This window comes from Pseudomonas sp. WC2401, assembly GCF_041200115.1.
Lineage (GTDB): Bacteria > Pseudomonadota > Gammaproteobacteria > Pseudomonadales > Pseudomonadaceae > Aquipseudomonas > Aquipseudomonas fragi.
The window spans coordinates 1,975,097-2,032,767 of record NZ_CP165623.1 but is presented as its reverse complement, the minus strand read 5'-3'; the positions used below and the strand labels follow the sequence as shown (position 1 = coordinate 2,032,767).

Sequence of the window (57,671 nt, the reverse complement as noted above, 5' to 3'; positions counted from 1 at the left end):
CAGGGTTGTGGCATCGAGCAACTGACTGGGATAACCGATCAACTGCGGGGCAGTCTGCAACGGGTGCTTCAAGTCGAGCAGGAAGGTCTCGACATGCAGCTGGCCAAGCAACTGGCGCATGCTGGTGTTTTCCACAATGGTGCCGTGATCGATGATGCCGATATTGCGGCACAGCTGCTCGGCCTCTTCCAGATAATGGGTGGTGAGAATGATGGTGGTGCCCTGCTCGTTCAGCCCGGTGAGGAAGGTCCACATCGAGCGGCGCAGCTCAATGTCGACACCGGCAGTCGGCTCGTCGAGAATCAGCAGGCGCGGCTCGTGCACCAGGGCACGGGCAATCATCAGGCGACGCTTCATGCCCCCTGACAACGAACGCGAAGGCGTATCGCGCTTGTCCCAAAGCCCCAGCTGCGTCAGGTACTTTTCGGCACGTTCCTTGGCAATTTTCGCCGGGATGCCGTAGTACCCCGCCTGGGTGACGACGATATCGAAGGTCTTTTCAAACTGGTTAAAGTTGAATTCCTGCGGTACCACGCCAATCGAGCGCTTGAGGGCTGCCGGGTTGGTATCAAGGTCATGGCCAAAGATATTCACCGTGCCGCTGGTCTTGTTGACCAGGGTCGAGAGAATACCGATGGTGGTGGATTTGCCGGCGCCGTTAGGGCCCAGCAAGGCAAAAAAGTCACCTTCGGCTACATCCAGATCGATACCACTCAGGGCCTGGAAACCGTTGCCGTAGGTTTTGGTTAGCTGCCGTATGGACAGAGCGGAACTCATATCGGATTACGCACCAAGATGGGGGAAAGAAGAGGTGTAAATAGGGGCGAACTGCCTCTAGGGCAAGTCCGACAAGGACCTATGGTGCTTGGCCTCGCCGCACAAGTACAGTCGCCCGTATTAATAGTGGCTATTAAGTCAACGCGGTCATTACTGCATTTCGGTAAGCCGGACGCTGCTTCAGGCGCTCATACCAGGCACTCAAATGCGGCAGGGGCGGGCGTTCGATGGGCATTTCAAACCAGGCGTAAATAAAGGATCCCAGGGGGATATCACCCATGCCGATTTCATCACCGGACAAGTAGGGTTTTTCCGCCAGCGCCCGATCGGCAATGGCCAGCAATTCGCCGCTGGCCTTGATCGCAGCATTGATTGCCACCCAGTCCTGCTGCTCGGCAGATGTACGCAAGACACCCCAGAAGACGGTGCGAAACACCCCGGCAAAGGAGGTACTGGTCCAGTCCATCCACTTGTCTGCCTGCGCCCGTACACGGGCATCGGTCGGGTACCAGGACGTATCCGAACCGTATCTGGCAGTGAGGTAACGCACGATAGTGTTTGATTCCCACAGCACGAAGCCGTCGTCCTCTTCAATCACAGGCACCTGGCCATTAGGGTTCAACGCCCGATACTCCGGGCTGTTGACCACCCCAAAGGCGCCTCCCGCTTCTACGCGGCTATACGGCAACGCCAGCTCTTCAACACACCACAACGCCTTGCGCACGTTTGACGAATTCTTGCGACCCCACACTTTCAGCATGATCTGGCTCCTGATTGATAGACGCCGGGGCAGTCTACGCCGGGTTGTCGAACTCCGTCTGCAACACAAGGTCACTATCCTTGTAACCCTTGGCGAAAGTTGCGACTAAGCTCACAAGGGTGCCTGCCCCTAGGTTTCATGGAGGATTGAATATGCTGTTGCTGTGGATACTGGTTCTGATTGTTGGCCTCGCCTATATGGCTCACCGGCGCATCGCCCCGCTGACGATCATTGCCGTGACGGCGGTTTATCTGCTGGCGATGGGGGTCATCGGCCATGTCCCCGGCTGGCTGCTGGCAATCCTCTGGCTACTGCTGGCCGCGCCCACCGCCCTGCTGCTGTTGCCTGAGCTGCGGCGCAAACTGTTCACTGCGCCACTGTTCAGCTGGTTTCAAAAGACCCTGCCACCGATGTCGCACACCGAACGCGATGCAATCGATGCCGGCACGGTCTGGTGGGATGGCCAGCTGTTCAGCGGCCGCCCCGACTGGAATCAGCTGCTGGCTTACCCCAAGGTCCACCTGACCGAAGAAGAGCAGGCCTTTATCGATGGCCCCACCGAAGAACTGTGCGCGATGGTCAGCGACTGGGAAATCGGCCAGGCGATGGATTTGCCGCCACAAGCCTGGGCGCATATCAAGGAACATGGTTTCTTCGCCCTGATCATCCCCAAGGCCTACGGCGGCAAGGGTTTCTCGGCCTACGCCCACTCCCAGGTCGCGATGAAACTGGCCACCCGCAGCGGCGACCTTGCCTCTACCGTGATGGTGCCCAACTCCCTCGGCCCGGCAGAATTGCTGCTGCACTACGGCACCGACGAACAACGCGACCACTATCTGCCCCGTTTGGCCCGTGGCGATGACATCCCCTGCTTTGCCTTGACCGGGCCGCTGGCCGGCTCCGATGCCGGCGCAATGCCCGATACCGGGATTATCTGCAAGGGCCAGTGGCAAGGCGAAGAAGTACTTGGCCTGCGCCTGAACTGGGAAAAGCGCTACATCACCCTCGGCCCTGTCGCCACCCTGCTGGGGCTGGCGTTCAAGGCCCATGACCCGGACCACCTGCTGGGTGACAACGAAGACCTGGGCATCAGCCTGGCGTTGATCCCCACCGACACCCCCGGCGTCGAGATCGGCCGTCGCCACCTGCCACTGGGCGCAGCCTTTATGAACGGCCCGAACTCGGGCAAAGACGTGTTTATCCCGCTCGACTACCTGATCGGCGGCCAGGAGATGCTCGGCAAGGGCTGGATGATGCTGATGAACTGCCTGTCTGTCGGGCGTTCGATTTCCTTGCCTGCAGTAGGCACCGGCGCCGCCAAGTTCACCAGCCTGGTGACCGGCCAGTATGCTCAGGTGCGCGAACAGTTCAATGTGCCACTGGCGGCCTTCGAAGGCATTCAGGAGGCACTGGCACGTATCGGCGGCAATGCCTGGCTGATGGACAGCGCGCGCATGCTCACCGCCAACGCGGTGGATCTGGGGGAAAAACCCTCGGTGCTGTCGGCGATTCTCAAGTACCACCTTACCGAACGCGGCCGCGAGTGCATCAGCCACGCAATGGACGTGCATGGCGGCAAGGGCATTATCATGGGGCCCAACAACTACCTGGGCCGCAACTGGCAAGGTGCGCCGATCTTCATCACCGTGGAGGGCGCGAATATCCTCTCGCGCAACCTGATGATCTTCGGCCAGGGCGCCATTCGCTGCCATCCTTTTGTCCTCAAGGAAATGGCCCTCGCCAGCCGTGAAGACAAGGATCAGGCGCTGATCGAGTTTGACGACCTGCTGCTCAAGCACATCGGTTTTGCGATCAGCAACATGGCCAGCACGTTCGTCCTGAACCTGGGTCTTGGGCGTTTCGAGCATGCACCTGGCAACGCCTTGAGCCAGGGTTACTTCCGCGCCCTGAACCGTCAGGCCGCAGCCTTTGCCCTGCTGGCCGATCTGAGCATGATGCTGCTGGGTGGCGAACTCAAACGCCGTGAGCGTCTGTCGGCGCGCCTGGGTGACGTACTGAGCCATATGTACCTGGCCAGCGCCGCGCTCAAGCGCTATCACGACCTGGACTCACCTGCGCACCTTGACCCGCTGTTCAAATGGGCCATGGAAGAAAGTCTCGGCCAGGCCGAGCGTGCTCTGGATGAACTGCTGAAAAACTTCCCCAACCGTACCCTGGGCTGCCTGCTACGGGTCGTGGTGTTCCCGTTCGGCCGTCGTCATACCGGGCCATCGGACCGGCTGGATGCCGAAGTGGCCGCCGTACTGGGCCGCGCCAAGGGTGATCCGACCCTCGAAGCAGTACTTGCCGGTTGCTATCGTCCGCAATCGGCAGACGATGCCGTAGGCGCCCTGCAACAGGCCTGCGACCTGCTGGCCGAGGCGCGACCACTGCACAAAAAGCTCCACGAAGCGCTGAAAAGCGGCCAGGTCAAACCGGCTGCGGGCGAACCGGCCATCGAGGCCGCATTGCAGGCTGGCGTCCTGCAACCGGCCGAAGCTCAAACCCTGCGCGATGCCGAAGCGGCACGGCGCAAAGTGATCGACGTGGATGACTTCAGCAAGGAAGAACTCAGCCACACAGACGGAAAGATTCGATAGCAGGACAGCGAGCGCGATGAGCTTTATACTCTCGCGCCCGTTTTGCCCAAGAGGACACCCGCAATGGCCACCAATGACCTGAACCACAACCTAGTGTTGCTCGACATTCTGCGCAGCATTCTGGTTGCTGTCGGTGACGCTGAGCAGATCCCCGAGGAAAGCCACGCGCTGTTCCTGGAGCGTTTTGACGACATGCGCAGCTCGCTGCCGGTTGACCCGATCAACAGCCAGTACCTGGGCCAGGACATCATGTGCCAGGTGATCGAACGCTACCCACAGATCGCCCACCTGGTGCCGCGTGACCTGCTGTGGTACTTCGGCGGTGCATGCTTCAACTTCCTTTCGGATGAAGAACTGGACATGTACCAGGCTCTGGAAGAGCGCCGCCATGAAGCCGAACTGAACGATGAGCCGTTCGACTGGAATCAGGAAAAACAACTGATGGCGCTGCCGACCACCCAAGACAGCCCGCAGCACTGATACCGCTCCGACCCAAAAGCCCGCCCGGTTTTGCCTGGCGGGCTTTTTTATGCAAACACAAAGCTCTGTAGCAGCTGCCGAAGGCTGCGTTCGGCGACGTAGTCGTCGCAAATTTTTAGAGCCTTGTTTGTCGGGCGCACCGCAGTGTCTGACTTTACGACGGCTGCGCCGCCGAACGCAGCCTTCGGCAGCTGCTACGGATTACGCAACATCCCCAGCGTCGGTTCCTGCGCCAGCCGCTCCACCAGAAAGTCGATAAACACCCGCAATTTGGGCTGCAGGTAGCGCGTCGGGGTCTGAAGCAACCATACGCCGCCGTGGTAGGACGCAATAAAATCCCACTCGGGCAGCACCTGAATCACCCTCCCTTCTTCCAGCGCCTGCCGGGCAGTGAAATACGGCAAGCTGCCAATACCGATATCCTGCAACACCGCGTCCAGTCGCACCCCGGTGTGGTTGGCCGCATAACGCCCGCGCACGCCCACGGTCACCGATTTGCTCCCCTGCCTGAATTTCCAGCGCGCATCGGCCGGAGTTTCCCCCAGCACAATGCAACTGTGCGCGCGCAGGTCCTCGGGCTGCTGCGGCACCCCCTGCTCAGCCAGATACTGCGGCGTGGCACAGAGCAAATGCTCGATCGGGAACAGTTCACGCCCCACCAGCCCCGGCGGCGGTTCGTCGGTGATACGAATGCTCAGGTCAACGTTGTCATCGATCAGGTCGACATAGCGGTCTTCCAAAATCAATTGCACATCGACCTTGGGATACCGACGCAAGAATTCAGGCATATGCGGATGAATCACATAGCGCCCCACCGCCTTGGGCACGCTGACGCGAATCAAGCCTTCAGCTTCCCGGGTGAATCGCCCGCTCAGGTCCATCACTGCCTGGGCCGCGCCCGCCATCTCGCGGCAACGCCTGAAGACTTCTTCACCTGCATCGCTCAGGCGCAGTTTGCGCGTGGTGCGTTGCAACAGGCGAATCGCCAGGGCCTTTTCCAGCCGGGCAATGCTGCGGCTCACAGCCGAGGGTGAGCTACCCAGCTGGCGCGCAGCTGCGGAAAAGCTGCCGGCCTCGACCACCTTCACAAACACCACCATCTCAGTCAGCAACGTCACAGGCAGATTTATGCTCACAGCGCACAGGTCCATTGATAGTTGAGAGGATTATCACACCACAAGCGCACCCTTATACTGAAAAAAGAAACCCGTTCAGGAACACAGCCATGACCCAACGCCTTTTTTTTACCGACGATGCGCTGAACTGCGACGTTGACGTTACCCACTGTGTACCCCATGAAGACGGGTTCGCCGTCACCCTGGCCGCCACCCCCTTTCACCCCCAGGGCGGCGGGCAACCCAGCGACACTGGCTGGATCGGCGACAGCCAGGTCACTCGGGTCATGCAGGAGCAGGAATCCATCGTGCACTACACCACCCACCCTGTGACCACAGGCAAGGCGCAGGCCCGGGTCGACGAAGTGCGCCGCCGGCTCAATGCCCGCCTGCATTCGGCCGGGCATTTGATTGGTGTTTACGGCGAACAACTGGGCTGGGTGCCAACCAGGGCGCACCACTGGCCAGGCGAGTGCCGGGTGAGCTTTGTACCCGGCGACCAGCCGCAACCCCTTGAAGCAGAAGCCGTGCAGCACGCGCTGGCACAGTGGATCAGCGCCGACCTGCCAAGGCAGGTGCACCTTGCCACTCAACAACGCGCCGTCAGTTTCGGCGAATTGCCGGGTTACCCGTGCGGCGGCACCCATGTGCGCTCCCTGGCCGAGCTGGGTGCCGTCAACGTGCTGTCCGTCAGCCAGAAAAAGGGCGTGCTGTCTGTTCGCTACACGTTGGACTGAGCCCCCTCAGGGGTCGGTAGAAACAGCCGTTGCGCCATTGCCCGGTCCAGCTTGGCCCGATACACCTCGATATACTCATGGGAGCTTTGCGCCCGGGCGTACAGCGCCTGCTCACTCAAGGTGCGCTGCTGGGCGGTTTTCAAATGGGCCACTTCGAACTCGGCAACGGGGGTGTCCTTGGCCTTGTAATGAAAATGGGCAAACCACAGCTCGGTACCCTCCCGGGTCTTGATGACATATTCATCCAGGTAGTCCTTGCGCTGGCCCCGGGACAAATGCCGGCGTTGCCCCACACGGGCAATGCTCACCTCCCCCTGGGCCAGCAAGTACTCCACATTGGCCCCGGTGGGTGGCAGCCGCTTGATGATATTGATACGCAGGCTGCGACCCTCCGTACGCAATCTGCCAGCCGCCGCCTTGAGTTCGGCAATTTGCGCCAGGGCGGCTGTTTTGCGCTGCGGGTCCAGAACCTCGACATTATGGTTGGAAGCCAGCACGATTTTTTCGATCTGCTGCGCGACTTCGTCCAGCGCGCGAGCCTTGAAGTCGAGGATTTCCTCGATTTCCACCGGGATCTTCGACGTATTGGCACTGACCCTGTTCTGCGCGATGACTTCCGACAGCCGCTCCAGCAATTTGCGCGCCTCCACCTGCAGCCCGGCCAGTGGCCTGGCCTGGGAAGCCTGCTGGGTTGATGGCCGGCTGCTGCCGATTTCTTCCCAGTCCCCGGCCTGGGTTTTGCGGTACGAGCGGATTTTCATGCGGTCGATACCTTCGGCCACATCGACAATCTCTTCATCCGAACCTTCGGAAGTGGTGGAAGGAGGCCGGCGCTGCCCCACCAGGGTCACGTTGCGGGTAGTCTTGATGATTTGCTGGGAGCCCTGGGCCGAGGAGTTACTGGCCTTCGGCAGATTGAAGACACGGCTGGGCCCGGGCACAGGCTCTTCGGCTTCGGAGGATGAGCTTTCCGAGTCATGAATAACGTTCTGCATCTGGGCTTCTGCAAAGTTTCGTAGTTCATCCAGCACACGGATGATTTCCGGCAGGTACTCATTGCGAAAATGCTCTGAGCCAAGGCTTATGATGTTTCGGCATACCCCTTCGGCAGCATCGTACTGGCCAATGGTGCGGTCAAAAAAATCCAGATGATCGCCGGTATACAGCGTCCCTTCGCGGCGCAGGCTCAATTGCGACCAGGCGGTATCTATCAGTGTCCCTTGGCCGAAGAGGTTAAACGCGTGCTGCTCTTCAGGGGTCAGGTTGAATGCATCACGGCGGATAACCAGTTCGCAGAGGGTTTCCAGGTAGGCCGCCGCCCAGTGGCGATCAAAATAGTCGCCGTCGGGTTGGCTCGCTACTTCCAGCAACGAGCTTTCCTTGGGCAACGGCCGACGCTTGACCTCAGTCAGGGCCTGGCTCTCGCGCAAGGAGTTTTTATACAGCCGGGCCTCTACCTGCTCGGCCTGCTTCAAATCCTCGATCCAGCGCGCATAAGGCAGCGTTGAGCCACGGGATATCTCGGCCATCATCTCCAGCAGATCCGGAATGTAAGAAGGCCTGGAGTTGCAGACCGGCAGGAGATTGAGCGTTTCTTCCAGGTAGTTCTGCAACTTGAACAGGCGCAAGGTCAGTTGTACCCAGGTTTCCTGGGTTTTCATGGCAAAACCCTCCACGGGAGTGATGTCGTGGGAACGGGTTTTCACCGCGATCAGTTCCAGCACTGTAGTGCGCCATGCATCGATCTCGGCCTCGTAACGATCAACCAGCGCCGTGTGTCGCTCCGGGTATTTACCCAGCAGCTCCTCCGTAAGCCTGAGCACACGCTCACGTCTGTGCAGTTCAACATCCAGCTCCCCGGCCTGTTGCTCAAGGGCGGCGAGTTTCTGCGCCTTTTTTTCGCGCAATGCCTGGATCGCCTTTTTCGGCCCCCCGCCGCGCAACCCCAGACGCAGGTCCAGGCGCCACTGCCCGGCCTCATCGCTGCGCAGGCGCGGGCCGAACCTGGTTGGCTGGTTGTCGTCCTGAATCACCAAGCCATCGGCATCGCGGGCAACGCGGTAGGTGTGGCCGTCGACCTGCACATACGACTTGCCTTCATGGTTGATCACCCCTTGTAACGGGCCCACTTCGATGGGTGTGCCCTGGCTCAAGTCGATGGCGAGGGCGAACGTGTTCAAGCTCGCCTGCTGCGTCTGGTTCAGGCGTTGTTGCGCACCGAACCAGGAGAAATCCAGCGCGGAATAATCCCGGGCAGCACGGCCATCGAGGTCTGGCAGTTTTTTTTGCGCAAGCACCGAGGCAATATGGGGCTCTACCACCCGTGGGGGCTGTGGTTTAGCGATGCTGAACAGGGGCTCGTCGAGCGGCGCTTGCAGGCGCTGGCGCTCATTGGCCTGGGCCTTGAAGTTCAGGCCGGCATGCAGAAGGGCCTGGCTGATATTAAACAGCAGGTCGATCAGGGTTTGTTGCACCCCTTGCTTGTCGCCATTGATTCGCGCCTGCAGGCCGTTGTCCAGGCTCAGCAGGGTCTGGAACAGCCAGGCGGCTTTCTGCAAGGGCCCGCTGAGGAAAAATGTCAGTCCGTTGAACAGGCTCCAGCCATAGCGCTTGAGCAAGATCCAGCGCCGCTCGGCGGTCGAGACGGTCTGCTTGTCGGCCAAGGTCATCAAGGCCCTGGCATTGGCATCGAACATGGCCTCGAAATAATCCCCCACCACCCTCTGGGTGCCGAGGGTCGCCGGGCTGCGCGGCAACATGGCCAAAATGCCTTCAAGCAGCACACTTTCCAGATGCGGGCGCTCAAAGCCGCCGTCGGCGTAATAGCCGCGCGCATCATCGTCCAGCCAGGTCAGTATGCTTTCCTGCAGGTCGCCGGGCTGTTTGATCGCCGCCAGCAGCGCGGCCCAGCTGGCGAACTCCAGCAACGGTTCGGGCGAGAAAGGCTGATAGAGAATAAAGGGGCCGGTGCCAGTCTGCCGGGCCCCAAACACAAACATATTCGCCACCGTATCAACGCCCGCTCCTTCATAGGCATGAAACCCCAGGGGGCGCACGCACACATCGGCAGCGCTGGCCGGGTGCTGCCCGCCGGGGGCCATCAACCGGTTCAAGATGTCCACGCCCTGCTGGGTAAAACCGGCCTGCCCCCTAATTTTTCGCTCCAGGGCAAACAACGGCAATTGCACCTGCAATTGTGAGGCGAACAACCCCTTGCGCCGCGTCACCTCGGCCTCGTTGTCCACCAGCAGGTTTTTCAGCAGCGCGATATAGCGGCTGCCCACATCCAGTTCATCCACCAGATTTTTTACATAGGCACCATTCAGCCAGTCGGGTACGGCTTCGCCCGAGCGCTGCCTGGCCCCGATCAGGCCCACGGGCCAACCACCCCGGTAGGTCAGGACAAACTCGGCGAAGGGCAGCACATCGTCGGTGAAGATGGGCAGCTGCAAACTCTCGACGCCGATGTCATGGATCTCGATCTGGGCGATATCGAGCCCTGATTGCGGGTGGTCTTGCTCGATGCGCTGGCGGATAAGCCCCTCGGCATACTCCGGCATGGCCACGATACCCTCGAGAAACGTCTGGCCCCGGGTCTGGCGCTGCCAGGCAACCTCGGCGCCAATCAGCTTGCTGCAGGCCAACTGGTCTGCCGGGCTGGCCTGCCTCAGCCAGTCGGGCAATACCGCCATCACCCGCTGCAGTTCGGGGCGCTCCCGGGGGCTGAAAAACGGGAACATCCTGCCCGCCTCATCCAGCGCCTGCTCCAGGCGCGCGACCGTGTATTTTTCGGCTTGGGCATCAGCCCCTATGCGGGCAATGTCACGCAACTGCTCATCGAGCAGGGTGATGCCAAGCCCGGTGAAAAAATCCCCTTCAGGCTCATGCAGGCTCCAGCTCAGGGAGCGCAGGGCCGTGTCTTGCAATACGCGGGTAACCATACAGGTTGCAAACGCTTGCACCGAAGCGAACAGCTCGACGCCATGTTCCAGGGAGTAACCCAGCACAATCAGGCGATCGGGCATTTGCCGGGTCACCAGCATCACGCCCGGCAACTGGAAGCGTTGCCGCGCATCGTTATGGCTACCGTCAATATTCACCAGCCAGGCTTTCAGCGGGGTTTCCACGGTCCCTCGGGCCCGGTCCTGCCTGTCGGGGAACGCCGCCACCACCGCCAGCGCCACCGACTGCTCGGCAGGCAACGAGGGCGTACGGCCCTGAGCCAGGGCGGCGCTTTTCAGCGCCGTCTGCAACACCCGCCGCAACCACTGCAGGGGCGGCAGCGAACGGTCAGGGCTGTCACTCCAGAATTCGGCCAGCGCCTGCTGGTAGGCCTTGATCAGCAGCGGCGCATGGTCGTTGATAATGGCCTGCAGCTCGGCCATGCCCACGGCCAACGGATGGGGGGCCAGCCGGTTGGGATCGACCGTCAGGCGATGCACGCCCTGGATCAGGGTAACCGGCGTCGAGTTGATAAAACTGCGGATCATCGCATCCACAGGGTGCCCAAAACGATAACCCCGGGGCGTGCCGGAGCTATCGGTGCTTTCCACGGGTTCGGCAATGGCCAGTTGAGTAAAGTCCACGCTCAGGGCCGGATACTTCTCCAGCAGGGCCTGTTTGAAGCAGAGCGCCGCAACATTTTGAAAGGTCGGGCGCCGGGCAAAATCGGGGGCCGCAAAATTGCCCAGAACCGCGTGACGAACCAGTGAGTCGGGTGTGGTCGAAAGTGTTGGCATGGCAGTTCATCGCGTTGGATGGCAGACAGGGCCCTGCCCGTGCGGGGCAGAACCGGATTGCCTGATTGAACGCAACAAACCCGCACTGCGTGCGGTATCAGGATATCGCTAGGCGCTGGTACGCCGACGCTGGACAAAGCGGTCGACGTAATCATCCGCCGGCGCATGCAGGATCTCGTGGGGGGTACCCACCTGGATCAACTGGCCATCCTTGAGCACGGCGATGCGATTGCCGATACGCAATGCCTCGTCCAGGTCATGGGTGATAAACACGATGGTTTTTTGCAGGGTACGCTGCAGTTCGAGCAACTGGTCCTGCATCTCGGCGCGGATCAACGGGTCGAGGGCGCTGAAAGCCTCATCCATCAGGATAATATCGGTGTCGGTGGCCAATGCCCGCGCCAGGCCGACACGTTGGCGCATGCCGCCCGACAGCTGATGAATAAAGGCCTGCTCGTACCCCTGCAGGCCTACCACTGTAATCCAGTGGCGGGCCCGCGCCTGGCATTGCGCCGTGCTCTCGCCGCGCACTTTCAAACCATAGGCGACGTTATCCAGCACGTTGCGGTGCGGCAACAGGCCAAAGTTCTGAAACACCATGCTGATCTTGTGCCGGCGAAAATGGCGCAGGGCCGGCATGTCGTATTCCAGGATATCTTCGCCATCCACCAGGATCTGCCCGCTGCTGGGGTCGATCAAGCGATTGAGGTGACGTACCAGCGTGGACTTGCCCGAACCGGACAAGCCCATGATGACGAACACCTCCCCGGCCGCGATCGATAGCGACAAATCGTTGATGCCCACCACGCAGCCGGTTTCGGCCAGTACCTGCTCCTTGCTCTTGCCTGCGCGGATCATGGCCAGCACGTCTTTCTCACGATTGCCGAACACCTTGAACACGTTGCGCACTTCTATTTTGTTGACGCTCATTTCTGATCCCCGTGCCGCGGGCGGCCATAGGCCTGGGTAATACGGTCGATGACCACCGCCAGAATCACGATCGCCAGCCCGGCCTCCAGGCCCTTGCCCACGTTGAGGGTCTGGATGCCCACCAGCACATCCTCGCCCAGGCCTCGGGCGCCGATCATCGAGGCAATCACCACCATCGACAGCGCCATCATGGTGGTCTGGTTGATCCCGGCCATGATGCTCGGCATGGCCAACGGCAATTGCACGCCGAACAACTGCTGCCAAGGTGTGGCTCCAAAGGCGTTGATGGCCTCCATGACCTCGCGGTCAACCTGGCGCAGGCCCAGGTCGGTCAGGCGGATCAGCGGCGGCACCGCATAGATCACAGTGGCAAAAATTGCTGGCACCTTGCCCAGGCCAAACAGCATCAGCACCGGGATCAGGTACACGAAGCTGGGCATGGTCTGCATGATGTCCAGCAGCGGCATCAGCAGCGAGCGCAGGCGGTTGTTGCGGGCGGCGAGGATCCCCAGGGGGATGCCCAGCAGCACCGAAATGACCGTGGCCACCAGCATCAGCGCCAGGGTCTGCATCAGCTTGTCCCACAGGCCGACAGCCCCGACCAGGAACAGCAGGCCGACGATCAGCAAGGTGCTGAGGACTTTGCGCGTGGCATGCCAGGCAATCACCCCGACGATGGCCAGCATCAGCCACCAAGGGGTCAGGCGCAGCAGGTTTTCAAGGTTGACGATAGCCCACAGCAACGTGTCGGAGATGTGCCGAAACACATCGCCGTAGTTGCTGACCAGCGCATCAACCCCGTCGTTGACCCATCCTGCGATGGAAAACGTCAGATTGTCAGGAAACATGCAGTGCTCGCGTTCAAGAGGTTAATTCGCTTTAAGCGCCGCATCGACCTTGGCCGCTGCTTCAGGAGTGACCCAGGCGTGCCAGATCTGCGGTTGCTCACGCAAAAAGGCCTGCGCGGCCTTGCGCGGCTCGGTGCGTTTTTCGCTCATCTGCGCCAGGGTGGTGTTCAGCAGATCGATGGGGAAATCGACCTTCTGGTAGAACTCGACCAGTTGCGGGTATTGCTGGCTGAACGGCGTCGACACGCCGATGGCCAGTTTCGCCGGCAACGAACGAGTGCCCTTGGGGTTTGGGTTATTGACGTCGGCCAGGGTTTTCCAGGCTTCGGCATCAAAGGCAGGCTCTTCGAGCTTGATCAGCTTGTAACGGCCAATAAGCGGGGTGGGCGACCAGTAGTAGAACAACACCGGTTTGCCACGCTTGATTGATGAACTGACCTCGGCATCCAGCGCCGCGCCGGAGCCGGTACGGAAGTTCACGAAGTCCTTGTCCAGGCCGTAGGCCTTGAGCTTCTGGCTATTGACGATTTCAGAGGTCCAGCCAGTAGGACTGTTCAGAAAGCGACCGCGAGACGGGTCTTCCTGATCACGGAAAACATCTTTGTAGCGCGCCAGATCGTTGACAGACTTCAAGTCCGGCGCCACTGGCTTGATGCCTTTTTCCGGGTCGCCTTTGATCACATATTCCGGCACCCACCAGCCTTCACTGGCGTTCTTGACGATATCGCCCAGGCCCTGCACCTTGCCCTCGGCTTCGGCCTTGATCCACACCGGGCTACGCCCTGCCCACTCTTCTCCAATCACCTGGATATCGTTTTTGGCCAGTGCGGCTTCCAGGCTGACCGTGCTGCCCGGCAGTGTGTCCGTAGCCACGTCGTAGCCTTTTTCGGTAATCAGGCGCAGCACTTCGGTAATCAGGCTGCCGCTTTCCCAGGTGATGTCACCGAAGTGAACCGGGGTTTTCTGCTCGGCCAGTACTGGCTGAGCGACAAGGGCCACGGCCAACAGCGGACCACCGAGCCATTTTTTCAAGTTATTCATGGGGATTCTCTTGTTATGGAGGGGCGGTAGGGTGATTGCGCGATGGCGCAGCGCTTGAGTGCACGAACCATGTAGTGACTGACGCTGCGCCGGGAAATTCCCAGTTGTTGGGCAATTTCGGGGTATGTCAGGCCATTGAACCGTGACAGCACGAAGGTTTCCTTGACCTTGTCGGGCAAACCATCAAGCCGGGCGTCAATCACTTGCAGGGCCTGGAGTGCCTGGGCCAGTGTTTCTGGCGAGGGCGAATGAAGGGGTTCTTGCTGTTGCACGCTCATCAGATAGGCCCGCTCCACATCCCGGCGACGCCACAGTTGAAAGATCAAACGCCGGGCGATAGTCGTCAACAGCGCACGCGGTTCACGAATGACCAGGCTTTGAGGGGCACTTAAAAGCTGGGCAAACGTATCGGCTGCAATGTCTTCAGCGTAGCTGCTGGAATCGAGGTAACGGCACAATCGTGCATGCAGCCACAAATAGTGGGTGCGATAAAGCTGGCTCACATGGTCGCGGTGAGCGAAGTCGGCGCCGGACATAGAGGCTCCATAAAGTAAGTAGAACGGTATGTCCGGTGATCCGGTGCGGCGATGCTAGCAAAAGGTTTTATGCAATTTAAATACTAAAAAAACATTTGGTTATTCGTTTAAGCTATTAATGTTCACGCCATTACTGCAACACCCCATACCCGAATTCAGTCGCCTCCTGCCGATAATCGAGAACCTTCAGATAGTCTGCTTCGCTGGCGGGTAAAACTGCCCGCAGCCCCAGGGTTGCAGCGACCTCGGGTAATTGCAGCAAGGCAGTATTCATTGCCTGGCGAATCCGCTCAGCGCCGTCAGGTCCGGCATTGAGGGCAGTGATGTAAGGCAGGGTCGGGCTGGAGGCCGTACGCGCCACAACCCGCAGCCCGGCAACTTCTGCCGGGGCATAACGGGCCAGGTAGGCAAAGGTCACGCTGTCGATGGCGGCCAGGTCTGCCCAGCCTTCACGCACCCAGCGCAGGCTTTGCCGGTGCGCCCCGCTAACGGCCACTGAGGCAAAAAAGCGCCCGCCGCGCTGCAGGGGCGCAAGGCGATGGCGCAACAGATTCATGCCGCTGTTGGAGTGCAGATCATTGATCACCCCGCGGCTGCCCGCAAAAGCGCCCAGATCGCGGCGCGGGTCTGCATCACGGCTGACAATCACACTGCAATGCTCACCGCCACTGCTGTCAGGCCATTCGTACTGCGGGCGACCGATCACTTGCACCTGCCCGCGCAACTGGGTCAACAGCGGGTAGCCGCAGGTCTGGCTGAGCAACAGGTGCGCAGACCGCCACAGCGCCAGTGAATCCAGGCCCCGGGCATCACCACGCGGTTGCTGCAACAGCTCGAGAATGCGGGTCAACCACTGCTCATTGGCCTGGCTGACTTGCTGGGGGGCTACATACATTGCCAATTCGGCATAACGGCCAGACATGGAAGGCACCTTTAGTAATTAACTGAACGGATGCTGCGGGCTATCAATCGCCTGCACCGCGTGACGACGAATCAGCTCACCGTAGCCTTGCACCAGGAAACCACCACTGCGTTGCTGCCACTGCGCGCGCCGCGCCCGGTAGACCCTGGGCAGGTAAAACCACGGCAAACTCGGTAAATCATGGTGCACCAGATGCAAATTGAGGTTCAGGAACAGCCAGGTCCAGGGCCAACCGGCTTCATTGAGTACCGTTCGCTGTTCCGGCCGGACTGCGGGGCGGTGCTCATAAAAGGAACGGACCATGCCCACTGACAAAACCGGTACGGTGACCAGAAACACATACTGCCAAACGGCCAGTTCGCTGCAGTACGCAATAAAGGCAAACATCAGCAGGGTAAAAAAACCGTGGGTCAGCCACATACACCAGGCTTGCCGGTCGCCACGGCGCAGGCGCCGCAGCTCTTCTTGGGCCATACCGTACAACGCCAGGGGTGGCCCCACCAGCAAGCGGCCGGGCACCGTTTTGTTCAGCCAGAGCAGACCGCGCAACAGTTTCGAACTGCCTTGCCAGTGAGCCTGAGTCATATAGCGGCTTTCGGGGTCGATCCCGGGAAGGGTCAGGTCATGATCGCGGTGATGCTGCAAATGGCTGTCGCGATACAGGGTATAGGGGTACCACAGGGCAAAAGGGGCGTAGCCCAGCACTTTGTTAAGGCCATTGAAACGGGTGGGATGGCCGTGCAGCAGTTCGTGCTGCACCGACATCCACAGCACCACCACCGGAATCAGCAGCACAATTGTCCAGCCCGCACCGAGCAGCGGGCTGCCCAGCAGCAAGGCGAACCAGGCAGCGGGTACGGCAAGCAGCAAAAACCAGGTAGGCCACTGGGTTCGACCGGTGAAGGTAAGGGACAAGGCCTGGATGTCCCGTTGCTGGGCGCTATCGAAGTAATACGACATCTGAAGAACTCAAATCAGGTTTGAATTCTTGTGTGGCGCCAGCCGGGGTTTTCTTGCAGATCGATTGGTTATCAGCTTAGAAGCGTTTACGCGGAGCAAGAAAAGCAAAACCCGGAAACGCAAAAAGCAGCCCTAAGGCTGCTTTCTGAGTGTTTTTTGCAACTGCGTAGCTCCAAAAAACAAAATTTGGAGCGGGAAACGAGACTCGAACTCGCGACCCCGACCTTGGCAAGGTCGTGCTCTACCAACTGAGCTATTCCCGCAATAATGGCGTCCCCTAGGGGACTCGAACCCCTGTTACCGCCGTGAAAGGGCGGTGTCCTAGGCCACTAGACGAAGGGGACGTTGCCCGAAATGTACACGTACATTTCAGTGCCAGATCACTAACAAACGTTAGTCTCTTGGCTTTCACTCAACTTCGCCCGAAAGCAAAGCTGCTTAAAAATGGAGCGGGAAACGAGACTCGAACTCGCGACCCCGACCTTGGCAAGGTCGTGCTCTACCAACTGAGCTATTCCCGCAATAATGGCGTCCCCTAGGGGACTCGAACCCCTGTTACCGCCGTGAAAGGGCGGTGTCCTAGGCCACTAGACGAAGGGGACGTTGCCCGAAATGCACACGTACATTTCAGTGCCAGATCACTAACAAATGTTAGTCTCTTGGCTTTCACTCAACTTCGCCCGAAAGCAAAGCTGCTTAAAAATGGAGCGGGAAACGAGACTCGAACTCGCGACCCCGACCTTGGCAAGGTCGTGCTCTACCAACTGAGCTATTCCCGCAATGGCGTCCCCTAGGGGACTCGAACCCCTGTTACCGCCGTGAAAGGGCGGTGTCCTAGGCCACTAGACGAAGGGGACACACTACAACTTCACTGGTTACAAGCGTTTGGCTGTTTGCTTTACGCTGCAATTGGCGCGCATTCTAGGGATGGATTGGAAGGTCGTCAACCCCAATATGAAAATATATTGAAATCAATGACTTCCCCCCTATTAAGGCGTTTTCCTACGGAGTCTCAAGCCAAGCTCCTGGCGCCTATATTCCGGCACCCTACAAGGGGTTATGATTGCCCAACCTCAGTGATGGCAGTTTGCTGCCCGTCGATCTTCAGCCTCTCTATATACCCAGGCGACCCGACCTCACCGAGACAGCGCACCCACAACCAGAAGAGGTTTTAACGTTGACGCCCTCCATGATCGCCCTGCTTGTCGTCGCCGGGATCGCACTATTGATCGCCATCGTCTACATCAACCATGTAGTGGAAAACAACAAACTGGAGAAGGCCCGCCTCAAGGTCGAACTCAATGACCGCGTGCGCCGCTGCAGCGAGGTCAACGAAACGTTTCCCGGGCAACTGATGTCCCCTGCCCTCAAACTGCTGATCACGCGCCTGGAACTCAACGCCCTGCAGCGTCTGTTACTGCTGCACAAATCCAGCGCCGACTTGAAGGCGCAAGTGGCCGAACTCACGGGCTTGATTGGCAAAGGCGAGTCGATCCCGGTCAACAACCCGCCCAACCCCATCATGAGCGAGGCCAAGGCCAAGGACGTGCGCTTCTTGCTGGAAACCCTGCACGGCCAGATTACCCGTGCTGCGCAGGATGGTTTTCTGCCTACCAATGAAGCCAAGCAATGGCTTAAAGAGATTCGCCACTTGTTGGTGGTGGTGCATATCGAGTTCTTCAACAACCTGGGCAAGCTCGCCTTACAGAAAAACCAGCCGGCCCAGGCCCGCCTGGCTTTCGAACGCGCCGTGCAGTATTTGCGCAAACAGCCGGTGCCGGCCATGTACAACGCCCCCCTGAAGGACTTTGAAGCACAGCTGGCCCGCGCCGACGCCCAGGTGCAAAGCGCACTCGCGCCGAATACGGGCGAAGTGAACGAGCTGACTGAAGGCTTGAAAACCGACGAAGCCGATGCGGACTGGAAAAAGAAGTCGATTTACGACTGAGCCCCTCATATCAAGAGGTGGGAGCGGGCTTGCTCGCGATGGCATCACCGGGCACTCCCTGGAGACCGCGCTGCCTGCATCGCGAGCAAGCCCGCTCCCACAACATGACGCCCACGGCAAATCGCACGAACATACGCGGCACTGAGACTTAGAAATTCGAATCAAGACCCGGGACGGGTCAGAGGGCGTAACACACAAAGGCAGCCGCGCGGGCTGCCTTTGCGTTTGACGTCAGGCTACCGGATTGATTTCTTTTTCCGGGTACCACACGTCCAGCAGCGGGCTGACTTCAACGGTGGTCAGCTCTGGACGCGCCTTGAGCCAGGCTTCAACAGCTGCACGCTGTTCTTCGCTGACCGAGCCGCGCTTCTGCAGGCAAACCAGACCGTAGTCGTCGCCGCCAACATAACCCAGACCGTTGGCTTCCATGGCTTCTGCCAGGAAAGCTGCCAGGAATGCATCGATAGCCTCTTCCGACAGGTCTTCTTTGAAATCCAGGTTCAGCTCAAAACCCAACTCCTGAAATTCATCAACGCACAGTTTTTTGCGCAGACGCTGGGAACGATTAGTAGCCATTGAACAATCCTCTTAAGTAATAACGGGCGGCACTTTAGCAGCTTCGGCCGCCCGGCGCCCGGTTCCGTGTGAACGGTTCATCGTTTTCTATACTTTATCCACCAAACCCTGTAACAGGTGGATGCACAAGCCCGACAACCTTGGGGCATAATGCCAACACTTTTATGACCATTGAGGGAACTTTTCATCATGCCCTCGTATTTTTCCCCCTCGCCTGCAGGGTTTTACTTCATATGATCAAATCTTTACGGCCACTGCTTCTCGCCAGCTTTTTCCTGCCACTGGCTTTCGGCGCCAACGCCGCCCCCGTCAATACCACCCTCACATCAAAAGTTCAGCAAGCGCTCAAAACCAACAAGCTGGGCGACGACGCCTTGTCGCTGGTGCTGCTGCCCCTCAGCGGCCCCGGCATTCCAACCGTGTACAACGCCGACGTGTCCATGAACCCGGCCTCCACCATGAAACTGGTGACCACCTACGCGGCCCTGGAAATGCTCGGCCCGACCCATCAGTGGAAAACCGAGTTCTACACTGACGGCACGCTCAACAACGGCATCCTGCAAGGCAACCTGTACCTCAAGGGCGGCGGCGACCCCAAGCTCAACATGGAAAAACTCTGGCTATTGATGCGCGACCTGCGCGCCAATGGCGTGCAGCAGGTGACCGGCGACCTGGTGCTTGACCGCAACTTCTTCGATCAGCCGCAACTGCCGGTGTTCAACGATGACGGCAATGACAAGAACAAGCCCTTCCTGGTCAAGCCCGACTCGTTGATGGTCAACCTCAAGGCCCTGCGCTTCGTGGCCCGCAACGATGGCGGCAAAGTCCTGATCTCGGTTGAACCACCGATTGCCAGCATCAAGATCGATAACCAGGTCAAAGCCGTCAACGCCAAGCAATGCACCGGCGATGTGCGCTATAACCCGGTCACACAAGCAGACGGCTCGGTGATTGTCACCGTCAGCGGGCAACTGGCTGATGGCTGCAACTCGCAGACTTATCTGTCCCTGCTTGATCACGCGACCTACACCGCAGGTGCCGTGCGCGCCATCTGGAAAGAGCTGGGTGGCAGCATCCAGGGCCAGGACCGCCAGGCCAGCGTGCCAAAAGGTGCCAAGTTGCTGGCACGCGCGTTCTCGCCTGACCTGGCCGAGATCATTCGCGACATCAACAAGTACAGTAACAACACCATGGCCCAGCAGTTGTTCCTGAGCCTGGGCGCGCAGTTTCGCAATGACGCCGACGGTGACGACGCCAAAGCCGCACAGCGCGTAGTGCGCCAGTGGCTGGCGAAAAAAGGCATCACTGCGCCGCACCTGGTCATGGAAAACGGCTCCGGACTGTCGCGGGCTGAGCGTGTCAGCGCACGGGAAATGGCGCAAATGCTCCAGGCAGCCTGGAAAAGCCCCTACGCTGCCGAGTTCATCAGCTCCATGCCCATTGCCGGCAAGGACGGCACCATGCGCAAACGCCTGAAAACCACGGCCATGAACGGCCAGGCGCATATCAAGACCGGCACGCTGAATACCGTGCGGGCCATTTCCGGTTTTAGCCGCGACAGCAACGGCAACACCTGGGCAGTGGTCGCCATCCTCAACGACCCTCGCCCGTGGGGTGCCTCGGCAATTCTCGACCAGGTGCTGCTCGACCTGTATCGCCAGCCGCAAGTCCCTAACAGTGCGGTATCCATCGCTCAGTAGGGCATTGGCCAGGCAATAAAAAACGCCCCTGATCTTGCCGATCAGGGGCGTTTTTTTTGTGGGCGCAATTGCCTTGAGAGCAGCTCTGCCCTGTGGGAGCGGGCTTGCCCGCGATGCAGGCGACACGGTTAATCAGGCAAACCGCGGCGACACCATCGCGAGCAAGCCCGCTCCCACAATCACGCCAACGACTCTCAGCGCGCCATGATTTTCCAGGCACGGTGGATTTTGCTGTTGCGGGCAAAGTCCGGGTCGATGGTGCTGGCAGTGATTTCTTCGACCGAATAACGCGCTTCCAGATGCTCATCAAGAATGAACTTGCGGAAGTTGTTCGAGAAGTACAGCACGCCACCCGGCGCCAGACGGGCCATGGCCAGATCCAGCAATTGCACGTGATCGCGCTGCACATCGAAGATACCTTCCATGCGCTTGGAGTTGGAGAAAGTCGGCGGATCGATAAAGATCAGGTCGTACTCTTCGCGGCAGGCATCCAGCCACACCATCACATCACTCTGCTCCAGACGGTTCTTGTCCGAGAAACCGTTCAGGGACAGGTTGCGACGCGCCCAGTCCAGATAGGTTTTCGACAGGTCAACACTGGTGGTGCTGCGCGCGCCGCCCTTGGCTGCATGCACACTGGCCGTTGCGGTGTAGCAGTACAGATTGAGGAAGCGCTTGCCCGCGGCTTCTTTCTGGATGCGCATGCGCATCGGGCGGTGGTCCAGGAACAGACCGGTGTCCAGGTAGTCGGTGAGGTTGACCAGCAGCTTGACGCCGCCTTCATTGACCTCGGTGAACTTGCCCTGGGCACTCTGACGCTCGTACTGCTTGGTGCCGCTCTGACGCTCGCGGCGCTTGACGATCACCCGGCTCTTGTCGACGTTCAGTGCCTGCGGGATGGCCGCCAATGCATCGAACATACGCTCCGAAGCTTTCACCGGATCGATGGACTTGGGTGCCGCGTACTCCTGGACGTGAACCCAGTCGTGATACAGGTCGATTGCCATCGAGTACTCAGGCATGTCGGCGTCGTAGACACGGTAGCAATCGATGCCTTCGCGCTTGACCCACTTGCCCAGGGCCTTGAGGTTCTTTTGCAGGCGATTGGCAAACATCTGCCCGCCTTCGCTCAAGCGCGGCTGCTCGATCACCACCGGGGCCGGCTTGATCGGGTTGCCGTTCTTGTTGAACTTCTCGTACTTGGTCGGCGCTTCGATGTTGGAAGGCAGATCGGACTCAGCCTGCTCGCGCTCAGCCTGACGCTGCTCGGGAGTACGACGCTCGCCAGTCACGAACTGATCCGGCACCACCTTGATCAACAACAGCTTGCACGGCAAGGCGCCGTTCCAGAACGAATACTGCTTGTGGCTACGGATACCCATGCGCTTGCCCAGGTCCGGAGCACCGGTAAATACCGCCGCCTCCCAGTTCAGACAGGCTTGACGCAGGCGTTCGCCGAGGTTCTGGTAGAGGTAGAGCAGGCTCGCCTCATCACCCAGACGCTCGCCGTAGGGCGGGTTACAGATCACCAGGCCTTTCTGGTTCTGGTCCGGGCGCGGCTCGAAAGTCGCGACTTCGCCCTGGTAAATCTTGATCCAGTGGCTCAGGCCTGCACGCTCGATATTGTTGCGCGCTGGCTGGATCAGGCGCGGATCGGCTTCATAACCACGAATCCACAGCGGTGGCTTGGCCATGCCGATTTCGGCGCGCTCGGTGGCTTCGTCGTGGAGTTTTTTCCAGATGGCCGGAATGTGACCGAGCCAGGCATCGAAACCCCAATGGATACGATTGAGGTTCGGTGCCATATCGGCGGCAATCATTGCACCTTCGACGAGGAACGTACCCACACCGCACATCGGGTCAGCCAGGGCAGCGCCTTCGGCGGCCATACGTGGCCAGCCCGCACGAATCAGGATGGCTGCCGCGAGGTTTTCCTTCAGCGGGGCTGCACCCTGCTGCAGACGGTAGCCACGCTGGTGCAGGCTGCTGCCCGACAGGTCCAGCGACAGAATGGCTTCGCCACGGTCCAGGCGCAGGTGGATGCGCATGTCCGGGCTGATCTTGTCGATCGAAGGACGCTCGCCGCTTGGCGTGCGCAGTTTGTCGACGATGGCGTCCTTTACCTTCAACGCACCGAAGTGGGTGTTGTCGATACCCGAACCGTGACCACTGAACTCAACGGCCAGGGTGCCATCCGGGACCATATGGTCTTGCCAGTCAACGTCCAGCACACCGTGGTACAGGTCTTCAGCGTCCTTCATCGGGAAACGCTTGAGCACCAGCAGCACACGGTTGGCAAGACGCGACCACAGACACAGGCGGTAGGCAGTTTCCATATCTGCCATGCCTCGAATGGCCGAGGTATGCTCGCGGGCTTCCTCCAGGCCTAGGCCAGTGGCCTCGTCGAGGAGCAGGCCTTCAAGGCCTTTGGGGCAGGTAAGGAAGAGTTCGTAACGATCCGACATGGGATTCCTGAGCTTTAAGCTATCTGTGAAGAGGCAACGCATTGCCTGCTCCGTTTTCAATCAAGCGCTTTTCTTGAAGAGCGCTCGCATGGCACGAAACTGTGCCGTTCCACCGAAGCGTCATTCATGCCTTGAGGCACGAAGAGTTTAGACGCAGAGGCAGGTCATTTATCGAGAAACAACTGGTCATATTCAGACCCTTCGTCGAATAGTGCCCCATTGAAACGGGCGGTTATTCACGGCAGAGAATGAAACTCATCAGCTTTGCAAACACTCGCCCTATCAGGCTTTGGTCGTAATTCGCAGCGAAAAAGCGACCTTACTTATGGCCTTAACACCATTATCGTTACGTCCTTATGACAAAACGATCATTCACACGCCTTGGCGCATTGGTTAGAACTCAACACAGGTTATGGCCGCACAGGCCCTGACGAAATGCTCGCCACGCCGGCAGCGAGCACACCAACGGCAGAACACTCTGCCCCGACCTCAGGAAGGTCGACGCTAAATAAAACAGTCAACAAGTGAGGGCAATACCCTATGAGAAGACTTAAGCGTGATCCGTTGGAAAAAGCGTTCCTACGCGGATATCAATACGGTGTTACTGGAAAATCCCGCGAGCTTTGCCCTTTTACTCTACCGTCGGTACGCCAAGCCTGGATTAACGGCTGGCGCGAAGGACGCGGCGACAACTGGGACGGTATGACTGGCACTGCGGGCATCCACAGACTCAACGAACTTCACGCCGTCGGCTAACTCTGGGCAAGATCCGACATCACCTTGAAGCTGTACCGACTCAACCTTGCCGTCCTATCCAGGCGGCGGGCTTCGGCCCAAGGGCTCCTTAGGGGAGCCCTTTTTATTGCCTGCCAATCAACGTGGCAAGGCAGAAATGGCGTCGACCGACTCACGAATCAAGGCCGGGCCCTTGTAGATAAAGCCCGAGTAGATCTGTACCAGGCTGGCACCCGCAGCGATCTTCTCAGCCGCGTGCTTGCCTTCGGTAATCCCGCCTGCAGCGATGATCGGCATGCGACCCGCCAGCTCGCCAGCCAGGACCTTGACGGTGTGAGTGCTTTTCTCGCGTACCGGGGCACCGGACAGCCCACCCGCCTCGTCGCCATGCTCCATCCCTTCCACACCCACCCGGCTCAGTGTTGTGTTGGTGGCGATAACCGCGTCCATACCCGTCTCAAGCAGCGCCTGAGCCACGAGCACGGTTTCTTCGTCGGTCATGTCAGGGGCGATCTTGATCGCCAGCGGTACGCGCTTGCCGTGGCGCTGCGTCAGTTCGTTCTGACGCACCTGTAGGGCTTCGAGCAATTGCTTGAGCGAATCACCGAATTGCAGGCTGCGCAAACCTGGGGTGTTGGGCGAGCTGACGTTTACAGTCACATAACTGGCGTGCTCATACACCTTGTCCAGGCAAATCAGGTAGTCATCGACCGCACGCTCAACCGGCGTGTCGAAGTTCTTGCCGATATTGATACCCAGGATACCGCTGTACCTGGCTGCCTGAACCCGCGTCAGCAAATGATCAACGCCAAGGTTGTTGAACCCCATGCGGTTGATGATCGCTTGTGCTTCAGGCAGTCGGAAAATACGTGGCTTGGGGTTGCCCGGCTGAGGACGCGGCGTCACGGTGCCGATCTCAACGAAGCCAAAACCCAGCTGTGCAAAGCCATCAATGGCCGCACCATTTTTGTCCAGCCCCGCGGCCAGACCGACCGGGTTCGGAAATTCCAGCCCCATCACCTTCACTGGCAGCCTTGCCGGCGCCTTGCACAACAAACCGTTAAGCCCAAGACGGCCACCTGCGCCGATCAAGTCCAGGGACAGGTCGTGGGAGGTTTCAGGGGAAAGTTTGAAGAGCAACTGGCGGGCCAGGTTATACATGGGCTGATTGGACTCAAAGGGTTACTTGAAGAGAGCGCGATTATAGCTGCGCGCTTCGCTAAATCACAGGCAAAGAAAAACCCGGCCGGAGCCGGGTTTTTCTGAACAGCCTAGCTAAAAATTACTTAGCTTCTGCTTGAACGGTAGCTTCTACGCGACGGTTCAGAGCACGGCCTTCTTCAGTTGCGTTGCTTGCAACTGGGTTGGCTTCGCCGTGGCCAACTGCGTCTACACGGTTGGCTGCAACGCCTTGGTTAACCAGGGCTGCACGAACAGCGTCAGCACGACGCTGCGACAGTTTCTGGTTGTAGGCGTCTGGACCGATGCTGTCAGTGTAACCAGCAACAGTAGTGGTGGTCGCAGGGTACTGCTTCATGAAATCAGCAACGTTGTTGATGTCAGGCATGTACTGCGATTTAACAACCGACTTGTCGAAGTCGAATTTCACGTCAAGTTCAACGCGAACAACTTCAGCGATCGGAGCTTCTGGTTCTGCTTCAACTGGTGCTGGAGCTGGAACTGGAGCAGGAGCGACTTTACCGCCGTTGCCGCCGAAGTTCACACCCAGACCAACGGTAGGAGCGTAGTCCCACTTGCCGTTGTCCAGTTTGTAGTCAGCTTCAACGCCAGCACGGGCGAACAGGTTGTCAGTGATGTACCACTTAACACCAGCGCCTGCAGTCAGGAAAGTCGACTTGTCGCGACCGCTGTGGCCGTCAGCCTCAACGTTGGTCATGCTCTTGTGAGCAACACCGCCGGAAACGTATGGACGCAGAGCGTCGCCTACGGTGCCGAAGTGGTACTGAGCGTTCAGACCAAAGTTGTCGCCTTTGATTTTCTGGTGGCCAGTGCCGTCATTCGAACGGGTGTGGTTGGTGGTGTCGTAGGTCAGGTTCAACGAAACGTCGTCGGTCAGGAAGTAACCGATCGATGCGCCTGGGTTGTAGCCGTCTTCTACGTGCTTGACGCTGTCGTTGTACTGTTTTTTGTAGAACAGTTCACCCTCGACCGCGCCTTGGCCTTGTGCCAGGGCACCGAACGAAGTTGCGGCTACAAAGGAACCAATGGCAATGCCCAAGGTGTTTTTCAGTTTCATCCGTTAAATCCCCATCTGGTGATTGTAAAGCAGTCCCACAACCGGGGGACAACTCGGCGGCAAGTCTATCAGACCTTGCCTACACGTAGAGCCATTTGCGCTGAACTAAGTTTCAGCAATGCCTGCAAATTTCTCACGCAATTTATCAAGAGCACGCTTGTAACGCATCTTTGTCGCGCTCAAACCCATATGCATTATGTCTGCGATTTCCTGAAATTCCAGTTCTGCGACAAATCGCAGCACCAAAATCTCCCGATCAATCGGATTCACATGCACCAGCCAGCGATCAAGCCCGCCCTTTTCCTCAGGTTTCGGCGCCTTTTCTTCGGACGCTTCCTCGAGGGGGTCAATGCTTAATGCGTCCATCAAGCGACGCTTTCGCCGTTCCTTGCGATACTGCGTAATGCATTCGTTGTAGGTGATGCTATATAGCCATGTCTTGAATTTCGACTTGCCTTCGAAATTCTTCAAACCGTACAGCACTTTCAGCATGACTTCCTGACAGACATCATCAGCGTCTCTATCGTTCCCTAAATACCTTGAACAAACGTTGAACAAAGTACGTTGATAGCGGCGCATCAGCTCTTCATAGGCGCGCGTGACGTGAAACAACTCATCATGCGAGCGCGCCACCAGCTCCTCATCAGAGAGCTCGCGGGGGTCATAGCGCATGGATAGCGATTGGGCTTTATTCAAAACGAGTTGTGCCAACAGTCAGGTCAATGTCCGCCGCAGCCTTTGAATCATGGCTATTTTTGCGGCGGCGTACATTAGCAGGGTTTACCGCCTTAGCGGCTGGTTACATGCTGCTCCAACAAGATCCGGTTCGAGATGGAGACTAGCTCACCCTCATCGGTCAGCAACGTGGTTTTAACCGTGCCAATTTCCTCGATCTGCCCTTCGACCTCACCCACACGCACTTCCTGCCCTACCTGATACAACTCACGCACATAGATCCCCGCCAGTATCTGACCCGCGATTTCGCGGCTGCCCAGCCCCATTGCCAGTGCAATCGCCAGACCAACGGTAATCAATACAATCACAATCACATGGTTCAGCAGGTCGGTTTTGACCTCAAGCTGGCTGATGGCCACGGAAATACTGATGATAATGACCAGACCCTGGGTTACCCGCCCCAGGCCGCTGGCGTAATCAAAACCCACGCTCTCGGCAGCACCACGCACCAGGCCATTGAGCACCTGGGCCAGCAACACACCTGCCAGCAGAACCAGCAGCGCACCAAAGACCTTGGGCAAATAGACCGTCAACAGGTCCAGCGCAGATGATACTCGGTCCAGGCCCAGCGACTGCGCCGCCGAAACCAGGAACACCAGCAACACAAACCAGTAAACAATCTTGCCAATCAGCGTCGAAATAGGGACCTGGATGCCGACCCGGGCCAGAATCTTGGTCAGCCCTGTGCCACCCATCAGGCGATCAAGGCCCAGTTTGGCGAGTAGCTTGGACAGCAGGGCGTCAAGCAGTTTGGCAACCACGAAGCCCAGCAGTACCACCACCAACGCACCGAAGAGGTTGGGAATAAAGTTCGCAATCTTGGTCCACAAGGCAGTCATCGCCGCGACCAGGCTTTGGGTCCAGACATTCAATTCCATGTTCAATCAGCCTTATCAACAGGGCGAGCAGCAGGTTTGCGTCGCGAAACGGGCGCAATATGAGCCGAACCGCTGTTCAAAGCAATCATCAGTGCTTGCATCCAGCGGCCCAACAAGCTGAAAAGGTCTCCCGCACCGACCTGGCGGTTGGCGGTTTTCAGCACGCGGCCCAGGCAAGCGTCGTCGTCCCGGTTGGACGGCTCGGCCTTGAGCATTTCACGCAACGACTGTTCAAACGGATCGTGCATATGCACCTCTCGGTAAGTCAGTAAAAGACGAAGGGACATTTGCCGGGGTCACATCCACCCCGATCACAGCCACTGCAAACGGCGGTAAAACCACCATTGCCCCGCCCCGATCACCAGCATTACAGCGCAGGTTATCGCAAAGCCATAGGAATCATCGGAGAACGGCACGCCGCCCACATTAATGCCCAGCAAACCGGTAATAAAGGTGATCGGCAGAAAGATCCCCGTGAGCACGCCAAAGCGGTACATGATGCGGCTCATGCGCACGTTCAGGCGCCGGTCTTCCGACTCGAGCACCAGCCCCACGCGCTCGCGGGTCAGTTCAAGCTCTTCGAGATAGCGGGTCAGGCTGTTGTTCAGTTCGTTCCAGTAATCGGCATCATCGGCGCTGAACCAGGGTAATTTGATACGCGTGAGCTGACCGAAAATATCCCGCTGCGGGGCGAGGAATCGACGCAAGGCGGCCGCCCTTCGACGCACCTGCAACAGCGCGTTGTGATCAGGGGTATACCGTTCGTCGGCATCTATTTTGTCTTCCTCGTCATCGACGATTTCTGACAGCTCGCCGATCAAGTCCTGCACCTTCAGTGTCAGGTGCTGTGCCAGATACAGGATCAATTCAGAGGGGTTTTTCGGGCCTTCGCCCTGGGAAAACTCATTGAGCAACTCATCGGTCGCCCGCAGCGGTCGCATGCGCAGCGAAATCAAGCGCTGCGCGCTGCCGAAAATACGCAGCGATACCATGTCTTCCGGCTCTGCGCCCGGGTTCAGATTGACCCCGCGCATAAACAGCAACAGCTCATTGTTGGGGGCGGGAACCAGGCGCGGGCGGGTATTTTCTTCAAGCAGCAGGTCACAGTTGAAATCACTCAAGCCGCTGGAGTCACGCAACCAGCTCTGGGTTTGCGGATGGCTGCGATCCCAGTGCAGCCAGAGGCTTTCGTGGGCTTTTAACTGAAGATCGTTCAGCTCGGTGCGCGCAATCGAACGCGCACCACCTTCACCATCCAGCACCAGCGCGTGCACCAGCCCCCATTGAGCGTTTTCTTCTTCGAACATCCGTGATCCTTAATGGTAATGCGTTTAGCCCGGCATTTTCAGAGCAGTTGGCGAGATGATAACGCCGTTGTTGTCGGCATAAATGAATTCTCCGGGGCGAAACGTGACACCTGCAAACGTGACCGGCACGTTAACATCACCCACTCCGCGGCGGTTGCTCTTGAGCGGGTGACTGGCCAAAGCCTGGACGCCAAGGTCGGTTTGAGCGAGCACATCGACATCGCGAATACAGCCGTAGATAACGATACCTTCCCAGCCGTTTTTCGCGGCCCGATCGGCAATCATGTCGCCCAGCAAGGCATGGCGCAGAGAACCGCCACCGTCAACCACCAGCACTTTGCCTTCACCGTTGAGTTCAGCCTGCTCCTTGACCCGCGAATTGTCTTCGAAACACTTGATGGTCACGATCTCGCCACCAAAGGAGTCGCGCCCGCCGAAATTGCTGAACATCGGCTCAAGCACCTGCACCAGTTCAGGGTAGGCATCGCACAGATCGGGGGTGATGTAGTGATTCACGGGAAAGCTCCTGTTCGGGGGTGGGCACATCAGTGAAAACAGCGTTAGCACTATGGTTATAGACGCTTTGGTGATGGCTGGCTTTAAAAGTCGTCCAGGCCACTAGTGGCAACCAATATCACACAAAAGAACAAGTTATGACCACCTCGCGACGTCGGGTCACACGCTATCCGTAGCAGCACACACTGACGCCAACAGGCCGGCCGGTCGGCCGCCTCGGCGGCTTTTGATCTGCTTTTGATCTACCGCCCCATCGGGAGGCCGAGAGGAGGTTCTGTGGAGTGGGTCGACCGGCATGGATGCCGGGAGAGCCGCGATGGGCCATGGATGGCCCGTGGCGGCGGGCCCACGGAGCGGGACCGGAGTGAGGGAACCTGAGCGCAGCGAAGGCCGTACGCCAGGGGCAAGGCCTTTTTGGTTCCTTTTGTGGCTGTTTGACAAAAGGGACTCGCCGTAAGGGCGAAACCAATATTCCAGTTATATGCAAATGCCGGATATGTACGCGAATTAACTGTTTTCCTGTAGTCGCTGACGAGCGGAGCGAGGCTGCGATCGAGTTGGTGCGCCACTGCGACGCAGCGCTCGTAAAACCGGACACTGCGCTCGTTCAGGTAAATCCCGGGCTCAGGTTTTACGGTCGCTTCGCAACCGGACGCAGCCTCGCTCCGCTCGTCAGCGGCTACAAAGTCTGAAAGAAATTTCAACTGTGGGAGCGAGCCTGCAACAGAGTATCTACAACGATTTCGTAGTGCCTTTTAGTAGCCAATCACGCACCAACGGCCACACTTCCTGCTGTGCGGGCTGGCTGACCAGCATTTCGACGTGACTGAAATCAGAGCTGAAACCCTGCTCACGGCCCAGTACCACGAATGTACGCCGCTCAGACCCCAGTTGGTCGAACAGCTTGCGGCATGCCCACTCCGGTGTTTGCCGATCCCCTGCCGCAGCCACCACCAGAGCCGGCACCTGAACCTCGGCCAAACCCGACCACCAGTCACGCTCGGCATCCTTGAAACGCCCCATAAAACCATTCCAGCGCAGGGTTTCAAGGGCGATGCTGACCGGTTCATCTTCCGGGCCACGCTTGAGTCGCGTCCCCGACAACTGTGCAAAACGCCGCAACAATAAATATGCACCCCACTGCACAGGAGGGATTTTCAACGACCAGTAGCGGCGATTGATCTGACAGCCAAAAAATGCCGCCGAGGCCACGTCCATTTCGCTCAGGTACTTGCCGCCCAAGGCCGCTGCCAGGCTGATAGCCCCCTGGGAGTGGCCGATCCAGTGGGGAACCTGCCCGCTTTGCTCACGAACAAAGGCCGCTATGGCCGGCAAATCGTACCGGGCATAGTCCGCCACGCGGTTCTTGCTCCAGCAGACATTGCGCGACGACAGGCCGTGGCCGCGCATTTCCGCCAGCCACACATCAAACCCGGCACGCGCCAGATAAGCGCCCAGCCCCACGCCCTTGGGCGAGTACCAGAAGCGCCGGTTGGAAAAACTGCCATGCAACAGAATGACCGGCACGCCGCGTACCTGACTATCGTCGGCCATGCCCAGCCGGGTAACCACCAGCTCAACGGAGATATCCGGGCTGTTGGCGGGTTTCAAGCGATAGACATCTTCGCTCAGGTCGCCCCGACGCTCAGCGCTGATCAGGGCAACGGGAAAAAGGAGACTGCTGCTTTGCATAATGCTCTTGCACAAAAAAGGGCGACGCTCATAAAGAACTCGCCCTACCACTGCCTATAAAGAGCAGGGCAGCCTCATGGCTGCCCTGCTCTTCTCTCAACGACTCAAGCCTTGGCTTGACCTTCTGCCAGGAAGAACCAGGTTTCCAGCACGCTGTCCGGGTTCAGGGAAACGCTTTCGATGCCCTGTTCCATCAGCCACAGCGCCAGATCCGGGTGATCGGACGGGCCCTGACCGCAAATACCGATGTATTTGCCAGCCTTGTTGCACGCCTGGATGGCGTTGGACAGCAGCTTTTTCACCGCCGGGTTGCGTTCGTCAAACAGGTGCGCGATCACACCGGAGTCACGGTCCAGGCCCAGGGTCAGCTGGGTCAGGTCGTTGGAACCGATGGAGAAGCCGTCGAAGTACTCAAGGAACTCTTCAGCCAGGATCGCGTTGGAAGGCAACTCGCACATCATGATGATGCGCAGGCCGTTTTCGCCACGCTTGAGGCCATTTTTGGCCAGCAGGTCGATCACCTGGCTCGCTTCGCCCAGGGTACGCACGAACGGCACCATGATTTCGACGTTGGTAAAGCCCATCTCGTTGCGTACACGCTTGAGCGCACGGCACTCGAGTTCGAAGCAGTCACGGAAGTTTTCGCTGATGTAACGCGAAGCACCGCGGAAGCCAAGCATCGGGTTTTCTTCTTCCGGCTCGTACAACTTGCCGCCGATCAGGTTCGCATATTCGTTGGACTTGAAGTCCGACAGACGCACGATGACTTTCTTCGGGGTAAATGCGCCAGCCAGGGTGCTGATGCCTTCAACCAGTTTCTCAACGTAGAAACCCACCGGATCGCTGTAACCGGCAATGCGCTTGTCGACGCTGTCCTTGATTTCCTGTGGCAGGCCATCGTAGTTCAACAGCGCCTTGGGGTGTACGCCGATCATGCGGTTGATGATGAACTCCAGGCGGGCCAGGCCCACACCGGCGTTCGGCAACTGTGCGAAGTCAAAGGCACGGTCCGGGTTGCCGACGTTCATCATGATCTTGAACGGCAGGTCCGGCATGGCGTCCACGGAGTTCTTCTTGATATCGAAGCCCAGTTCGCCTTCGAAGATAAACCCGGTATCGCCTTCAGCACAGGAAACGGTAACGCCCTGGCCGTCCTTCAATAGCTGGGTGGCGTTGCCGCAACCCACCACGGCCGGGATGCCCAGCTCGCGGGCGATGATCGCCGCATGGCAAGTACGACCGCCACGGTTGGTAACGATGGCGCTGGCGCGCTTCATCACCGGTTCCCAGTCAGGGTCGGTCATGTCGGAAACCAGCACGTCACCCGGCTGGACTTTGTCCATTTCCGAGACGTCCTTGATGATGCGTACCTTGCCTGCGCCGATGCGCTGGCCAATGGCACGGCCTTCAGCCAGTACCGTACCGGTTTCCTTGAGCAGGTAGCGTTCCATGACATTGCCGGCGCTGCGGCTTTTCACGGTTTCCGGGCGCGCCTGAACGATGTACAGCTTACCGTCATCACCGTCCTTGGCCCACTCGATGTCCATCGGGCACTTGTAGTGCTTCTCGATGATCATGGCTTGCTTGGCCAGTTCGCTGACTTCAGCGTCGGTCAGGCAGAAGCGCGCGCGATCGGCTTTTTCAACGTCGATCACCTTGACCGATTTGCCAGCCTTGGCTTCGTCGCCGTAGATCATCTTGATGGCTTTGCTGCCCAGGTTGCGACGCAGAATCGCAGGGCGGCCAGCTTCCAGGGTTTGTTTGTGGACGTAGAACTCGTCCGGGTTTACCGCACCTTGTACGACGGTTTCACCCAGGCCGTAGGCGCCGGTGATGAACACTACATCACGGAAGCCCGACTCGGTGTCCAGGGTAAACATCACGCCCGCGGTACCGGTTTCGGAGCGCACCATGCGCTGCACGCCTGCCGACAAGGCGACCAGTTTGTGGTCAAAGCCCTGGTGCACGCGGTAAGAAATGGCGCGGTCGTTGAACAGGGAGGCAAATACCTCCTTGGCCGCACGAATGACGTTTTCAACGCCACGGATGTTCAGGAAGGTTTCCTGCTGACCGGCAAAGGAGGCGTCCGGCAAGTCTTCGGCGGTGGCCGAGGAACGCACGGCAACGGCCATGTCCGGGTTGCCCTGGGACAGCGCAGCAAAGGCGGTACGAATTTCGGCGTTGAGCTTCTCCGGGAACTCGGCTTCCATGATCCATTGACGGATCTGGGCACCGGTTTTGGCCAGGGCATTGACGTCATCTACATCGAGCGCATCCAGCGCAGCATGGATCTGGTCGTTCAAACCGCTCAGTTCGAGAAAATCACGATAGGCCTGAGAAGTCGTGGCGAAGCCACCGGGAACTGAAACACCAGCGCCTGCAAGATTACTGATCATCTCGCCGAGGGATGCGTTCTTGCCCCCCACATGCTCCACGTCATGGGCGCCGAGCTTATCGAGGGAAACTACGTACTCTACCAAGGTGATCTCTCCACTAACGGTGTTGGGAAAAGCTCAGGGCGCTGGATGCTCATCATGAGTCATCGCAGCGATTGTGGCCTGGACCTGGAAAATAAGTGACACTGCCTGTCATGTAGCGCGACAAAAGCGCGCCTATCATATCCAAGAATCGTCACCAGCTTAAGGCCCAAGGCGCAAATGAAACGATCTGCTTTCTTTATATCCGATGGCACCGGCATTACAGCCGAAACCCTGGGCCAGAGTTTGCTGGCACAATTCGAGAATGTGACCTTCAGCAAATTCACCCGCCCCTACATAGACAGCGTGGAAAAAGCGCGGGCTATGGTGCAACAAATCGATAACGCCGCCGAAAAGGACGGTTTCAGCCCGATCATCTTTGACACCATCGTCAATCAGGACATTCGCGAGATCCTTGCCACGTCCAACGGCTTCATGATCGATATCTTCTCCAGCTTTCTTGCTCCGCTGGAGCAGGCTCTGGGCGAACATTCCTCTTATTCAGTGGGCAAGTCCCACTCCATTGGCCACAACTCCAACTATATGGAGCGTATCGAGGCGGTGAACTTTGCCCTCGACAACGACGACGGCGCCCGTACACACAAGTACGACAAGGCCGACCTGATCCTGGTGGGCGTGTCCCGTTGCGGCAAAACCCCGACCTGCCTGTACATGGCCATGCAATTCGGCATCCGTGCGGCAAACTACCCGCTGACCGATGACGACATGGAAAGCCTCAAGTTGCCGGCCGCACTGCGTGAGCACAAACACAAGCTGTTCGGCTTGACCATCGACCCGGACCGCCTGACCGCCATTCGCAACGAACGCAAGCCCAACAGCCGCTACTCCAGCTTTGCCCAGTGTGAGTTTGAAGTGCGTGAGGTTGAACGCCTGTTCCAGCGCGAAAACATCCCGCATATCAACTCCACGCATTTCTCGGTTGAAGAAATCTCGGCCAAGATCCTGGTGGAAAAAGGCGTAGAGCGGCGTTTCAAGTAACAGCCCTGAGGGCCTGTGGGAGCGGGATTGCCCGCGATCGCATCAACGCGGTCATACGCCAAGACCGCAGCGCCTGCATCGCGAGCAAGCCCGCTCCCACACCGTCTCAAATCACCAACAAGTCCACAAACCGGTTAACCGGCGTGGCTTCCAGCGCTGCCTGATCCTTGCACAGGGCAAATACCTGCGCACAGCGCTGGCCCACAAAACGGGTCGCCAGGTTGGCCTTGAACTTGTCCTCCAGCAATGGAATCCCCTCTGCCCGGCGCCGGCGATGGCCAATCGGGTACTCCACCTCCACTTGCCCGGTGCGGGTGCCATCGGTGAAAAACACCTCGATGGCATTGGCAATCGAGCGCTTGTCCGCCTCCAGGTATTCGCGGGTGTAGCGCGGGTTTTCGACCACTACCATTTTGTCCCGCAGTTGGTCGATGATCGGATGGGCCGCGTGAAAATCGTCCTCGTACTGCTCGGCGATCAAATTGCCAAAGGCCAGGGGCACGGCGGTCATGTACTGAATGCAGTGATCACGGTCCGCCGCGTTGGCCAATTTGCCTTGCTTGGAAATGATCCGAATCGCTGATTCGTGGGTTGTAATCACGATTTTTTCGATGTCGTGCAAGCGATCCTTGACCTGCGGGTGCAGGGTCACCGCCGCTTCACAGGCCGTTTGCGCATGGAATTCGGCCGGGAAGCTGATCTTGAACAGCACGTTCTCCATCACATAGGTGCCGTAGGGCTGGCTCAGGCTGAACTGACGCTGACCTTCGGGCTTGAGCGCCAGGTCCTTGTTGGTATGGCTGAACAGCACATCATAAAAACCCCATTGCGGCGCTGTCAGCACCCCGGGAATACCCATTTCACCGCGCAAGGCGATATCGGCAAGGCGCACGCCACGGCTCGACGCATCCCCCGCCGCCCAGGACTTGCGTGACCCGGCGTTCGGCGCATGACGATAGGTGCGCAACGCCTGGCCATCCACAAAGGCATGGGACAGTGCCGACAACAACTGCTCGCGATTGGCGCCCATCAGCTTGGCGCACACCGCCGTCGAGGCGACCTTGACCAGCAACACGTGATCAAGGCCGACACGGTTGAAGGAATTTTCCAGGGCCATCACGCCCTGAATCTCGTGGGCCATGATCATTGCGTCGAGCACCGCCCGCATCGTCAACGGCGCTTCGCCATTGGCTACGCGCTTTTGCGACAGATGGTCGGCTACCGCCAGAATGCCGCCCAGATTGTCTGAAGGATGGCCCCACTCTGCGGCCAGCCAGGTGTCGTTGTAATCGAGCCAACGCACGATGCAGCCGATGTCCCATGCGGCCTTGACCGGATCCAGACGATACGAAGTGCCCGGCACCCGGGCACCAAACGGCACCACCGTGCCTTCGACAATCGGCCCCAGGTGCTTGGTGCATTCCGGAAATCGCAGCGCCAGGAGGCCACAGCCCAAGGTATCCATCAGGCAGTTGCGGGCAGTATCGAGGGCTTCGGGGGAGGTGATGGTGTAAGTCAGGACATAATCGGCAATGTCCTGCAAAACCTGGTCGTAATCGGGGCGGTTATTGAGGTCGACGTTGGCGCTCATGGGGCAGTCTCCAAAGTATGGGTAAGGGTCGTGTTCCATCCTCAGGTTCATCGTGACTTTGCGGGTCTGAAATGCCCGCTTGATGGATCAAAATCAAAAGCCCCTCACCCTAGCCCTCTCCCGGAGGGAGAGGGGACTAAAGGTAAAAACAGTTTTGCGTCACACCGCAGAACAGCCCCCTCTCCCTTCGGGAGAGGGTTGGGGTGAGGGAAAAAGGGTTCACCCGATCAAAAAGAATCCCCCGGCACCCGCACCCAGCCTTCCATCAGCACCCGCGCGCTGCGGCTCATGATGGCCTTGGTGACGGTCCACTGGCCGTCCACCTGACGGGCCTCGGCCCCCACGCGCAAGGTGCCCGAGGGATGACCGAAACGCACGGCGCTACGCAATTCGCCACCCGCGGCCAGATTGACCAGCGTGCCCGGGATCGCTGCAGCCGTGCCGATGGCCACCGCTGCAGTGCCCATCATGGCGTGGTGCAACTTGCCCATCGACAAGGCCCGCACCAGCAAATCCACGCTCTGGGCACTGACCGGTTTGCCACTGGACGACACATACGCCGCTGGCGGCGCAACAAAGGCCACCTTGGGTGTGTGCTGGCGCCTGGCCGCGTCTTCCAGCTTGTCGATCAGCCCCATGCGCAGCGCACCGTGGGCGCGGATGGTTTCGAACATGGCCAGGGCTTTCGGGTCGCTATTAATGTCGTTTTGCAGCTCTGCACCGCTATAACCGATATCCCGGGCATTGACGAAAATCGTCGGGATCCCGGCATTGATCAGGGTCACGTTCAAGGTACCGACGCCCGGCACCTCAAGGTCATCGACCAGGTTGCCGGTGGGGAACATCGAACCGCCTGCACCCTCTTCATCCGCCGCCGGGTCAAGAAACTCCAGTTGCACTTCGGCCGCCGGGAAGGTCACGCCATCGAGCTCGAAATCACCGGTTTCCTGCACCTCACCCTCGGTGATCGGCACATGGGCAATGATGGTCTTGCCAATATTGGCCTGCCAGATACGCACCACCGCCGTGCCGTTTTGCGGAATGCGCCCGGCATCCAGCAAACCGCTGCTGATCGCGAACGAACCCACGGCCGCCGACAGGTTGCCGCAGTTGCCGCTCCAGTCGACAAATGGCTTATCGATAGCGACCTGACCGAACAGGTAATCGACATCATGATCCGCGCGCAGGCTTTTGCTGACGATCACGGTTTTGCTGGTGCTGGAGGTAGCCGCGCCCATGCCGTCGATCTGTTTTTCGTACGGGTCGGGGCTACCAATCACGCGCAGCAACAGGGCATCACGGGCCGCGCCCGGTACCTGAGCCACGGCGGGCAAGTCCAGCAGGCTGAAAAACACCCCTTTGCTAGTGCCGCCACGCATATACGTTGCGGGAATTCTGATTTGCGCTGGGTAGGCCATCACACTGAGTCCTGTAGTAGCCGGGGCTCCAGGCCCCGGCGCTGGGGTTAGGCGGTCGCCGATTCCAGGAAGTCCTGGGCAAAACGCTGCAACACGCCGCCCGCTTCGTAGATCGAGACTTCTTCGGCGGTGTCCAGGCGGCAGGTCACCGGCACTTCAACACGCTCGCCATTTTTGCGGGTGATCACCAAGGTCAGCGTGGCACGCGGGGTGCGCTCGCCGATCACGTCGTAGGTTTCACTGCCGTCGATCTGCAGGGTCTTGCGGTTGGTACCCGGCAAGAATTCCAGCGGCAATACGCCCATGCCGACCAGGTTGGTGCGGTGAATACGCTCAAAGCCTTCGGCCGCGATGGCCTCGACACCTGCCAGGCGCACGCCCTTGGCCGCCCAGTCCCGTGACGAGCCCTGACCATAGTCCGCACCGGCGATGATGATCAGCGGCTGCTTGCGCTCCATGTAGGTTTCGATGGCTTCCCACATACGCATCACCTTGCCTTCCGGCTCAAGGCGAGTCAGGGAACCCTGTTTGACCTTGCCGTCCTCGATCACCATTTCGTTGAACAGCTTCGGGTTGGCGAATGTCGCGCGCTGGGCCGTCAGGTGGTCACCACGGTGAGTGGCGTAAGAGTTGAAGTCGACTTCCGGCAAGCCCATTTTGGCCAGATACTCGCCTGCGGCGCTGTCGAGCATGATGGCGTTGGATGGTGACAAGTGGTCCGTGGTGATGTTGTCCGGCAGCACTGCCAACGGGCGCATGCCCTTGAGTGGACGAGCCCCGGCCAGTGCCCCTTCCCAATACGGCGGACGGCGGATGTAGGTACTTTGCGGGCGCCAGTCATACAGCGGCTCGACTTTCGGGCCGGTGTCTTCATGGATGGCGAACATCGGGATGTAGACCTGGCGAAACTGCTCGGGCTTGACCGCAGCCTTGACCACGGCGTCGATTTCTTCATCGCTCGGCCAGATGTCTTTCAGGCGGATTTCCTTGCCGTTGGCGTCCAGGCCCAATACATCTTTCTCAATATCGAAGCGGATGGTGCCGGCAATCGCGTAGGCCACCACCAGCGGCGGCGAGGCGAGAAATGCCTGCTTGGCGTAAGGATGAATTCGCCCGTCGAAGTTACGGTTGCCCGACAGTACGGCCGTGGCGTACAGGTCGCGGTCGATGATTTCCTGCTGGATCGCCGGGTCCAGCGCGCCAGACATGCCGTTGCAGGTGGTGCAGGCAAATGCCACGACGCCAAAGCCCAGCTTCTCCAGTTCATGGGTCAAACCGGCTTCATCCAGATACAGGGCCACGGTTTTGGAGCCCGGCGCCAGCGAGGTTTTGACCCACGGTTTGCGGCTCAGGCCCAGCTTGTTGGCATTGCGCGCCATCAAGCCCGCGGCGATCACGTTGCGCGGGTTACTGGTATTGGTGCAACTGGTGATGGCGGCGATGATGACCGCGCCGTCGGGCATTTGCCCCGGCACTTCGTCCCATTGACCGGCGATGCCCTTGGCCGCCAGATCAGTGGTGGCCACGCGCGCATGCGGGTTGCTCGGCCCGGCCATGTTGCGCACCACCGATGACAGGTCAAAACTCAGGCTGCGCTCGTATTGCGCGCCCTTGAGGCTGTCGCCCCACAGGCCGCTGACCCTGGCGTAGTTCTCCACCAGTTGCACTTGCTGGTCTTCGCGACCGGTGAGCTTGAGGTAGTCGATGGTTTGCTGGTCGATATAGAACATCGCAGCCGTGGCGCCGTATTCCGGGGCCATGTTGGAGATGGTGGCACGGTCGCCCAGGGTCAGCGCCGCAGCGCCTTCGCCGAAGAACTCCAACCAGGCACCGACCACTTTCTGCTTGCGCAGGAACTCGGTGAGCGCCAGCACCATATCGGTGGCGGTAATGCCCGGTTGCAGCTTGCCGGTCAGCTCGACGCCGACGATTTCCGGCAGGCGCATCCACGAGGCCCGGCCCAGCATGACGCTTTCGGCTTCAAGGCCGCCGACGCCAATGGCGATCACCCCCAGGGAATCGACGTGGGGGGTATGGCTGTCTGTACCCACGCAGGTATCGGGAAAGGCCACGCCGTCGCGCACCTGGATCACCGGGGACATTTTCTCCAGGTTGATCTGGTGCATGATGCCGTTGCCTGGCGGGATCACATCGACGTTCTTGAAGGCTTTTTTGGTCCACTCGATAAAGTGGAAGCGGTCTTCGTTACGACGGTCTTCGATGGCGCGGTTCTTTTCAAACGCCTCGGGGTCATAACCGCCGCATTCCACCGCCAGCGAGTGGTCGACGATCAGTTGGGTCGGCACCACCGGGTTGACCTGGGCCGGGTCTCCGCCTTGCTGGGCGATGGCGTCACGCAGGCCGGCGAGGTCGACCAGTGCGGTCTGGCCGAGAATATCGTGGCACACCACACGCGCCGGGAACCATGGAAAGTCGAGATCGCGCTTGCGCTCGATCAACTGGCTCAGCGATGCCTTCAGGGTGGCCGGATCACAGCGCCGGACCAGGTTTTCGGCCAGTACGCGGGAGGTATAAGGCAGCGTGTCATACGCACCGGGCTTGATCGCATCGACCGCCGCACGGGTGTCGAAATAATCCAGCCGGGTGCCCGGTAGTGTTTTGCGAAATTCAGTATTCATTGGCGCAGGACTCGATCACGGTAGGTACAAAAGGGCAAACAGGCCAGGAACTCATGTGGGAGCGGGCTTGCTCGCGATGCAAGCGCTGCGGTCGTTCTGGCAGACCGCGTTGATGCCATCGCGGGCCAGCCCGCTCCCACCTTTTAATCGGCTCTGGGCCTGCTCACTCAGCGACGTTCGATTGGCACGAACTTGCGCTGTTCTACGCCGATGTACTCGGCGCTCGGACGGATGATGCGGTTGTTGGCCCGCTGCTCGAACACGTGTGCAGCCCAGCCGGTCAGGCGCGAGCAGACAAAGATCGGGGTGAACAGCTTGGTCGGGATGCCCATGAAGTGATACGCCGAGGCATGGTAGAAATCGGCGTTGGGGAACAGCTTCTTTTGTTCCCACATGGTCTTGTCGATGGCTTCGGAAACCGGAAACAGCACGGTGTCGCCCACTTCGTCGGCAAGTTTTTTCGACCAGCCCTTGATCACCTCGTTACGCGGGTCGCTGTCTTTGTAGATCGCGTGGCCAAAGCCCATGATCTTGTCCTTGCGCGCCAGCATGCCGAGGGTGCCCTGCACTGCTTCTTCTGCCGAGCCGAAGCGTTCGATCATTTCCATCGCCGCTTCGTTGGCGCCGCCATGCAGCGGACCGCGCAGCGAGCCGATGGCCGCGGTGATGCACGAATACAGATCGGACAAGGTCGAGGCACAAACACGGGCAGTAAAGGTCGAAGCGTTGAACTCGTGCTCGGCATAGAGGATCAGCGACACGTTCATCACCTTGACGTGCAACTCGCTCGGTTTTTTGTCGTGCAGCAAGTGCAGGAAGTGGCCGCCGATCGACTCTTCGTCGGTTACGCAATTGATGCGCTTGCCGTCATGGCTGAAGCGATACCAGTAGCACATGATTGCCGGGAAAGCGGCCAGCAGGCGGTCGGTCTTGTCCTGTTGCTCTGAGAAGTCTTTCTCCGGCTCAAGGTTGCCCAGGAACGAGCAACCGGTGCGCATCACGTCCATCGGGTGGGCGTCGGCGGGGATGCGCTCCAGCACTTCTTTCAATGCCTGGGGCAGATCGCGCAGCTTTTGCAGCTTGGCCGTGTAGGCAGCCAGCTCGGTTTTAGTCGGCAGTTCGCCATACAGCAGCAGGTAAGCCACTTCTTCGAAGCGGGCTTCGGCCGCCAGTTCACGTACGTCATAACCACGATAAGTGAGGCCCGCGCCTTCCTGGCCTACGGTGGACAGGGCCGTTTGCCCGGCCACCTGGCCGCGTAAACCGGCACCACTCAATACTTTTGCTTCGGCCATTGCGCTTCTCCAATCTTGAATTTGTTAGGGATTCGGCAACTACTTGATTCAATGTACAGGTGGGAGCGGGCTTGCTCGCGATTCAGGCAACACGGTTTGCCTGAATCACTGTGGTGACCCTATCGCGGGCAAGCCCGCTCCCACAGATTCACAGTGTTCTGTTACTTCTTCGCGGCAAACAACGCATCGAGTTTCTGCTCGAACTCGTGGTAGTTGATGGCATCGTAAAGCTCCATGCGGGTTTGCATGGTGTCGATCACGTTTTGCTGGGTACCGTCGCGGCGGATGGCGGTGTACACGTTTTCAGCCGCCTTGTTCATTGCGCGGAACGCCGACAGCGGGTACAGCACCAGCGATACGTCAGCACCGGCCAGTTGCTCGGTGGTGTAGAGCGGCGTGGCACCAAACTCGGTGATGTTGGCCAGGATCGGCGCTTTCACCCGGTTGGCGAACAGTTTGTACATCTCAAGCTCAGTAATGGCTTCCGGGAAGACCATGTCCGCACCGGCTTCAACGCAAGCCGCTGCACGCTCCAGGGCCGACTCCAGACCTTCTACCGCCAGCGCATCGGTACGCGCCATGATCACGAAACTGTCATCGGTGCGCGCATCGACGGCGGCCTTGATGCGGTCGACCATTTCCTGCAGCGAAACGATTTCCTTGTTCGGGCGATGGCCGCAACGCTTGGCGCCGACCTGATCCTCAATGTGAATCGCTGCAGCGCCGAACTTGATCATCGACTTGACGGTGCGCGACACGTTGAAAAACGAGGAGCCGAAGCCAGTGTCCACGTCCACCAGCAGCGGCAGATCACATACATCGGTAATGCGTCGTACATCAGTCAGTACATCGTCCAGACCGGTAATACCCAGATCCGGCACGCCCAGCGACCCGGCTGCAACGCCGCCACCCGACAGGTAGATGGCCTTGAAACCCGCACGCTGGGCCAGCAGCGCGTGGTTGGCGTTGATCGCGCCCACCACTTGCAAAGGGTGCTCGCTTGCAACTGCATCACGGAAACGCTGGCCTGGACTGTTCTTATTGCTCATGACTCACCTCGTGGAGTGGCTGTCTGCTGGGCGCTGTCTTGGTAATGACGCGCAATATTGCGTTTCGAAGCGCCGATATGTCGGCGCATCAACAACTCGGCCAGTTCGCCGTCGCGGTCGGCAATGGCATCGAGAATGCGGTGGTGCTCGGCAAACGCCTGGTGCGGGCGATTGGGCGTGGCAGAGAATTGGATGCGGTACATGCGCACCAACTGGTACAGCTCGCCACAGAGCATCTGCGTCAGGGTGCGGTTACCGCTGCCCTGAATAATCTTGTAATGAAAATCGAAGTCGCCCTCCTGTTGGTAGTAGCCAACGCCCGCCTGAAACGCCTCGTCGCGCTCATGGGTTTCGAGTACCCGGCGCAACTCAGCAATGTCTTCATCACTCATGCGCTCGGCGGCCAGGCGACAGGCCATGCCTTCCAGGGACTCGCGAATTTCGTAGAGTTCAATCAGCTCGGCATGGCTCAACGACACGACCCGCGCGCCCACATGAGGCACGCGCACCAGCAAACGCTGGCCTTCAAGACGGTGAATGGCTTCACGCAGCGGCCCGCGGCTGATGCCGTAAGTGCGCGCCAGTTCGGGCTCGGAGATCTTGCTGCCCGGGGCGATTTCGCCTTTGACAATGGCCGCCTGAATACGCCGGAAGACGTTCTCGGAAAGGGTTTCCGAGTCATCCTGGGGGATAGTGGCGGGTTCCAGTGCTTGCAGCATATTGTCGACACCTTGAAAATCAATAGCGCCAAAACTAGCTATTTACAGGTGCAGAGTCAAAGAATAAATAGATATTGTCGACAATCGTCTAATACGACCTTGGTTGTATCGACAGCCTTGCTGGCCCAGGTGGAGCGCCTCGGCGCTGGCGCCATAAAACCATCATGTTAGAATGCCGACCGCATCCGCCCTGCCCTCATCCATAGGGCAGCCGCACGAGGAAACTTGCGCTCCTGCCAGTCGCCTTGATCTGAAGATTGCAAGAGACGTGCTTCGATTTATGAAATGTTTCCCCCTCTCTATCCTCGCCTGCCTGCTTTGCGTACCCGGCCTGAGCCTGGCTGGCGAAAAAACCGTGTATGGCCTTAATGAATACGCAGAACTGGCAGGCATTGACTTGCAGGTAGCGGCCAAACTCGACACCGGCGCCAAGACCGCCTCGCTCAGCGCCCGCGATATCAAGCGTTTCAAGCGTGATGGCGAGAGCTGGGTGCGCTTTTACCTGGCCATCGATGATGCCCACTCCCACCCCATCGAACGCCCGCTGGCCCGTGTCAGCAAGATCAAGCGTCGCTCGGGTGACTACGACCCGCAGGCTGACAAGAACTACACCTCACGCCCGGTCATTTCCCTGGAAATCTGCATGGGCAAGGCTTTACGCACCATCGAAGTGAACTTGACCGATAGAAGTGCGTTCCAATACCCGCTGTTGATCGGCTCCGAAGCGCTGAAACGCTTTGATGCGCTGGTTGATCCAAGTCTTAAATACGCTGCTGGCAAACCTGCCTGTGTCGCCAACGCTCAAACCGCAGAGTAATTGAAATGCGCGCGCTTACCCTTCACCTGAAAATCCTGATCACCATCCTGGTGGTGCTCGGTATTTCGATTACTGCCTACCAGATTTTCGTTCTCGGCATTCCGGTAACCGAAGATGCCACGGACGACTTGTGGAATATCGACGCCAAGGTCGAATTCGTCGCCAGCTCCAAGGATCCGGTCAAGATCCAGATGTTCGTGCCACCGCTCAACCGCGACTACGTCAGTTTGAACGAGAGCTTTATCTCCAATAACTACGGGGTGAGCGTCAATCGGGTCGACGGTAACCGCAAGGTCACCTGGTCGGCACGCCGGGTCAGTGGCAAACAAACCCTCTACTACCGCCTGGTGCTGACCAAGCGCTATTCGGGTGAAAAGACCAAGGTCAAGGGCCCGGTTTTCCGTGACAGCATCGCCGTCGAAGGCCCGGAAAAAATCGCTGCCGAAGCCTTGCTCGCGCCTATCCGCCAGCATTCGGCCGACGTTGAGACCTTTATCAGCGAGACCATCAAGCGCGTTAGCAACGCCAACGATGACAATGTGAAGCTACTGCTGGCCGGCGATCCGTCGACCGCGCACAAAGCACAAGTCATCGAGCTACTGCTGTCGATTGCCCACGTGCCGATGGAAAAAGTCCACACCATCCGCCTGGTGGCCGAACAACCCCAAACCCCGGAGCTGTGGCTGCGCAGCTTCAACGGCAACGACTGGCTGTACTTCAACCCGGAAACCGGCGAACAGGGCCTGCCGTCTGACCGCCTGTTGTGGTGGATCGGCGACGAGCCAATGGTCACGGTGGATGGCGGTAAAAAAGCCAACGTTACTTTCAGCCTGAACAACAGCGAAATGAACGCCATTCGCCTGGCCAAGCTGACTGACGAAAACACTGACGCCAACTTCCTTGAATACTCGCTGTACGGCTTGCCGCTGCAGACCCAGCAAACCTTCATGATCATGGTCATGATCCCGATCGGCGTGCTGGTGATCCTGATCCTGCGCAACCTGATCGGCCTGCAGACCCTGGGTACATTCACCCCGGTTCTGATTGCCCTGGCGTTCCGCGAGACCCAGCTGGGCTTTGGCATCATCCTGTTTACGGTGATTACCGCACTGGGGCTGACGCTACGTTCCTACCTTGAACACTTGAAGCTGCAGATGCTGCCGCGCCTGTCTGTGGTGCTGACCTTTGTGGTCATCCTGATCGCGGCCATCAGTCTGTTCAGCCATAAACTGGGCCTGGAGCGCGGTTTGTCCGTGGCCTTGTTCCCGATGGTGATTCTGACCATGACCATCGAACGCCTGTCGATCACCTGGGAAGAGCGCGGTGGCGGGCATGCCATGAAAGTCGCGATCGGCACCCTGTTCGCCGCTACCCTGGCGTATCTGGTGATGAGCGTGCCGGAGCTGGTGTACTTCGTATTCACCTTCCCGGCAGTCCTGCTGATCATGGTCGGCTTCATGCTGGCAATGGGTCGCTATCGCGGCTATCGCCTGACCGAGCTGGTACGTTTCAAAGCGTTCCTGAAGGCTGATTCCTGATGTTTGGCTTCTGGAAGACCTGGAAGGCCCTGGAAGCCAGGGGCATCATGGGCATCAATCGGCGCAATGCGGACTACGTACTCAAGTACAACAAACGCAGCCTGTATCCGATTGTGGATGACAAGATCATCACCAAGGAACGCGCGATCAAGGCCGGCATTCATGTGCCGGAAATGTACGGGGTGATTTCCACCGAAAAGGAAATCGACAAGCTCGATGAAATCATCGGTGGTCGCAGCGACTTCGTGATCAAGCCCGCGCAAGGTGCGGGCGGTGACGGCATCCTGGTGATTGCGGATCGCTTCGAAGACCGGTTTCGCACGGTCTCGGGCAAGATCATCAGCCACGAAGAGATCGAGCATCAGATTTCCAGCATCCTCACCGGCCTGTATTCCCTGGGCGGCCACCGTGACCGCGCGCTGATCGAGTACCGGGTTACCCCGGACCAGATCTTCAAAAGCATCAGCTACGAAGGTGTGCCGGATATCCGCATTATCGTGCTGATGGGCTACCCGGTAATGGCCATGCTGCGCTTGCCGACCCGTCAATCGGGCGGCAAGGCCAACCTGCACCAGGGTGCCATCGGTGTTGGCGTCGACCTGGCCACCGGCTTGACCCTGCGCGGCACCTGGCTGAACAACATCATCAGCAAACACCCCGACACCACCAATGCGGTGGACGGCGTGCAACTGCCCAACTGGGACGGTTTCATGAAGCTGGCGGCCGGTTGCTACGAGTTGTGCGGCCTGGGCTATATCGGCGTGGACATGGTCCTCGACCAGGACAAGGGCCCGCTGATCCTGGAACTCAACGCCCGTCCGGGGCTGAATATCCAGATTGCCAACGATTGCGGCCTGACCCTGCGCACCCACGCAGTCGAAGCACACCTTGAAGAACTGGCCGCCAAAGGCATCACCGAAACCCCGGAAGAGCGCGTGCGCTTTGCCCAGGAGCTTTTTGGGCATATTCACCCGAAAGAGTGATACAAAAACCGTAGCAGCTGCCGAAGGCTGCGTCCGACGACGCAGTCGTCGCAAAATCAGCGACTGCGGCGTATCAGTTAAACCCTGATCTCAGGTTTTACGATCGCTTCGCAATCGAACGCAGCCTTCGGCAGCTGCTACGGGATTAGCGTTGCCGTCCTGCACAGGACTACAATCAGCCCCCCGCTCCGATGGCTGATTTGCTGCGCATGTTGACCTGCTCCGTACACCCGCTGCCTTACCTCGCCAACCCTGCCGACTATTTTGCGGCCATTCGCCATGCACCCGGCGCCGTGCTGCTCGACAGTGGTCGCCCCACCGCAGACCGTGGCCGCTACGACCTGCTGAGTGCCTGGCCTGAGGCAGAACTGACCTTGCAACCAGACGAGTCGGGGCGCGATTTTCTGCAGCGCCTGCGTAACAGCCTCAAGCAACTGAGCAACGCCGCCCTGCCCGACGCTTACGAATTACCCTTCGCGGGCGGCCTGATCGGCTACCTGAGTTATGACTTTGGCCGACAACTCGAACAGCTACCAGCCCACGCCCTGGATGACCTGCACCTGCCGGATGCGCGACTGGGTCTGTATGCCTGGGCACTGATCACGGACCACCAGGCAGCCACCAGCCAACTGGTGTTTCACCCAAGCCTTGAACCCGCGCAACGCGATCGCCTGATCCAGCTGTTTAGCCAGCCCGCACCGCAGCTCAATGGGCCGTTCTCCCTCAAGCAGCCGATGCAGCCGGATATCAGCTCCAGCCAGTACCAACAGGCTTTGAGCAAGATCCACGACTACATCCAGGCGGGCGACTGTTATCAGGTCAACTACACCCAGCGCTTTAGCGCGCAGTGCGAAGGTGATGCCTGGACCGCCTATTGCGCCCTGCGCCAGGCCTGCCCGACGCCTTTTTCCGGGTTTATGAGCCTGGCGGACGACAACGCCATTTTGAGCCTGTCCCCCGAGCGCTTTGTTCGGGTCAGCCACCATCAGGTAGAAACCCGGCCGATTAAAGGCACCCGGCCACGGGGCAAGAACAGCGCCGAAGACGCAGCCAACGCCGCCGAACTGCTGGCCAGCGCCAAGGATCGCGCAGAGAACCTGATGATCGTCGACTTGTTGCGCAATGACCTGGGCCGCACCTGCCGCACCGGCTCGGTGCGCGTACCGCAACTGTTCACCCTCGAAAGCTACCCCAACGTTCATCACCTGGTAAGCAGCGTTGTCGGCGAACTGGCTGACGGCAAGGACGCCCTGGACCTGATTGGCGACAGCTTTCCCGGCGGCTCGATTACCGGGGCTCCCAAGATCCGCGCCATGCAGATCATCGACGAACTGGAACCCACACGCCGCAGCCTCTACTGCGGCTCGTTGCTGTACCTCGACGTTCGCGGCGAAATGGACAGTTCCATCGCCATCCGCAGCCTGCTGGTCAAGGACGGGCGCGTCAGTTGCTGGGGCGGTGGCGGCATTGTGGCCGACTCCGACTGGCAGGACGAATACCAGGAATCGATCACCAAAGTGAAGGTACTGCTCGATACGCTGCAAACCCTGTAGCCCGCGCTTTTTGCTAAGATCACGAGACTAGAGAGCGCCCAGCGCCATTCACTGCAGGAAGCCGCCTGATGAGCCATCCGTTTGACGTCGCTGAACTCGCCGCGACATACGCCAGCAAGTCCCCGCAAGACATACTCAAACTCGCCTTTGAACACTTTGGCGACGAACTCTGGATCTCCTTCAGCGGCGCCGAAGATGTGGTGCTGGTGGACATGGCCTGGAAGCTCAACAAGAACGTCAAGGTGTTCAGCCTCGACACCGGCCGCCTGCACCCCGAGACCTACCGGTTTATCGAACAGGTACGCGAGCACTACAAGATCCAGATCGAACTGATCTCGCCGGATCAAAGCAAGCTCGAACCGTTCGTCAAGGAAAAAGGCCTGTTCAGCTTCTACAAGGACGGCCACGGCGAATGCTGCGGCATCCGCAAGATCGAACCGTTGCGACGCAAGCTGTCGACGGTCAAGGCCTGGGCCACCGGCCAGCGCCGCGACCAGAGCCCCGGCACCCGCAGCCAAGTAGCCGCTGTGGAAATCGACGGCGCGTTCTCCACACCCGAGCGCACGCTGTACAAGTTCAACCCGCTGGCACAGATGACCAGCGAGGAAGTGTGGGGCTATATCCGCATGCTGGAGCTGCCTTACAACAGCCTGCATGAACGCGGCTTTATCAGCATCGGCTGCGAGCCCTGCACCCGCCCGGTACTGCCCAACCAGCACGAGCGCGAAGGCCGCTGGTGGTGGGAAGAAGCCACGCAAAAAGAATGCGGCCTGCATGCCGGCAATTTGATCGCGAAGAACTAAAACGACCGCCTCCAAACCCTGTGGGAGCGGGCTTGCTCGCGATGGATACAACGCGGTGTACCTGCCACACCGATGCGCCCCATCGCGAGCAAGCCCGCTCCTACAGTTGCAAGTGACCGTAGCATTTCATCGCCCGCCTTGCGTTTACCCCGGACTTTCGTTGAGAATTGGTAATTATTCTCAATAACGTTTAGGCAAAGTCCTATGGCTTCGGGTGAACCGTCCTACCAGAGCGCTATTACTGAACTGTACTGCGAGCATCATGGCTGGCTATTTGGCTGGCTGCGCAGAAAACTCGGTTGCGCGCACAATGCCGCCGATCTGGCCCAGGACACCTTCGCCCGAATCCTCAATGCCCGCGAGTCGGTCGCCACCCTGCGCGAGCCCCGGGCCTTTTTGAGCACTACAGCACGCAGGCTCATCATCGATCAGGTGCGCCGCAAACAGATAGAAAACGCTTATCTGCAAGAACTGGCCCTGACCGCCGAAGCCCTCGAAGGTTTTCAGTCGCCGGAGCAGATTCTCACCACCCTGGAAGCCCTGGAGCAGATCGCCTTTATTCTCGAAGGCATGCAGGAAAAGGCACGCCAGGCCTTTGTGCTGTATTACCTGGACGGCCTGACCCAGTGCGAAATCGCCCGGCAACTGGGCCTGTCTGACCGCACCGTGCGCAAGTACCTGATCCAGGCCCTGCTGCATTGCAGCCATAGCCTGAACACCTGAGCCCGCATGCCCGAACAGCCCGAATCAATAGACGAACAAGCCGCTGAATGGATCCTTCGCCTGCACGAAGAAGGCTTCAGCGAGGGCTTGCGCCTGGAGTTCGAGCGCTGGAAGCAACAAAGCCCGCAACACGCCGCCGCCGCCCTGCGCATGCAGGATGTCATCAATCGCCTGCAGGCCTTGCGCCAGCAATCGGTGCCGGCCAAAGCGGCGCTCAACGCCGCATTCGCCGGGCGTAAAGCCGTAACCCGACGCAAACAGGCCCTGCGCGCACTGCTGATTGCAGGCTGTCTGGCCCTGCCGGTTACCCTGCTTCTCAAAAGCCATTACCCCGCGCAATGGATGGCCGATATCAGTACCGGCCCCAACGACTGGAAAACGCAGCGCCTGGCCGACAACTCGACCATCACCCTCAGCGGTACCAGCGCACTTAACGTGCATTTTGACGCTCAGGAACGCCGCATCGAATTGCTCCAGGGCGAAGTGCTGGTTGAAGTTGCCCACGACAGCACCAGACCTTTCTTTGTGCAAACCGCGCAAGGCAGTATGCGCGCCCTGGGCACCCGTTTCGTGGTCAAGCGCCAGGGCGACACGACGGTCTTGAGCATGCTGCAATCCCGTGTCGCGGCGCAAAGCGCCAACGAGCAGCAAACCCTAGAAGTGGCTGCAGGCTCGCGGGCATTGATCCACCGCGACTCGGTGGAACTCGCTGGCAGCGTCTCACCGGCCAGCATCAACCAGGCCTGGGAGCGTCATCAACTGGTGGTTGAGAACCAGCCATTGCCTGAAGTTCTTGATGAAATTTCCCGCCATCGACGCGGCCACCTGCAGTTTGATCGCACTGCCCTGGCCCACTTGCGCGTCTCGGCCGTGCTGCCCCTGGACGACACCGACCGGGCGCTGCAACTGATCGCTGACACCCTACCCCTGCAGATCAACACGTACACACCGTGGCTGATCGTCATCAGTCAGCTGCAACCAGCCAAAAAATAATAATTCCCATTCGTTCCGCTTTTTTCGAGTCAACCGTCAAGGTAGGTAACAACGACTCATAAAGGACTACGTCTTCCATGCTGACCTCCTACAAACCGCTCACGCTGGCGATTCACTTGATCGTTGCTTCAGCGGCTGGCGTGGCCTGCGCCGCTACCGCCCAGGCGCAAACAGCGGCCGTGCAGACCTACGATATCCCGGCAGGCCCGTTGAGCAGCGCACTCAACCGCTTCGCACAACAGGCTGGCGTAGCCATCATTTTCCAGTCGAGCAACCTGGAGGGTTTGTCGACTCCCGGCCTGCATGGTGCCTACAACGAACAAGGCGGATTCGACGCCTTGTTGCGCGGCAGCGGTTACACGGTGGTCAAAAGCGCTAACGGCTACAGGCTGGACGCGCTGCCGGCAGCAGGCGGCGCCCTGGAATTGGGCGCCACCCAGGTCAGCGCCAACCAACTGGGGACGATCACCGAAGGTAGCGGGTCCTACACCCCAGGCTCCATCGCCACCGCAACACGTATGGTGCTGACGCCCAAGGAAACCCCGCAGTCCATCTCCGTGGTGACCCGCCAGGCGATGGACGATTTCGGCATGAACTCCATTGACGATGTGATGCGCCATACCCCCGGCATCACCGTGGCCACCTACGACAGTGACCGCACCAGCTATTACTCGCGCGGCTTTGCGATCAAGAACTTCCAGTACGACGGCATCCCCATCCTGCAGGACCCGCAGTACTCGGCCGGCCACACCCTGACCGACACGGCGATTTACGACCGAGTCGAGATCCTCAAGGGAGCAACCGGATTGCTCACCGGCGCAGGCGGCCCGGGCGGCACCATCAACATGGTGCGCAAAAAGCCGACCCGTGAATTCAAGGCCCATATCGATGTGGGCGCAGGCTCCTGGGAGAACTACCGCTCCGAAATCGATGTCAGCGGACCATTAACCGAAAGTGGCAACGTGCGTGGCCGGGCCGTGGCGGCCTATCAGGACAAGCATTCGTTCATGGACCATTACAAGCGCGACAGCGAGGTCTATTACGGCATCCTTGAAGTGGACCTGACGCCCGACACCCTGCTCACCCTGGGTGCCGACTACCAGGATAACAACCCCACAGGCTCAAGCTGGTCGGGCAGCGCCTCGCTGTTCAACTCCGCCGGTGAGCGCATCAGCACTCCGCGCTCGTTCAACAACGGCACCAAATGGAGCAGCTGGAAGCAGTACACGCGCACCGTGTTTTCGACCCTGGAGCACAACTTCGACAATGGCTGGGTAGTCAAAGGCCAGTACAACCACCAGATCAACGGCTATAACGCTCCACTGGGCGCACTCCTCGACCCGAACGTGACCACCGGCCTGGCGCCGATCCTGGCGCGCAAGTACACCGGCGAATACGTCAGCGACAGCGGCGACCTGTTTGCCACCGGGCCTTTCAGCCTGTTGGGGCGCGAACACGAACTGGTCGTTGGCGGCTCGATCTCCAGGTCGCACTGGACCGGCAAGGACTACACCAACGCCGACATGGTCAACAACGCCTACGACTACTACAACTGGAAAGGTGAAGCGCTGGAGCCGGACTGGCGCAATGTCACCTCCTACAACGATGAAACCACGCGCCAGGTCGGCACCTACATGACCGGTCGTTTCAGCCTGACCGATGACCTGAAGCTGATGCTGGGCACCCGAGTGGCCGACTACAACGTGACCGGCACCAGCCAGGCCAAGGACACCGGCAAAGTGCTGCCCTACGCCGCCCTGATCTACGACATCACCCCCAATATCTCGGCCTATACCAGCTACACGCAGATCTTTTTGCCGCAGACGTATTACCGCGATCGTAACAACAAGATGCTTGAACCGGACGAAGGCACCAACTATGAGCTGGGCCTGAAAGGCGAGTTCTATGACGGTCGTCTGAACTCAAGCCTGGCGTACTTCGAAGTGCATCAGGACAACCGCCCTGAAGCGGACATGGCCTACAACGGCAATCCAACCAACCCGGAAATCGACTACGCCTACAAAGGTATCAAGGCCACGACCAAGGGTTACGAGGCGGAAATTTCCGGTGAGCTGATGCCGGGCTGGCAATTGCAGGCGGGCTACACCCACAAGGTCAGCCGTGACCAGGGCGGCACCAAGGTTTCGACCTGGGAGCCGGAAGACCAGATCAACCTCTACACCAGCTACAAGCTGACCGGTGATCTGGACAAACTGACCCTGGGCGGTGGCGTGCGCTGGCAGAGCACCGGCTGGCAGATGCTGACCAACTGGAACAAGGGCGGCACCGTGGAAAAATTCTCCCAGGACCCGTACTGGCTGGTTGATCTGATGGCGCGCTATCAGATCTCGAAAAACCTGTCGGCCACGGTCAACCTGAACAACGTGTTCGACAAGTCGTACTACACCAATATCGGTTTCTATAACTCGTCGTACTACGGCGACCCGCGCAATGTGATGGTGACCACGCGCTGGGATTTCTAAACCCACGCAAAATACCTGTGGGAGCGGGCTTGCTCGCGATGCAAACGCTGCGGCTCTTGAGTAAGCACGCGTCGATGCTATCGCGAGCAAGCCCGCTCCCACCCGCCACAAAACACCCGCGCACAAAAAAGCCTGCACATGGCAGGCTTTTTTGTTTATCACAGACGTTCAAGGGGCCTGTGATCGGAATATGGCGCAGCGGACGGGACTCGAACCCGCGACCCCCGGCGTGACAGGCCGGTATTCTAACCGACTGAACTACCGCTGCGCGTAACACTGTGAGTAAGTGGTGGGTGATGACGGGATCGAACCGCCGACCCTCTGCTTGTAAGGCAGATGCTCTCCCAGCTGAGCTAATCACCCTTTTACTTCACTCTCATTGCGGGGCGCATTGTCTCACAATTTTTATGTAAGTGTTTGTTTTATTTAAGGTTTTTGTTAATTAAACAAAACCTGCGCACACAAAAAAGCCTGCACAAGGCAGGCTTTTTGTTGATCACAAGCGTTCAAGGGGCTTGTGTTCAGAATATGGCGCAGCGGACGGGACTCGAACCCGCGACCCCCGGCGTGACAGGCCGGTATTCTAACCGACTGAACTACCGCTGCGCGTAACATTGAAAGTAAGTGGTGGGTGATGACGGGATCGAACCGCCGACCCTCTGCTTGTAAGGCAGATGCTCTCCCAGCTGAGCTAATCACCCATTTACTTCACTTTCGTTGCGGGGCGCATTCTCTCACACTATTTGTGTAAGTGGTTGTTTTTATTTTGGTTTTTTTCAAAACCTGGTAAAAACAGCCGTTTCCAGCACCCTGCATCTTTGATTTCGCAGCGAACTGCCAAACCGAAGCCTTTCGGGCAAACCAGCATTTAGCGGGCTTATCCCAACCACAAGCGTTCAAGGGGCTTATGGTATTAAAAATGGCGCAGCGGACGGGACTCGAACCCGCGACCCCCGGCGTGACAGGCCGGTATTCTAACCGACTGAACTACCGCTGCGCGTAACACTGTGAGCGAATGGTGGGTGATGACGGGATCGAACCGCCGACCCTCTGCTTGTAAGGCAGATGCTCTCCCAGCTGAGCTAATCACCCTTTCACTCTCGGTGTGGCGCGCATTCTACGGAGCGACCTATAGTCTGGCAAGCACTTTTTAAAATAATTTTCCTAACGATGACAAAGGCTTAGCGCAGGGTTGGCCTATTAAGGTTATCAGGCGAATAATGCGCCTTTGTATATAGGAGTGATTCACCCCATGTGGTTCAAAAACCTGCTTATCTATCGCCTGACCCAAGATCTGCCTTTTGATGCACAGGTGCTGGAAACTGCACTGGCCACCAAACTGGCCCGCCCGTGTTCAAGCCAGGAAGTAGCCACCTACGGTTTCGTTGCCCCGTTCGGCAAAGGCGAAGACGCCCCGCTGGTTCACGTCAGCCAGGACTTCCTGCTGATTGCCGCCCGCAAGGAAGAGCGCATCCTGCCAAGCAGCGTTGTGCGCGATGCATTGAAGGAGAAGGTCGAAGAGATCGAGGCCGAGCAAATGCGCAAGGTCTACAAAAAGGAACGCGATCAGCTCAAGGATGAAATCATCCAGGCCTTCCTGCCGCGTGCCTTTATCCGCCGCTCGGCGACCTTTGCCGCCATCGCGCCAAAACAGGGCCTGATCCTGGTTAACGCCTCCAGCCCTAAACGCGCCGAAGACCTGCTGTCCACCCTGCGTGAAGTGATCGGCTCGCTGCCGGTTCGCCCGCTGGCCGTAAAAGTTGCGCCTAGCGCCGTGATGACCGAATGGGTCAAGACCCAGAAAGCCGCTGACAACTTCTTCGTTCTCGACGAATGCGAGCTGCGCGACACTCATGAAGACGGTGGCATCATCCGCTGCAAACGCCAGGACCTGACCAGCGACGAAATCCAGCTGCACCTGAGCACGGGCAAAGTCGTGACCCAGCTGTCACTGGCATGGCAGGACAAGCTGTCGTTCGTGCTGGACGACAAACTGGTGGTCAAGCGCCTGAAGTTCGAAGACTTGCTGCAAGACCAGGCGGAACAGGACGGCGGCGACGACGATCTGGGCCAGCAGGACGCCAGCTTCACCCTGATGATGCTGACCTTCGGCGAGTTCTTGCCGCAACTGTTTGAAGCACTGGGCGGCGAAGAAACCCCGCAGGGTATCTAAAAACCACCCACCCGTAGCAGCTGCCGAGGAACGAAGGCTGCGTTCGAGTGCGAAGCGCTCGTAAATTCTGAATGCGCGGTTTTAAAGTCAAACTGTGCATTCACTTTTTACGACGGCTACGCCGCCGAACGCAGCCTTCGGCAGCTGCTACGGATCGAACAATAACCATAATAAGGACCACCATGCGCGCACTCGCCGCCTTAAGCCGCTTTGTCGGTAATACCTTTGCCTACTGGGTGCTGATTTTCGCCGTACTGGCGTTTCTGGAGCCCGGCTGGTTTGTCGGCCTCAAAGGCTACATCGTGCCGCTTCTGGGCGTGGTGATGTTCGGCATGGGCCTGACCCTCAAACTCGATGACTTCGCCGAAGTCGCCCGCCATCCCTGGCGCGTGGCACTGGGCGTGGTTGCTCATTTCGTGATCATGCCCGGCGTGGCGTGGTTGCTCTGCCAGGTGTTCCACCTGCCGCCCGAAATCGCCGTAGGGGTGATCCTGGTTGGCTGCTGCCCAAGTGGCACCTCGTCCAATGTGATGACCTGGCTGGCTCGTGGCGACCTGGCGCTGTCGGTGGCCATCGCCGCCGTGACCACCCTCCTCGCTCCCTTGCTGACCCCGGCCCTGATCTGGTTGCTGGCGTCGGCCTGGCTGCCGGTTTCGTTTATGGAGCTGTTCTGGTCAATCCTGCAAGTGGTGCTGCTGCCGATTGTCCTCGGCGTACTGGCCCAGCGCCTGCTTGGCGCACGGGTGCGTTTCGCCGTCGACGTACTGCCGCTGGTGTCGGTGGTCAGTATCGTCATCATCGTCGCCGCGGTGGTGGCGGCCAGTCAGGCGCAAATCGCCAAGTCCGGCCTGCTGATCATGGCCGTGGTGATTTTGCATAACAGCTTCGGCTATTTGCTCGGTTACTTTACCGGTCGTCTGTTCAAGCTGCCGCTGGCCCAGCGCAAATCCCTGGCCCTGGAAGTCGGCATGCAGAACTCGGGGCTGGGCGCAGCGCTGGCCAGCGCCCACTTCTCGCCGCTGGCAGCCGTACCCAGTGCGCTCTTCAGCGTCTGGCACAATATTTCGGGTGCGCTGCTGTCGACGTACTTCAGGCGCATGAGCGAGAAAGAAGACCGCCTGGCGGCTGCCAAGGCGGCAACTGAGTGAAATTTCGGGCTTGCCTGCCGGATTAATCGTGTGCAATATACTGCGCACAGCGAGGACGACCTCGCGACTCATCGAGTGATTAATCCGGGGACGACCCCATCAATTGATGGAGATGAAGATGTCCTGGATCATTCTGTTTTTCGCCGGTCTGTTTGAAGTTGGCTGGGCTGTCGGCCTGAAATACACCGACGGCTTCAGCCGCCCGCTACCGACGGCCCTGACCGTCGGCGCCATGGTGATCAGCCTCGGCCTGCTGGGCCTGGCCATGAAAGAACTGCCACTGGGCACAGCCTACGCAATCTGGACCGGCGTGGGCGCAGTAGGCACGGTCATCGCCGGGATCATCCTGTTTGGCGAGTCGATGGCATTGTTCCGCCTGGCCAGTGTTGCACTGATCATTGCCGGCCTGGTGGGCCTGAAGATCAGCGCTTAACACGCTCGGCTGTGGGAGCGGGCTTGCTCGCGATAGCATCACCGCGGTTTTCTGAAGAACCGCAGTGCCTGCATCGCGAGCAAGCCCGCTCCCACAACAAGCCCGCTCCCACTTTTGCCTTGCCTATCTGACCGCCCCGCGCAATTCCATCACCCGCTCACGCAACAGCTTTTGCGTGGCATCCTCGGGCGCTATCGGCGCACCTGCCACCAGGGTTACCCGCGACCACAAGCGCCGCAAAAAACCCTTGTTTGGATCACGGCTGAAAAAGCTGCCCCACAACCCCTGCAACGCCATCGGAATCACCGGCACCGGCGTGCGCTCCAAAATCCGCGTCACTCCCGCCTTGAACTCGTCAATCTGCCCGTTCGTGGTGAGTTTGCCTTCAGGGAAGATGCACACCAGCTCACCATCGTTCAGATACCGGGCAATCCTGTCGAATGCCTGCTCGTAGATCGCCTCGTCTTCAGCACGCCCGGCAATAGGAATCGTACCTGCGGTGCGGAAGATAAAGTTGAGCACCGGCAGATTGTAGATTTTGTAATACATGACAAATCGAATCGGGCGACGCACTGCCCCGCCT

The 57,671-nt window shown here is 59.0% G+C and carries 46 protein-coding genes and 12 tRNA genes (2 of these 58 running past the window's edge); 18 read left to right on the top strand and 40 right to left on the bottom strand.

Annotated features, from left to right (window positions below; translation table 11 throughout):
- A protein-coding gene (locus AB3G35_RS09295) for an ABC transporter ATP-binding protein (protein WP_016779931.1) crosses the window boundary here: on the bottom strand, nt 1–777 show its 5' portion. The gene continues 156 nt to the left of window position 1, outside the view; the window shows 777 of its 933 coding nt (coding positions 1–777); the start codon lies at nt 775–777; its stop codon lies off the left edge, out of view.
- Nucleotides 778–910: 133 nt separating this feature from the next.
- On the bottom strand, nt 911–1,537 hold the full coding sequence (locus tag AB3G35_RS09290; RefSeq protein WP_324708164.1) for a glutathione S-transferase: 627 nt from the start codon (nt 1,535–1,537) through the stop codon (nt 911–913).
- Nucleotides 1,538–1,689: 152 nt separating this feature from the next.
- On the opposite strand from AB3G35_RS09290, the gene AB3G35_RS09285 reads away from it, so the two are divergent.
- Both AB3G35_RS09285 and AB3G35_RS09280 read left to right on the top strand, forming a co-directional pair.
- Nucleotides 1,690–4,137, top strand: a complete 2,448-nt coding sequence (locus tag AB3G35_RS09285; RefSeq protein WP_369782552.1) for an acyl-CoA dehydrogenase — start codon at nt 1,690–1,692, stop codon at nt 4,135–4,137.
- A gap of 63 nt (nt 4,138–4,200) precedes the next feature.
- The gene (locus AB3G35_RS09280; protein ID WP_083369822.1) at nt 4,201–4,617 is read left to right on the top strand and encodes a PA2817 family protein; all 417 of its coding nucleotides are present in this window, start codon (nt 4,201–4,203) and stop codon (nt 4,615–4,617) included.
- Nucleotides 4,618–4,811: 194 nt separating this feature from the next.
- Here the strand turns inward: AB3G35_RS09280 and AB3G35_RS09275 are convergent, their stop codons facing one another.
- Nucleotides 4,812–5,753, bottom strand: a complete 942-nt coding sequence (locus AB3G35_RS09275; protein WP_106117042.1) for a LysR family transcriptional regulator — start codon at nt 5,751–5,753, stop codon at nt 4,812–4,814.
- 89 nt (nt 5,754–5,842) lie between these two features.
- Between AB3G35_RS09275 and AB3G35_RS09270 the strand changes: the two genes are divergently transcribed.
- Nucleotides 5,843–6,469 carry an alanyl-tRNA editing protein gene (locus AB3G35_RS09270; protein WP_340079915.1) on the top strand — a complete coding sequence of 209 codons (627 nt, stop codon included), beginning with the start codon at nt 5,843–5,845 and terminating at the stop codon, nt 6,467–6,469.
- Here the strand turns inward: AB3G35_RS09270 and AB3G35_RS09265 are convergent.
- The 13 genes from AB3G35_RS09265 to AB3G35_RS09205 all read right to left on the bottom strand — a co-directional run bounded on the left by AB3G35_RS09265 (nt 6,454) and on the right by AB3G35_RS09205 (nt 17,302).
- Nucleotides 6,454–11,208: a dermonecrotic toxin domain-containing protein gene (locus AB3G35_RS09265; RefSeq protein WP_369782551.1), complete on the bottom strand. Its 4,755-nt coding sequence runs from the start codon at nt 11,206–11,208 to the stop codon at nt 6,454–6,456. The two genes, AB3G35_RS09270 and AB3G35_RS09265, sit on opposite strands and share 16 nt — an antisense overlap.
- A gap of 108 nt (nt 11,209–11,316) precedes the next feature.
- On the bottom strand, nt 11,317–12,138 hold the full coding sequence (locus AB3G35_RS09260) for a glycine betaine/L-proline ABC transporter ATP-binding protein (protein ID WP_016779925.1): 822 nt from the start codon (nt 12,136–12,138) through the stop codon (nt 11,317–11,319).
- Complete coding sequence (locus AB3G35_RS09255) at nt 12,135–12,986, bottom strand: proline/glycine betaine ABC transporter permease (protein WP_134049534.1); 852 nt, start codon at nt 12,984–12,986, stop codon at nt 12,135–12,137. Before AB3G35_RS09255 ends, AB3G35_RS09260 begins: the two co-directional genes overlap by 4 nt.
- Before the next feature lie 21 nt (nt 12,987–13,007).
- Nucleotides 13,008–14,027 carry an ABC transporter substrate-binding protein gene (locus AB3G35_RS09250; RefSeq protein WP_106117027.1) on the bottom strand — a complete coding sequence of 340 codons (1,020 nt, stop codon included), beginning with the start codon at nt 14,025–14,027 and terminating at the stop codon, nt 13,008–13,010.
- The gene (locus AB3G35_RS09245) at nt 14,024–14,563 is read right to left on the bottom strand and encodes a sigma-70 family RNA polymerase sigma factor (protein WP_369782550.1); all 540 of its coding nucleotides are present in this window, start codon (nt 14,561–14,563) and stop codon (nt 14,024–14,026) included. Before AB3G35_RS09245 ends, AB3G35_RS09250 begins: the two co-directional genes overlap by 4 nt.
- Nucleotides 14,564–14,693: 130 nt before the next feature.
- Nucleotides 14,694–15,485 (bottom strand): phosphate/phosphite/phosphonate ABC transporter substrate-binding protein, encoded by a 792-nt coding sequence (locus tag AB3G35_RS09240; RefSeq protein ID WP_134049532.1) that lies wholly within the window; start codon nt 15,483–15,485, stop codon nt 14,694–14,696.
- 18 nt (nt 15,486–15,503) lie between these two features.
- Nucleotides 15,504–16,445: a fatty acid desaturase gene (locus AB3G35_RS09235; protein ID WP_169882335.1), complete on the bottom strand. Its 942-nt coding sequence runs from the start codon at nt 16,443–16,445 to the stop codon at nt 15,504–15,506.
- A gap of 187 nt (nt 16,446–16,632) precedes the next feature.
- A tRNA-Gly gene (locus AB3G35_RS09230) sits at nt 16,633–16,708 on the bottom strand.
- A gap of 5 nt (nt 16,709–16,713) precedes the next feature.
- Nucleotides 16,714–16,789: transfer RNA gene (locus AB3G35_RS09225), tRNA-Glu, on the bottom strand.
- 101 nt (nt 16,790–16,890) lie between these two features.
- Nucleotides 16,891–16,966 (bottom strand) — tRNA-Gly (locus AB3G35_RS09220).
- A gap of 5 nt (nt 16,967–16,971) precedes the next feature.
- A tRNA-Glu gene (locus AB3G35_RS09215) sits at nt 16,972–17,047 on the bottom strand.
- A gap of 101 nt (nt 17,048–17,148) precedes the next feature.
- Nucleotides 17,149–17,224, bottom strand: a tRNA-Gly gene (locus tag AB3G35_RS09210).
- A gap of 2 nt (nt 17,225–17,226) precedes the next feature.
- A tRNA-Glu gene (locus AB3G35_RS09205) sits at nt 17,227–17,302 on the bottom strand.
- Between the two features lie 332 nt (nt 17,303–17,634).
- Between AB3G35_RS09205 and AB3G35_RS09200 the strand changes: the two genes are divergently transcribed.
- Nucleotides 17,635–18,393 (top strand): hypothetical protein, encoded by a 759-nt coding sequence (locus AB3G35_RS09200; protein WP_083369820.1) that lies wholly within the window; start codon nt 17,635–17,637, stop codon nt 18,391–18,393.
- Nucleotides 18,394–18,624: 231 nt separating this feature from the next.
- On the opposite strand, the gene AB3G35_RS09195 is transcribed toward AB3G35_RS09200, so the two are convergent.
- Nucleotides 18,625–18,969, bottom strand: a complete 345-nt coding sequence (locus AB3G35_RS09195) for a YggL family protein (RefSeq protein WP_016779918.1) — start codon at nt 18,967–18,969, stop codon at nt 18,625–18,627.
- Nucleotides 18,970–19,202: 233 nt separating this feature from the next.
- Here AB3G35_RS09195 and dacB point away from each other — a divergent pair, with 233 nt between their 5' ends.
- Nucleotides 19,203–20,669 (top strand): D-alanyl-D-alanine carboxypeptidase/D-alanyl-D-alanine-endopeptidase, encoded by a 1,467-nt coding sequence (gene dacB, locus AB3G35_RS09190; RefSeq protein WP_369782549.1) that lies wholly within the window; start codon nt 19,203–19,205, stop codon nt 20,667–20,669.
- 194 nt (nt 20,670–20,863) lie between these two features.
- On the opposite strand, the gene rlmKL is transcribed toward dacB, so the two are convergent.
- The gene (gene rlmKL, locus AB3G35_RS09185) at nt 20,864–23,134 is read right to left on the bottom strand and encodes a bifunctional 23S rRNA (guanine(2069)-N(7))-methyltransferase RlmK/23S rRNA (guanine(2445)-N(2))-methyltransferase RlmL (protein ID WP_083369819.1); all 2,271 of its coding nucleotides are present in this window, start codon (nt 23,132–23,134) and stop codon (nt 20,864–20,866) included.
- 540 nt (nt 23,135–23,674) lie between these two features.
- Between rlmKL and rmf the strand changes: the two genes are divergently transcribed.
- Nucleotides 23,675–23,890 (top strand): ribosome modulation factor, encoded by a 216-nt coding sequence (gene rmf, locus AB3G35_RS09180; RefSeq protein ID WP_081481023.1) that lies wholly within the window; start codon nt 23,675–23,677, stop codon nt 23,888–23,890.
- A gap of 117 nt (nt 23,891–24,007) precedes the next feature.
- Here the strand turns inward: rmf and AB3G35_RS09175 are convergent, their stop codons facing one another.
- From AB3G35_RS09175 to ppsA, 9 genes are all read right to left on the bottom strand, one after another.
- Nucleotides 24,008–25,030: a quinone-dependent dihydroorotate dehydrogenase gene (locus AB3G35_RS09175; RefSeq protein WP_016779916.1), complete on the bottom strand. Its 1,023-nt coding sequence runs from the start codon at nt 25,028–25,030 to the stop codon at nt 24,008–24,010.
- 121 nt (nt 25,031–25,151) lie between these two features.
- A complete protein-coding gene (locus tag AB3G35_RS09170; RefSeq protein ID WP_016779915.1) occupies nt 25,152–26,126 on the bottom strand; it encodes an OmpA family protein in 975 nt (324 codons plus the stop codon).
- 105 nt (nt 26,127–26,231) lie between these two features.
- Nucleotides 26,232–26,822 carry an RNA polymerase sigma factor SigX gene (gene sigX / locus AB3G35_RS09165; protein WP_029611289.1) on the bottom strand — a complete coding sequence of 197 codons (591 nt, stop codon included), beginning with the start codon at nt 26,820–26,822 and terminating at the stop codon, nt 26,232–26,234.
- A gap of 92 nt (nt 26,823–26,914) precedes the next feature.
- A complete protein-coding gene (locus AB3G35_RS09160) occupies nt 26,915–27,739 on the bottom strand; it encodes a mechanosensitive ion channel domain-containing protein (protein ID WP_016779913.1) in 825 nt (274 codons plus the stop codon).
- 2 nt (nt 27,740–27,741) lie between these two features.
- Nucleotides 27,742–27,987 carry a hypothetical protein gene (locus AB3G35_RS09155; RefSeq protein WP_016779912.1) on the bottom strand — a complete coding sequence of 82 codons (246 nt, stop codon included), beginning with the start codon at nt 27,985–27,987 and terminating at the stop codon, nt 27,742–27,744.
- A 63-nt stretch (nt 27,988–28,050) separates the two neighbouring features.
- On the bottom strand, nt 28,051–29,046 hold the full coding sequence (locus AB3G35_RS09150) for a CorA family divalent cation transporter (protein ID WP_016779911.1): 996 nt from the start codon (nt 29,044–29,046) through the stop codon (nt 28,051–28,053).
- Between the two features lie 24 nt (nt 29,047–29,070).
- Nucleotides 29,071–29,592, bottom strand: coding sequence for a ribonuclease E activity regulator RraA (gene rraA, locus AB3G35_RS09145; RefSeq protein ID WP_169882337.1), 522 nt, complete (start codon nt 29,590–29,592; stop codon nt 29,071–29,073).
- 702 nt (nt 29,593–30,294) lie between these two features.
- Nucleotides 30,295–31,254, bottom strand: a complete 960-nt coding sequence (locus tag AB3G35_RS09140; RefSeq protein ID WP_369782547.1) for an alpha/beta fold hydrolase — start codon at nt 31,252–31,254, stop codon at nt 30,295–30,297.
- 104 nt (nt 31,255–31,358) lie between these two features.
- Nucleotides 31,359–33,734, bottom strand: coding sequence for a phosphoenolpyruvate synthase (gene ppsA / locus AB3G35_RS09135; RefSeq protein ID WP_086796050.1), 2,376 nt, complete (start codon nt 33,732–33,734; stop codon nt 31,359–31,361).
- A gap of 177 nt (nt 33,735–33,911) precedes the next feature.
- Between ppsA and AB3G35_RS09130 the strand changes: the two genes are divergently transcribed.
- Complete coding sequence (locus AB3G35_RS09130) at nt 33,912–34,730, top strand: pyruvate, water dikinase regulatory protein (RefSeq protein ID WP_016779906.1); 819 nt, start codon at nt 33,912–33,914, stop codon at nt 34,728–34,730.
- 106 nt (nt 34,731–34,836) lie between these two features.
- On the opposite strand, the gene prpD is transcribed toward AB3G35_RS09130, so the two are convergent.
- From prpD to AB3G35_RS09100, 6 genes are all read right to left on the bottom strand, one after another.
- Entirely contained in the window at nt 34,837–36,321 is a 1,485-nt protein-coding gene (gene prpD, locus AB3G35_RS09125; protein WP_106117022.1) for a 2-methylcitrate dehydratase, read from the bottom strand.
- Between the two features lie 227 nt (nt 36,322–36,548).
- Nucleotides 36,549–37,739: a 2-methylaconitate cis-trans isomerase PrpF gene (prpF, locus tag AB3G35_RS09120; RefSeq protein ID WP_134049522.1), complete on the bottom strand. Its 1,191-nt coding sequence runs from the start codon at nt 37,737–37,739 to the stop codon at nt 36,549–36,551.
- Nucleotides 37,740–37,786: 47 nt separating this feature from the next.
- Nucleotides 37,787–40,378, bottom strand: coding sequence for a Fe/S-dependent 2-methylisocitrate dehydratase AcnD (gene acnD, locus AB3G35_RS09115; RefSeq protein ID WP_169869745.1), 2,592 nt, complete (start codon nt 40,376–40,378; stop codon nt 37,787–37,789).
- Between the two features lie 167 nt (nt 40,379–40,545).
- Entirely contained in the window at nt 40,546–41,673 is a 1,128-nt protein-coding gene (gene prpC, locus AB3G35_RS09110) for a 2-methylcitrate synthase (RefSeq protein WP_016779902.1), read from the bottom strand.
- 161 nt (nt 41,674–41,834) lie between these two features.
- A complete protein-coding gene (gene prpB, locus AB3G35_RS09105) occupies nt 41,835–42,722 on the bottom strand; it encodes a methylisocitrate lyase (RefSeq protein WP_016779901.1) in 888 nt (295 codons plus the stop codon).
- Nucleotides 42,719–43,441: a GntR family transcriptional regulator gene (locus tag AB3G35_RS09100; RefSeq protein ID WP_016779900.1), complete on the bottom strand. Its 723-nt coding sequence runs from the start codon at nt 43,439–43,441 to the stop codon at nt 42,719–42,721. The genes prpB and AB3G35_RS09100 overlap by 4 nt, the downstream gene beginning before the upstream one ends.
- A gap of 280 nt (nt 43,442–43,721) precedes the next feature.
- Between AB3G35_RS09100 and AB3G35_RS09095 the strand changes: the two genes are divergently transcribed.
- The 8 genes from AB3G35_RS09095 to AB3G35_RS09060 all read left to right on the top strand — a co-directional run bounded on the left by AB3G35_RS09095 (nt 43,722) and on the right by AB3G35_RS09060 (nt 53,334).
- On the top strand, nt 43,722–44,258 hold the full coding sequence (locus AB3G35_RS09095; protein ID WP_016779899.1) for an ATP-dependent zinc protease: 537 nt from the start codon (nt 43,722–43,724) through the stop codon (nt 44,256–44,258).
- Between the two features lie 5 nt (nt 44,259–44,263).
- Nucleotides 44,264–45,796, top strand: a complete 1,533-nt coding sequence (locus AB3G35_RS09090) for an inactive transglutaminase family protein (RefSeq protein WP_016779898.1) — start codon at nt 44,264–44,266, stop codon at nt 45,794–45,796.
- On the top strand, nt 45,796–46,779 hold the full coding sequence (locus AB3G35_RS09085; protein ID WP_086796045.1) for an alpha-L-glutamate ligase-like protein: 984 nt from the start codon (nt 45,796–45,798) through the stop codon (nt 46,777–46,779). Before AB3G35_RS09090 ends, AB3G35_RS09085 begins: the two co-directional genes overlap by 1 nt.
- Nucleotides 46,780–46,988: 209 nt before the next feature.
- Complete coding sequence (gene pabB, locus AB3G35_RS09080; RefSeq protein WP_369782735.1) at nt 46,989–48,332, top strand: aminodeoxychorismate synthase component I; 1,344 nt, start codon at nt 46,989–46,991, stop codon at nt 48,330–48,332.
- Nucleotides 48,333–48,400: 68 nt separating this feature from the next.
- On the top strand, nt 48,401–49,135 hold the full coding sequence (locus tag AB3G35_RS09075) for a phosphoadenylyl-sulfate reductase (RefSeq protein ID WP_016779895.1): 735 nt from the start codon (nt 48,401–48,403) through the stop codon (nt 49,133–49,135).
- A gap of 204 nt (nt 49,136–49,339) precedes the next feature.
- Nucleotides 49,340–49,858 (top strand): sigma-70 family RNA polymerase sigma factor, encoded by a 519-nt coding sequence (locus tag AB3G35_RS09070; RefSeq protein ID WP_086796044.1) that lies wholly within the window; start codon nt 49,340–49,342, stop codon nt 49,856–49,858.
- A 6-nt stretch (nt 49,859–49,864) separates the two neighbouring features.
- The gene (locus AB3G35_RS09065) at nt 49,865–50,851 is read left to right on the top strand and encodes a FecR family protein (protein WP_340079854.1); all 987 of its coding nucleotides are present in this window, start codon (nt 49,865–49,867) and stop codon (nt 50,849–50,851) included.
- Nucleotides 50,852–50,928: 77 nt separating this feature from the next.
- Nucleotides 50,929–53,334: a TonB-dependent siderophore receptor gene (locus AB3G35_RS09060; RefSeq protein ID WP_134049514.1), complete on the top strand. Its 2,406-nt coding sequence runs from the start codon at nt 50,929–50,931 to the stop codon at nt 53,332–53,334.
- A 191-nt stretch (nt 53,335–53,525) separates the two neighbouring features.
- Here the strand turns inward: AB3G35_RS09060 and AB3G35_RS09055 are convergent.
- From AB3G35_RS09055 to AB3G35_RS09030, 6 genes are all read right to left on the bottom strand, one after another.
- Nucleotides 53,526–53,602: transfer RNA gene (locus AB3G35_RS09055), tRNA-Asp, on the bottom strand.
- Between the two features lie 19 nt (nt 53,603–53,621).
- Nucleotides 53,622–53,697 (bottom strand) — tRNA-Val (locus tag AB3G35_RS09050).
- Nucleotides 53,698–53,863: 166 nt separating this feature from the next.
- Nucleotides 53,864–53,940: transfer RNA gene (locus tag AB3G35_RS09045), tRNA-Asp, on the bottom strand.
- Between the two features lie 19 nt (nt 53,941–53,959).
- Nucleotides 53,960–54,035 (bottom strand) — tRNA-Val (locus AB3G35_RS09040).
- Between the two features lie 219 nt (nt 54,036–54,254).
- A tRNA-Asp gene (locus tag AB3G35_RS09035) sits at nt 54,255–54,331 on the bottom strand.
- A 19-nt stretch (nt 54,332–54,350) separates the two neighbouring features.
- Nucleotides 54,351–54,426, bottom strand: a tRNA-Val gene (locus AB3G35_RS09030).
- A gap of 160 nt (nt 54,427–54,586) precedes the next feature.
- Between AB3G35_RS09030 and rdgC the strand changes: the two genes are divergently transcribed.
- The 3 genes from rdgC (at nt 54,587) to sugE (ending at nt 57,088) form a co-directional block, all read left to right on the top strand.
- Complete coding sequence (rdgC, locus tag AB3G35_RS09025; RefSeq protein ID WP_016779890.1) at nt 54,587–55,507, top strand: recombination-associated protein RdgC; 921 nt, start codon at nt 54,587–54,589, stop codon at nt 55,505–55,507.
- A gap of 182 nt (nt 55,508–55,689) precedes the next feature.
- On the top strand, nt 55,690–56,655 hold the full coding sequence (locus tag AB3G35_RS09020) for a bile acid:sodium symporter family protein (RefSeq protein WP_016779889.1): 966 nt from the start codon (nt 55,690–55,692) through the stop codon (nt 56,653–56,655).
- Between the two features lie 118 nt (nt 56,656–56,773).
- Complete coding sequence (sugE, locus tag AB3G35_RS09015; RefSeq protein WP_016779888.1) at nt 56,774–57,088, top strand: quaternary ammonium compound efflux SMR transporter SugE; 315 nt, start codon at nt 56,774–56,776, stop codon at nt 57,086–57,088.
- Between the two features lie 123 nt (nt 57,089–57,211).
- On the opposite strand, the gene AB3G35_RS09010 is transcribed toward sugE, so the two are convergent.
- A protein-coding gene (locus tag AB3G35_RS09010; protein ID WP_203304208.1) for an MFS transporter crosses the window boundary here: on the bottom strand, nt 57,212–57,671 show its end. It continues 1,415 nt past the right edge of the window; the window shows 460 of its 1,875 coding nt (coding positions 1,416–1,875); its start codon lies off the right edge, out of view; the stop codon is at nt 57,212–57,214.

Coding starts and splice junctions, on each gene's coding strand:
- AB3G35_RS09070 (WP_086796044.1), top strand. CDS start 49,340: ATGGCTTCGGGTGAACCGTCCTACCAGAGCGCTATTACTGAACTGTAC.
- AB3G35_RS09075 (WP_016779895.1), top strand. CDS start 48,401: ATGAGCCATCCGTTTGACGTCGCTGAACTCGCCGCGACATACGCCAGC.
- AB3G35_RS09140 (WP_369782547.1), bottom strand. CDS start 31,254: ATGCAAAGCAGCAGTCTCCTTTTTCCCGTTGCCCTGATCAGCGCTGAG.
- AB3G35_RS09100 (WP_016779900.1), bottom strand. CDS start 43,441: ATGCTGCAAGCACTGGAACCCGCCACTATCCCCCAGGATGACTCGGAA.
- AB3G35_RS09170 (WP_016779915.1), bottom strand. CDS start 26,126: ATGAAACTGAAAAACACCTTGGGCATTGCCATTGGTTCCTTTGTAGCC.
- AB3G35_RS09160 (WP_016779913.1), bottom strand. CDS start 27,739: ATGGAATTGAATGTCTGGACCCAAAGCCTGGTCGCGGCGATGACTGCC.
- AB3G35_RS09175 (WP_016779916.1), bottom strand. CDS start 25,030: ATGTATAACCTGGCCCGCCAGTTGCTCTTCAAACTTTCCCCTGAAACC.
- AB3G35_RS09245 (WP_369782550.1), bottom strand. CDS start 14,563: ATGTCCGGCGCCGACTTCGCTCACCGCGACCATGTGAGCCAGCTTTAT.
- AB3G35_RS09260 (WP_016779925.1), bottom strand. CDS start 12,138: ATGAGCGTCAACAAAATAGAAGTGCGCAACGTGTTCAAGGTGTTCGGC.
- AB3G35_RS09250 (WP_106117027.1), bottom strand. CDS start 14,027: ATGAATAACTTGAAAAAATGGCTCGGTGGTCCGCTGTTGGCCGTGGCC.
- rdgC (WP_016779890.1), top strand. CDS start 54,587: ATGTGGTTCAAAAACCTGCTTATCTATCGCCTGACCCAAGATCTGCCT.
- rraA (WP_169882337.1), bottom strand. CDS start 29,592: ATGTGCCCACCCCCGAACAGGAGCTTTCCCGTGAATCACTACATCACC.
- prpF (WP_134049522.1), bottom strand. CDS start 37,739: ATGGCCTACCCAGCGCAAATCAGAATTCCCGCAACGTATATGCGTGGC.
- AB3G35_RS09085 (WP_086796045.1), top strand. CDS start 45,796: ATGTTTGGCTTCTGGAAGACCTGGAAGGCCCTGGAAGCCAGGGGCATC.
- AB3G35_RS09060 (WP_134049514.1), top strand. CDS start 50,929: ATGCTGACCTCCTACAAACCGCTCACGCTGGCGATTCACTTGATCGTT.
- sugE (WP_016779888.1), top strand. CDS start 56,774: ATGTCCTGGATCATTCTGTTTTTCGCCGGTCTGTTTGAAGTTGGCTGG.
- AB3G35_RS09155 (WP_016779912.1), bottom strand. CDS start 27,987: ATGCACGATCCGTTTGAACAGTCGTTGCGTGAAATGCTCAAGGCCGAG.
- dacB (WP_369782549.1), top strand. CDS start 19,203: ATGATCAAATCTTTACGGCCACTGCTTCTCGCCAGCTTTTTCCTGCCA.
- AB3G35_RS09235 (WP_169882335.1), bottom strand. CDS start 16,445: ATGTCGTATTACTTCGATAGCGCCCAGCAACGGGACATCCAGGCCTTG.
- prpC (WP_016779902.1), bottom strand. CDS start 41,673: ATGGCCGAAGCAAAAGTATTGAGTGGTGCCGGTTTACGCGGCCAGGTG.
- AB3G35_RS09090 (WP_016779898.1), top strand. CDS start 44,264: ATGCGCGCGCTTACCCTTCACCTGAAAATCCTGATCACCATCCTGGTG.
- pabB (WP_369782735.1), top strand. CDS start 46,989: ATGTTGACCTGCTCCGTACACCCGCTGCCTTACCTCGCCAACCCTGCC.
- AB3G35_RS09265 (WP_369782551.1), bottom strand. CDS start 11,208: ATGCCAACACTTTCGACCACACCCGACTCACTGGTTCGTCACGCGGTT.
- AB3G35_RS09270 (WP_340079915.1), top strand. CDS start 5,843: ATGACCCAACGCCTTTTTTTTACCGACGATGCGCTGAACTGCGACGTT.
- AB3G35_RS09280 (WP_083369822.1), top strand. CDS start 4,201: ATGGCCACCAATGACCTGAACCACAACCTAGTGTTGCTCGACATTCTG.
- prpB (WP_016779901.1), bottom strand. CDS start 42,722: ATGAGCAATAAGAACAGTCCAGGCCAGCGTTTCCGTGATGCAGTTGCA.
- AB3G35_RS09195 (WP_016779918.1), bottom strand. CDS start 18,969: ATGGCTACTAATCGTTCCCAGCGTCTGCGCAAAAAACTGTGCGTTGAT.
- AB3G35_RS09130 (WP_016779906.1), top strand. CDS start 33,912: ATGAAACGATCTGCTTTCTTTATATCCGATGGCACCGGCATTACAGCC.
- AB3G35_RS09285 (WP_369782552.1), top strand. CDS start 1,690: ATGCTGTTGCTGTGGATACTGGTTCTGATTGTTGGCCTCGCCTATATG.
- AB3G35_RS09255 (WP_134049534.1), bottom strand. CDS start 12,986: ATGTTTCCTGACAATCTGACGTTTTCCATCGCAGGATGGGTCAACGAC.
- rmf (WP_081481023.1), top strand. CDS start 23,675: ATGAGAAGACTTAAGCGTGATCCGTTGGAAAAAGCGTTCCTACGCGGA.
- AB3G35_RS09240 (WP_134049532.1), bottom strand. CDS start 15,485: ATGTCTGGCCGTTATGCCGAATTGGCAATGTATGTAGCCCCCCAGCAA.
- acnD (WP_169869745.1), bottom strand. CDS start 40,378: ATGAATACTGAATTTCGCAAAACACTACCGGGCACCCGGCTGGATTAT.
- AB3G35_RS09200 (WP_083369820.1), top strand. CDS start 17,635: ATGATCGCCCTGCTTGTCGTCGCCGGGATCGCACTATTGATCGCCATC.
- AB3G35_RS09065 (WP_340079854.1), top strand. CDS start 49,865: ATGCCCGAACAGCCCGAATCAATAGACGAACAAGCCGCTGAATGGATC.
- AB3G35_RS09020 (WP_016779889.1), top strand. CDS start 55,690: ATGCGCGCACTCGCCGCCTTAAGCCGCTTTGTCGGTAATACCTTTGCC.
- AB3G35_RS09150 (WP_016779911.1), bottom strand. CDS start 29,046: ATGTTCGAAGAAGAAAACGCTCAATGGGGGCTGGTGCACGCGCTGGTG.
- prpD (WP_106117022.1), bottom strand. CDS start 36,321: ATGAGCGCCAACGTCGACCTCAATAACCGCCCCGATTACGACCAGGTT.
- rlmKL (WP_083369819.1), bottom strand. CDS start 23,134: ATGTCGGATCGTTACGAACTCTTCCTTACCTGCCCCAAAGGCCTTGAA.
- AB3G35_RS09290 (WP_324708164.1), bottom strand. CDS start 1,537: ATGCTGAAAGTGTGGGGTCGCAAGAATTCGTCAAACGTGCGCAAGGCG.
- AB3G35_RS09095 (WP_016779899.1), top strand. CDS start 43,722: ATGAAATGTTTCCCCCTCTCTATCCTCGCCTGCCTGCTTTGCGTACCC.